Origin of the sequence: Gilliamella sp. Gris3-2 (assembly GCF_001690345.1) — a bacterium.
GTDB classification, from domain to species: Bacteria; Pseudomonadota; Gammaproteobacteria; order Enterobacterales; family Orbaceae; genus Gilliamella; species Gilliamella bombi.
In genome coordinates this window covers 1-55451 of record NZ_LZHB01000066.1, presented here as the reverse complement: position 1 = coordinate 55451, position 55451 = coordinate 1, and the positions used below count along the sequence as shown (strand labels likewise).

Here is a 55451-nt window from a genome sequence, read left to right as displayed (position 1 = left end):
GGATAATTTACATTTAAATGCCAATTCTATCTTAGCCAGCATTTCTTCAAATGAATTATTGCTATCAGTTAATACAAAAGTTAACCATCTTTCATTTATTTTCATAACTCTATTATCCTAGAAAAATTTAATCCTGAAATATTAAAAAACAAATATTATTTACATAAAATGTAGAAATTGTTTACGTGTTATCCGCAGTAATTTGTAATGAATATGCATAAAAAAACAAAATTAGCGTCTTATTATAAACAATAGATATGATGTTTATATCATAAAGAAGAAATAACTGCCACTGATTTGATTAAACGCTTATCGCTTGCTGAGTGGAGTAACGTCAAAAGGAGACCAAACTGACTGTTCCCATTGTATGAAGTTATTAGTTAGAATTTCTTTTATGTAATTTTCAAATTTAGAATTAAAGTATTTATCAGATATTATTGTTATTTTAAGAGTATAATGTTCATCACATAATAATTGACTAAGCCTATCAATTTTGTCGATAACAGCAATACTAAAATTATCCAATTCCGCTCTGGCAATATAACGACCTTTTTCATCTTTACAGGATAATTTACATTTAAATGCCAATTCTATCTTAGCCAGCATTTCTTCAAATGAATTATTGCTATCAGTTAATACAAAAGTTAACCATCTTTCATTTATTTTCATAACTCTATTATCCTAGAAAAATTTAATCCTGAAATATTAAAAAACAAATATTATTTACATAAAATGTAGAAATTGTTTACGTGTTATCCGCAGTAATTTGTAATGAATATGCATAAAAAAACAAAATTAGCGTCTTATTATAAACAATAGATATGATGTTTATATCATAAAGAAGAAATAACTGCCACTGATTTGATTAAACGCTTATCGCTTGCTGAGTGGAGTAACGTCAAAAGGAGACCAAACTGACTGTTCCCATTGTATGAAGTTATTAGTTAGAATTTCTTTTATGTAATTTTCAAATTTAGAATTAAAGTATTTATCAGATATTATTGTTATTTTAAGAGTATAATGTTCATCACATAATAATTGACTAAGCCTATCAATTTTGTCGATAACAGCAATACTAAAATTATCCAATTCCGCTCTGGCAATATAACGACCTTTTTCATCTTTACAGGATAATTTACATTTAAATGCCAATTCTATCTTAGCCAGCATTTCTTCAAATGAATTATTATTATCAATTAATACAAAAGTTAACCATCTTTCATTTATTTTCATAACTCTATTATCCTAGAAAAATTTAATCCTGAAATATTAAAAAACAAATATTATTTACATAAAATGTAGAAATTGTTTACGTGTTATCCGAAGTAATTTGCAATGAATATGCATAAAAAAACAAAATTAGCGTCTTATTATAAACAATAGATATGACGTTTATATCATAAAGAAAAAATAACTGCCACTGATTTGATTAAACGCTTTATGGTCAGTTATCCGACTATTTATAACTAGCCTAAGAAAGCCTGATTGAAGCTTTTTATTTCTTTAATCTGTAAGAATGAATGTTCTTAAACCATTATTTATAGCTAGTCAAAGTTGAAAAATCCATCAAAACTAAATTAAGTCAGCAAGCTAAATGCTATAACAAAACCTATTAGGGGATAAACTTATAGGTTATTCTTTACAAGAATAAAACCGATTTGTGTTCCTTTTCCTTGTTCGGTAACAAATGCGCCAACTGCGCAAATCAGTTGTTCGTTGTAGTAAATTAGAGGGATTCGAGTTCGCATCCATGGTGGAATATTATGCTCTTGCCATAGTTTTTTTATTGATCGTGAACCATGGCGATTAACAATTTGAAATTTTCCTTGAGCATGGAATCTAACGGTGATTTTTTCATCTGCTTGTGGTAAGCGGCAACATAAATCAGTTTGATAATTAATTTGTAATTCACCAACATTATCTGGAAGTGTTAATGGCAACGTTAAATCCCAGTTTAGGATTTGCCGTTCAATATCTTGATGTAATGCTAACAAATAAAGATGATTTTGATAACGGCGAACTTGTTGGTTATTAAAGATAAATTTCGGATTGGCATCTTCTTTTGCTAATGCAACGGTTTGCCAAATTAATGTTATTTGTTGGCGTGTTGGCATATTAATATGATTGTGTTTAAACCACATGCGTAAAATTGCATTTCGTTTATACTCGGAATAGTCCATTAATGGTGCAATAGCCAGTTGATTTTGTTCGGTGATAACTTGCTTAAACTCTACCAATAATAACTCATTAATTAACGTTTCTTGTTGTTGACATAATTCCGCACTGCGTGCAACCATTTGCGAAAAATGTGGCCAGCGTTGATTAAGAATTGGTAAGACTTTTAAGCGTAAAAAATTACGGTCGTAGTGATCATCTTGGTTGCTTTCATCTTCTATCCAATTGAGTTGATGTTTATTCGCATAGGTTTCAATTTGTGATCGTGATATTGTTAATAAAGGTCGAAGATGTTGTTGATTTTCCCTTGGCATTGCGGACAATCCCGCAGGTCCACTACCACGTTTCAATGCCAAGAAGAAAGTTTCACATTGATCATCAAGATGTTGAGCTGTACATAACGTTTCATCATCTTTTAGATGGTGATATATAGCTTGGTAACGTGCATTTCTAGCTTGCTCTTCAATATTACCCGCTATGGGATCAAGTCTGACTTTTTCAATAATTATTGGAACTTGCCATGTTTGGCATTGTTGCCTGCAATGCGTTGCCCAGTTGTCAGCATTGCTACTCAAACCATGATGAATATAGATCGCTCTTAGTTCTAAATTTGGTAACAATTGTTTTTTAAGCTTAACAAGCACATGCATTAATACCGTTGAGTCAACACCACCACTATATGCAACCAGTAGCGCTTTGTGGTGTTTTATATTATGAAAAACTGTTTGTTTTATTATTTCGTCACACGTGATTTGGCTATGATTATTCATCTTCTACTTAATTATGCTAAACTAAACATTCGTAATGCATTGGCTTTATATAGATTTATTTTTTATAGCTTGATTCTGTCTAAACCAGTAGCAAGATCGGCAATTAAATCATCGGGATCTTCAAGCCCTATATGAAGACGAATTAAAGTTCCTTTAAAATCAATACCAGATACAGGTCTAATTTTTGCTAGTTCTTCGGGTTGATTAGCTAAAATTAATGATTCAAAACCACCCCATGAATAAGCCATTGAGAAATAAGTTAAGTTGTCAATAAAATCAGATAATTGCTCGTCAGTTAATCGATCTTTGAGTACAAAAGAAAATAATCCACTTGCACCTGAAAAATCACGTTTAAAAAATTCATGCCCCTTACAACTTTCTAATGCTGGGTGATTGACGGTAGCAACTTTAGGATGGTGAGCTAACCATTTTGCTACTTTTATGCCATTTTCGTGGTGTTGCTTTAATCGTATTGCTAATGTTCGCAATCCTCGTGCGGCTATATAAGCGGTATCAGCATCGCACATTTGTCCCATTAAGTAAGAACGTTCGCGTAATTTTTCCCAACAACGCTGGTTAGCAACAGCGGTGCCTATCATGGCATCAGAATGACCGATTAGGTATTTAGTGCCTGCTTGTATTGAGATATCAATATCATGATCTAATGCTTTAAATAATACGCCGGCGCTCCATGTATTATCGATCATAATAATAATTTCTGGATTGACGCTGCGAATTGCTTTAACCATTGAAGGAATATCATGAATTTCCATCGTAATGGAACTTGGTGATTCTAAAAATACGACTTTGGTATTAGGTTTAATTTGATTTGTAATATTGTGACCCACTAATGGCGTAAAGTAATCTGTTTCAACACCAAAATTTTTTAAAATTTGCTGACAAAATTCTTGAGTAGGTTCGTAAGCGGCTTCAGACACTAATATATGATCGCCAGCTTGAACAAAAGCTAAAATAGCATTAGCGACGGCAGCTGCGCCACAAGGGTATAGATAGCAACCAGCTCCACCTTCGATTTCAACCATCGCATCTTGTAGCGCAAAATGAGTTAATGTACCACGGCGTCCATAAAATAATGCACCATTAGCACGGTTTTTGGTTGCTTCTTTTTTTGTTTCAATTGAATCAAAAACCAATGATGATGCACGTTGAATAACCGAATTAACAGCGCCTTGTGTATAACGCTTTTTACGTCCTGCATGAACTAATTTTGTTGGTAATGACATAATGATACACCCTTGCTACTATTTATTAAGGTTGATATTTTTATTAATTTTGATAACAGTTAGCATAGCATGCTGTTAGAATAGTAAAAAATAAATTTTATTAATATTTTCTTGCCAATTATGCTAATTGTTCAACTTGCTTGTCTTAAGGATGCTGAAATTGATTTTTCACTGTTGCCTCAAACGCTTCTTTATGAAGCGAATAATTTAAGTGGCCAACGTAAAAAACAGTTTTTAGTTTGCCGATCAATTTTGGCTCATTTGCTTAAACAATACTGTGATATTTCGATGTTACCTGTTATTAAGGTTGGAGATAATGGTCGTCCCTCTTTTTTAGAGCCACACTTACCAGATTTTAATATTAGTCATAGCCAAGATTGGGTAGCAGTTGCGATTTCGTTAGTAGGTAAGGTTGGTTTAGATATCGAAGTAGTACGTCCACGAAAAAATTATTTGAAAGTAGCTAAAAATTTTTTTGCTGATGACGAATATCAATGGATGACTAAACAAGATGATACATTAAGAGCCTTTTGGCAACTATGGACATTAAAAGAGTCTGCATTAAAGCTTTATGCTAAAGGTGTTTGGCAAATAAAATCGGTTAACGTCGATTTAAAACAGCAGATGATTATGGCACCTTTTGCACAAGAATTTTATTATCAATATCGTCAAGTGGATAATGTTCATCTGTCGGTGAACAGCAATCAACCGATCTCTAAATTAATTTTGTTGTCTTAATACAATGTTTTTCCATTATTTATTATGGTGCGATAATGGCTTGTTATTTATTAAACCAGATAGATATCTTGAATTCTTTTTCTATTAGTTTCGTTTAATTGATATTCCTGTGATAACCAATTGTCAATTGTACCGTGACGCGTTTTAATTGCATTCAGTGCCGCAGTTAGATACTCTTTTTTGGCGGCAAAAATTAATTTGCGTTTTTCAAACTCATCAGGCGTCATTTTATGTTGATATTGGCTTAATAGATTTTCACGATAATCTGACAATAGCTGTTCTGTTAGTAAATAATCTTGCATGACAGTTTCTTCACTAACACCCAAAGCAAACAATGTTAATGCAACGCCAACACCTGTACGATCTTTACCAACAGCACAATGTTGTACCAATGGTCTACCTTGTGAGTTTAGTAGGATTGAGGAAAGTTTTTGATATGCTGCGTTATTAAATGGTAGTAGCTGGTAAAGCTTAATCATAAAATCAAATGGAGCATTTTTTTTAAGTGTTTGGTGAGCATTACCTAAATCACTTGTTAAACTTGCGGTGATCGTATTGCTCAACGGATTAGCTGGTACATTAATATAATGAGTATTTTGCCATAATTTATCTGGATTTCGCTCAATTTCATCAGGATCGCGATAGTCTAAAACGTAGTGCAGATTTAGCTGATTAGCTAAAAAAGATTGCTCTTGTTGTGTAATAAGCGAGAATGCGCCTGAGCGGTATAGTAGGCCCGATCGAATTTGACGTCCATCAATTGTTTTGATTCCACCTAAATCACGAAAATTAATCCCATTTTTTATTGGTACAACTGATGCCATAACCCGTCCCTATTTATTTTTAACTTTACTTGCTATATTAACATGTTTCTGATTAGAATTAACTCATTGTTATGTTGTTTATCAATTTTTTGAGGTTTTTACTATGTCGATGTTATCTGTTTTACTAACTGATAAACCTGCACCAAAACAGTGGGGAAAAGATGCATTACTGAGTTTTTCTAACGAGGCGATTACTATTCACTATAAACCAGAACATCGCTTAGAGGCGATTCAACGTGCAGGTCGCAAGTTAGATAACCAAGGAATAAATTCGGTTAAACTAAGTGGTGAAAATTGGGATCTCGAAGCTTGTTGGCATTTTTGGTTAGGCTATCGTAATGCCAAAAAAAGTACAAAAGTAACTTGGTCAGAACTCAACACCAAAGACAAACAAGAATTGAAACATCGTATAGAAATTATTGATTGGTGTCGGGATATTATTAATGAACAAGCCGAAACATTAAGTCCTGTTGAGTTAGCCACACGAGCAGCTAAGTTAATTAGCACTTACTCATCTGCTGTGACTTACAACATCATTTCAGATGAAGCTTTAAGAGAGCAAGGTTATATGGGCATTTATACGGTTGGAAAAGGTTCGGATCGGCCAGCGGCTTTGCTTGAACTAGATTATAACCCAACCCAAAACCCTAATTCACCGATAACAGCCTGTTTAGTTGGTAAAGGTATTACCTTTGATTCAGGAGGATATAGTTTAAAACCAAGTAATTTTATGGAGTCAATGCGCTCAGATATGGGGGGGGCTGCGTTAGTAACAAGTGCATTAGCATTAGCCATTGCGCGAGGTTTAAATCAACGTATTAAACTTTATCTATGTTGCGCGGATAATTTAGTCAGTGGCAATGCGTTTAAATTAGGCGATATTATTCGTTACCGTAACGGTAAAACGGTTGAAGTTGATAACACTGATGCAGAAGGGCGACTAGTTTTGGCTGATGGTTTAATTTGTGCTGATAATGACCAGCCTCATTATATTATTGATTGTGCAACACTGACTGGAGCGGCTAAGATTGCGGTGGGGAATGATTATCAGTCATTACTTTCGTTTGATGATAAATTTGCTAGCCAATTGTTAGCTAGTAGCGATATTGAGCATGAAGCTTTTTGGCGATTACCATTAGCCGACTTTCATCGTTCGCAATTCCCATCATCATTTGCTGATATAGCAAATTCAGGTATACCTAATACTGCTGGGGCAAGTACTGCTGCGGCTTTCTTATCGCATTTTATTAAAAATTATCAAAAAAATTGGCTACATATTGATTGTTCTGCAACATTCCGTAAAAGCGCCACAGCTCTATGGGCAACAGGGGCAACAGGTATTGGTGTGAGGACAATTGCTAATTTACTTAGTCAGCTTAAATAAACAAAAAACCACTTTTAAAAAGTGGTTTTAAAGTGGTTTTTGTTAACAAAGTGCAATTTTAATCATTTTTAATAACAATTGCTTTTTTGATATAAATAGGCTCAACTGGCACATTTTGATGTGGTCCCACGCGTTTAGTTGGGACACTAACAATTTTATCAACTATATCCATCCCTTTAGTTACTTTACCAAATACAGCATAACCATATTGTTCTGGTGATTTGTAATTAAGGAAATCATTGTTTACTACGTTGATAAAAAATTGACTGGTTGCGCTGTTTATTTCACTCGTTCTTGCCATTGCAATGGTGCCACGATCATTTTTTAAACCATTGTCTGCTTCATTTTTAATTGGTGGATTATTCTCTTTAAATTTTAGTTGATCATCAGCGCCACCACCTTGAATCATAAATCCAGGAATTACACGGTGGAAAGTTAAATTTTCATAAAAACCACTATTAACATAATCAAGAAAGTTTTTAGTGGTAATTGGCGCATGTTCGCTGTCTAGTTCAATCTCAATATCGCCCATACTGGTTTGTAATAAGACTTGAGGAGTAGCTAAGGCGACAGTTGAAAAAATTGTTAGCAGTAATGTTAAAATTAATAGTTTGATTTTTCTCATATAATAAAACCTCTTTCCATTTGAATTGGCTGATTATACCGAATATTAAGCTAATTTAAATAACAATTATGCAAAATCGGATAATTTTTTGTGCTGTATATCGTATAACGATTTAATTATATTTAATTAAAAAATTGATTGGTCTATTTTATTGATGTTAACCTGATTTTAAACATTAATAAGATAAGGAGTTATAAAAAATGTTTTTTATAACTCCCTTTTTTATACTAACCGTTTTTATACTGAAACATAGTGTAACCTGAAACTTTTTTACAAAAAAACTGTTAAATTTTATGCGATGTATTTTGTGTGATATGCCTTTATTTCTATCTCATCATGGCATTTGTAGCCAATGTGTTCAAAATATACCTAAATTTAATAAAGTCTGCCATCAATGCTGTTTACCACATTCTTTATCGACTGATATATGTTATCGGTGTCGTGCAAAGAAACCTTATTGGGATGAACTTATTGCTGTTTCTGAGTATGTTAATCCTTTAAAAAAATTGATTCATCATCTAAAGTTCTACAACAAAATTGAATTGAGTACTGCATTGGCAAGATTGATGTTTTTGGCTTGGTATCAACGGCGAGAAATCGATGCGTTAATTAAGCCCGATTTGGTCACTTGTGTGCCATTGCATCATTTTCGTTATTGGTCTCGTGGTTTTAATCAAGCTGAGTTATTGGCAAAACCGATTGCAAGATGGTTAGATTGTGAATTTTATCCTTATTTACTATCTCGAACGTCAAATGTACAAGATCAAAAAAAACTATCTCTTACAGAGCGAATCACTAATGTTGAAAAGCTTTTTACATGCCATCAAAATCTTTCACATAAATCAGTAATGCTTATTGATGATATCGTTACAACAGGTAATACGATTAATGCAATTAGTCAGCAACTAAAAAATTGTGGAGCAACGAGTGTTTATGTTGTTTGTTTATGCCGTACAGTATTGTAAAATCCTAAACAACCCCTATAATAACCAAGAGAGTTAGTCAACTATTATTATTAATATATTATAAATGATGTTAGGTTTGTTTATTACCTAACTACATTAAAGTGAGGGATTATGTCTATTATCACTATTTCTGAATCAGCTCAACAGCACTTTAAAAAATTGCTTGCTAATCAACCTGATGGAACACAAATTCGAGTATTTGTTATTAACCCTGGTACTCCAAGTGCTGAATGCGGTGTTTCGTATTGCCCTGCTGATACTATAGAAGATAGCGATATAGAAGAACGGTATGCTGATTTTTCAGTTTATATTGATGAAATTAGTGCGCCATTTTTAGAAGAAGCTGTCATTGATTATGTGACTGATGAATTAGGTTCGCAGTTAACATTAAAAGCACCAAATTCAAAAATGAAAAAAGTAGCTGATGATGCACCTCTTATTGAGCGTGTTAATTACGCAATTCAAGCACAGGTCAATCCGCAATTAGCTAGCCATGGTGGCCATGTTAGTTTAGTGGAGTTGACCGAAGATAATTATGTTGTTTTACAATTTGGTGGGGGGTGTAATGGTTGCTCAATGGTTGATTATACTTTGAAAGAAGGTATTGAGAAACAATTAATGGCAGAGTTTCCTGAACTCGCTGGTGTAAAAGATATTACTGAACACCAAGCTGGAGCTCATTCTTTTTGCTAATAATGGCAGAAAATAATTTTTATTTAAATCTTGCTTATTGCTGGGATTGAGTCATAATCGGATAACGTTTGCCATTTGACATTCTGATGGGGTTTTATGAATCAAGTTAGTATTATTTCAGATCTTATCGTTTGGATTGAAAAAAATTTGGAACAACCATTATCTATTGATCATGTTGCACAAAAATCAGGTTATTCAAAGTGGCATTTACAACGTATGTTTAAAGAGGTAACTGGTCAAGTTCTTGGTACTTATATTCGACATCGTCGTTTAACTTATGCTGCGCTTGCTTTACGCATGACAAGTAAGCCTATTTTAGATATTGCGATGCAATATCGTTTTGATTCTCAACAAACATTTACTCGTTCTTTTAAAAAACAATTCAATGAAACTCCAGCAAGTTACCGACGAGGAGATATTTGGGATCCTACAGGATTAACTCCTGCTATTGAGCTTAATAAAAACCGGTTTTCATTGCCTGAGCCAAAATTTGTTAATATGCCTCAAAAAACGTTTTGGGGTATCACCTTTAAAAATAATTGCAATTTGAGTCAATTATTAGATGAAGAAAATAAACTAAGATCACAATTTTTTCATAATTATATATCTCGCTGTGGCAATACATGTGAAAACTTGCCAGATAAAATTTATGCTTTTAGCCGTATATTGAAAAGCAAAGATAATGCTAATGAACAAGAGCTTTTTTATACAATTGCTTTAGATCAGAATAATAATTTAGAGCATATTGAGCAGATAGTTAATGAAGGAGGATTGTATCTTTGCTTTAGATATATTGGTTCTCCTGATGAGTTTGGCGATTTTATTTCACAAGTGCATTTAGCTGCTATGCCAGCATTAAAGGTACGCTTACGTTGCTCTAGTTGTGTAATTGAGATTCATCATAATCTTTGCGATGACTCTGTTGAATCGTTTAAGGATATTAAGCATATGGAGTGTGATTATTGTGTGCCGGTTGTTGCTGATAGTGAAGTCAATATCCAATCAAGTTTATAGTTATAATATGATATAAAAATCTGCTATTAGATATTGACTGAATTATTTAGTTATCTGAGTTTAATAAAATCTTTTCTAACCACTTTTTAAATTCTGGAGTTGTTTCTTTTAGGCTATTAGAGCCTCTTGTTACAGTTGCAATACCAATTTTTAGTTGCTCTTTAAGTTGGCGTTGATTGATTGAACCATCAAGTAATGAATGTACGATTTTAACTCGAGTAATTAAAGCATCTCGCTCATCGGCTGTCATTAGTAATTTTAATATATCCAGTGAATAACCATCGTTAAATGCTTGGTGTAATAATTCAACTGTTTGTTTCCATTCGTTAGTTTTCATTATAATCACCATTAATATTGTTTATTAAATTCATTTGAGCTAAGAAAATTGACATTTTTTTGCCCTAAGATTACTTGATAAATATAATCATATACCAATACGTTTTTGACGTAATTACGTGTTTCAGTAAACGGTATACTATCGATAAATGCTACTGCATCAAGTTTTCCGTTACTCTTTTTTAGCCAGCGCTTAACATTATTTGGACCAGCATTATAAGCGGCTGAAGATAATATACGATTTTTATCATTTTGTAGATAAGCAGTGTTTAAATAGGTAGTGCCTAACTGTATATTTGTTTGAGGATCAAACAATTGTGCTGATGAAATATAAGTTAATGAATTAACTTTTTTAGCTGTCTCTTTTGCTGTAGCTGGCATTAGTTGCATTAATCCACTGGCGCCGACAGGTGATTTGACAGTAGTATCAAGTGCACTTTCTTGGCGAGAAATAGCTAAAGCATAAGATAAACCAATAGCTTTATCTTTTAATGCATTGTTATATAAATCTTTGTACATAATAGGCAAACGCTCTGTCCAGTTATTCCAGAGTTTGCCTGCAATGGTTGCTTGAATACTAAGATCCCCCCACCCTTTTTGTAAGGCATATTGAGATAATGCTAAATATTCATTCTTATTTTTTTGATTATTTAACATATATCGCCATTCGTAGCTTGATTCTGAAAGCATTCCTAAATAACGTAATTCGTTAATTCTTTTTACATAGGGTTGATTGTCGTATTTGCTTTTTAAGGTTGATATTTCTGATGGTGTAATCTTTGGTGATTGGTTATTGATCGAATAAGGTTGATTAAGAGTTTGTGCACTTATCATGCCATAAAACCCACGTTTGGTTGTGAGTGTTTGTAAAATTTTGTTAGCTTCACTTTTTTTATTATTATTTAATAAAACTCTAGCTTGCCAATATTGCCAGTCTTCTTTTAATTGATCTTCTGGTGATAGTTGTGCTATCCAATAAGCGATGTCTGTGAAGTTATAGTTATCGATAGCAAGGCGGATACGTTTTTCAACTAATGTTGTATCGTGGTATTTTTCAATATAGCTATCACGCCATTTAATTTGTTCATCTGTTGCAGAATTTTTAAAGTAGCTGTTAGCTAAACTCTTTTGTAATGCTACCTGCTCTGCTTTACTTAAAGTTTGCTGTTTAACTAATTTTGGTAATAATGCTGCAGCTAAATTCATATCAGCTTTTACTAAGCGAGGGAATGATGATAAGACAACTTTTTTAGTGAAAGAGCTAGCTTTAATATTTTTTGAAAAATCTTCTAATTTTTTAGGATTATTAAGAACAGCTAGTAAATTGATTTTTGTTGTTTTGTAGTTGTCATCAAGTAAATTAGCTAGGTGTTTGGCTAATTTTAAATTATTTGCATCAATAGCAAGTTCGATACGTAATAGTATTAAATTAGCTGTCCGTTTACCTGCTTGAGCCCAAGCGTCAAGTAATGGCTCGCATGCAGAAGGAAGTTCTTTGCCTGTCATCCAAAGAGATTCAACAGAGCTAAAAGCAACCTCGTTATTTCCTTGTTGTAGTAATGCATATTGATAACGACAGTTAGAGAGTATGGAGTTATCTTTTGGGAACGAAACGATTGAATTCCAATCTTGACGATTGCTTAATTCGCTTAAATAAGATTGTGTTAATGAAGCTGTTAGCGGAAAATTATTATATTGATTAATAAAATCGCTTACCATTTGTGGTGAAACGATTTTAATATTACTCTGAAAAAACTGTACAGCAGCATAAGGATACAATGGATAATCTTTTATGGTAGAGAGTAATGTTTGCTGTTCTTCAAAGTTAAGTGATTGATAGGAGTTAAGCCATTTTTGATAATTTTCTCGACCTTTTTGATAACTATCTGCATAAATGTTACCTGTGAACAGTAGGTTAATTATCAAAAAATAACGTAATACTAATTTCATCCTTTAACTCCTATGTTAATTTAGTTTATTAGATTAGCATATTAAGCTATGATTCGTCGATAATGAACTGCGGTTTAATTCCTACTAAAACACTCAACTAAATACTTGACTAAATCGAAAGGATATATACAATATGCATACACACATATAAAGGAATGCTCAATGAAACTGACATCAAAAGGGCGATACGCGGTGACAGCAATGCTTGATGTTGCTTTACATGCAGATTCAGGACCGGTATCACTAGCTGATATTTCAGAACGTCAAGAAATTTCACTTTCTTATCTTGAACAATTGTTTGCTCGATTACGAAAAAATGGTTTGGTGCGCAGTGTTAGAGGCCCTGGTGGCGGTTATATACTGAGTCGTTCTATGGATCAAATTGCTATTAGTTCAATTGTTAAAGCTGTCGATGAAACAGTGCATGCGACAAAATGTCACGGGCAAGATGGATGTCAAGGCGGTGTTAGATGTTTAACCCATACACTGTGGAATGATTTAAGTGAACGAATTGAGGACTTTTTAACTAGCATTACATTGAGTGAATTGGTCAATAATAAAGAAGTTAAAGCTGTTGCTAGCCGACAAAGTAATATACAACACGTTCAAATTAATTAATAAAAATAGAATACAGAATTTTTCATTGGGAGTAATTAATGAAACTACCTATTTATATGGATTATGCAGCGACAACGCCTGTAGATCCTAGAGTTGCTGAAAAAATGATGCAGTATTTAACGCCAGACGGTATATTCGGTAACCCAGCATCTCGTTCCCACAAATTTGGCTGGCAAGCTGAAGAAGCCGTTGATATTGCCCGTAATCAAATTGCCGATCTTATTGGTGCTGATTCACGCGAAATTGTCTTTACGTCAGGGGCAACTGAAGCTGATAATTTAGCAATTAAAGGTGCCGCTCATTTTAATCAAGCCAAAGGTAAGCACATTATTACTTGTAAAACTGAGCACAAGGCTGTGCTTGATACTTGTCGCCAACTTGAGCGAGAAGGTTATGAAGTAACTTATTTAACGCCAGAATCCGATGGGCTCCTTGATCTTGATAAACTTGCAACGGCTATGCGTAGTGATACAACCGTTGTATCAATTATGCATGTCAACAATGAAACGGGTGTAATACAAGACATCGAAAAAATTGGTGAGATGTGCCGTGAAAGAGGCATTGTTTTTCATGTTGATGCAACCCAGTCTGTTGGTAAATTACCAATTGATGTAGCTAACTTAAAAGTTGATTTAATGTCATTTTCTGGTCATAAAATTTATGGGCCAAAAGGTATTGGTGGGCTTTATGTAAGGCGTAAACCGCGTGTTCGTATTGAAGCTCAAATGCATGGCGGTGGTCATGAACGAGGTATGCGCTCTGGTACTTTACCTGTGCATCAAATTGTGGGCATGGGTGAAGCGTATCATATAGCTAAACAAGAGATGGTTACTGAAATGCCTCGTTTATTGGCTTTAAAAAATCGTTTATGGGATGGTTTAAAAGACATTGAAGAGGTTTATTTAAATGGTTCTTTGGAGCACAGTGTGCCAAATATCTTAAATGTGAGTTTTGCTTACATTGAAGGTGAATCGTTGATGATGGCTTTAAAAGATTTAGCTGTTTCATCTGGTTCTGCATGCACATCTGCGAGTTTAGAGCCGTCTTATGTATTACGAGCATTAGGGCTTAATGATGAGCTGGCTCATAGTTCAATTCGATTTTCTATTGGTCGTTTTACCACAGAAGAAGAAATTGATTATGTCATTAAATTAATCAGAGAATCTATTGGGAAATTAAGGGATTTATCGCCTCTTTGGGAAATGTTTAAAGATGGCGTTGATTTAACAAAGATTAAATGGTCAGCACATTAAAATTGGGAGTAAATTATGGCATATAGTGAAAAAGTTGTTGATCATTACGAAAACCCACGTAATGTTGGTTCGTTTGATCAAAATGATCCTAATGTTGGTAGTGGTATGGTTGGCGCACCAGCGTGTGGTGATGTGATGCGTCTACAAATCAAAGTGAATGACAACGGTATTATTGAAGATGCTAAGTTTAAAACTTATGGTTGTGGTAGTGCAATTGCATCAAGTTCTTTGGTTACAGAATGGATAAAAGGTAAATCATTAGACGAAGCAGAAGCTATCAAAAATACGGATATTGCTAAAGAACTTGCTTTACCACCGGTTAAAATTCACTGTTCAATTCTAGCGGAAGATGCAATTAAAGCTGCTATTGATGACTACAAAACCAAAAAAGGACAACGTTAATGGCAATCACATTGACTAATAGCGCAGCTGATCGTGTTCAAGCCTTTTTGGCTAATCGCGGAAAGGGTGTTGGGTTACGATTAGGTGTTAAAACATCTGGTTGCTCTGGTATGGCTTATGTTTTAGAGTTTGCCGATGTGATTAATGATGATGATAGTGTCTTTGAAGATAAACATGTCAAAGTTATCGTGGATAAAAAAAGCTTAGTTTATATTGATGGTACTGAACTTGATTTTGTTAAAGAAGGATTAAATGAAGGTTTCAAGTTTAATAATCCTAATACGAAGCACGAATGTGGCTGTGGCGAAAGCTTTAATGTGTAATCGGACACAATAATTATGGTTAATTACTTCGAGCTATTTAGTTTGCCAGCTCAATTGCCGGTGGATGTCGCTCAACTAACAACTCATTATCAGCAATTACAAAAGCAATATCATCCAGATAATTTTGCTGTTGGAAACGATATTGATAAAGTGGCAATTGTTCAAAAGTCAGCAAACATTAATGATGGTTATCATACGTTAAAAAATCCAATTAAAGCCGCTGAGTATTTTTTATCTCTACAAGGTTTTGACGTAGCAACTGAACAAAGTATTATTCATGATACTGATTTTTTAATGGAGCAATTTGTTTTACGTGAAAGACTTGATGATATCGAACGTAAAGATAATTTTGAATTATTAGATGATTTTTATGCTGAGATTGTTGCTCGTCAAAAGATAGTCTATAACGAATTATTACAATTTATTACTAATCAAGATTGGTCAAAAGCACTTAATCAGATCTATAAAATTCGCTATCTTGCCAGATTGATTGAACAAATCGAAAAGTTACAAGAAAAGCAATTTGATTTATAATTTAAGATAAGTAACATATCGATAGAGATAGATTAAATGGTATTATTACAGATCAGCGAACCAGGACAAACTCCACTACCACATCATCGCCGCCTTGCTGTAGGAATTGATCTTGGTACAACTAATTCATTAGTAGCAACGGTACGAAGTGGACAAGCAGAGGTATTGCCTGATTTAGAAGGTAATCCGCTATTGCCATCCGTTGTGCATTATGGCATCGATCATGATGATAACTTTGTTATCACGATTGGAAAAAATGCCAAAGATAATGCTGTGAATGATCCGCAAAATACAGTTAGCTCTATTAAGAGATTAATGGGGCGAAGTTTATCTGATATAGATTTATCACAATTTCCTTATACTTTTTCACAAACTGAAAATGGTGTTCCTTTATTAAATTTGCCTAATGAGCAAGTAAATCCAATACAAGTTTCATCAGAAATTTTGACAGCGTTAGCTGAGCGAGCAAAAGAGAGCTTACAAGGTGAAATTGATGGTGTGGTTATTACTGTGCCAGCTTATTTTGATGATGCACAACGGCAAGCAACAAAAGATGCTGCCAAATTAGCTGGCTTGCATGTATTGCGCCTACTTAATGAACCTACAGCCGCTGCGATTGCGTACGGTTTAGATTCAGGGAAGGAAGGTATAATCGCTGTTTATGATTTAGGTGGCGGTACTTTTGATATTTCTATTTTACGCTTAAATAAAGGTGTTTTTGAGGTTCTAGCAACTAGTGGTGACTCAGCTCTTGGTGGTGATGATTTTGATCGGCTACTTGCTGACTATATAAAAGAGAAATTAGGATTAACTAATAATATAGATCCTTATATTAATCAAAAAATCAGTAGCCAAGCTACCGAAATAAAGATTTTATTAAGTGAGCAAGATTTAGCTGTATTTTCTCTGGATAATCAATCTTTGACTATTACTCGCCAGCAATTTCAACAATTAATTGAGCCATTGGTTAAACGCACTTTAGCTGTTTGTCGCCGTGCATTGAAAGATGCCGAGATTAATGTGGATGAAGTAGTTGAAGTTGTTATGGTTGGCGGCTCTACTCGTGTGCCATTAGTGCGAGAATTAGTAGGGAATTATTTTAAAACTAATCCCTTGATATCTATCGATCCTGATAAAGTAGTTGCTATTGGTGCAGCTATTCAGGCCGATATTTTGGTTGGCAATAAACCCGATTCAGATATGTTATTGCTTGATGTGATCCCATTGTCGTTAGGCATTGAGATCATGGGTGAATTGGTCGAAAAAATTATTCCACGTAATAGTACAATTCCGTGTGCAAGAGCTCAAGAGTTTACAACTTTTAAAGATGGTCAAACTGCGATGATGGTTCATGTTTTACAAGGAGAACGTGAAAGTGTTGCTGATTGTCGATCTTTGGCTCGTTTTACTCTGCAAGGTATTCCAGCAATGCCTGCTGGTGGTGCGCACATTAGGGTGACTTTCCAAGTTGATGCTGATGGTTTATTAAGTGTAACAGCAATGGAAAAATCAACGGGTATTGAAGCTGCTATCCAAGTAAAACCTTCATATGGACTGACTGATAATGAAATTGCCGATATGATTCAAGATTCAATCAGTTACGCACAGCAAGATAAACAGATTCGAATACTTGCTGAACAAAAAGTTGAGGCAGCTAGAGTGCTTGAAAGCTTGCAAAGTGCTTTAGATAAAGATGCTGACTTATTAGATGAAAGTGAACTAAACCATATTTTAATTGCTAAGCATCAATTACAAGCTGTAAGTGAGTCAAATGACAGTTATGCAATTGAAAAACAAATTAAAATTGTTGATAAAGTAACACAAAATTTTGCAGCTAAGCGAATGGATAGGTCAATTCGACATGCGTTAACTGGCCATAACGTTGATGATATTTAACTAACGAGATTATTATGCCAAAAATTACTTTTTTACCGAATACGGAGCTTTGTCCAGATGGAAAAACTGTTGATGCCCAAGAAGGCGAATCCATTTTAGAAGTGGCATTGCGCAATGATATTGAAATCGAGCATGCTTGTGAAATGTCATGTGCTTGTTCAACATGCCACTGTATTGTGCGTAAGGGATTTGATTCGCTTGAAGTAAGCGATGAGCAAGAAGATGATATGTTAGATAAAGCTTGGGGAGTTGAACCGCATAGTCGTTTAAGCTGTCAAGCTCGTGTCACGAATGAAGATTTAGAGGTCGAAATCCCAAGATATAGCCTTAATCATGCCAAAGAAGATCATTAGTAAATTATCATAATGATTATCCATTATGGGTTAATATAAAAATAACATTAAATCTGGTTATTTGATTGAAATTTGGTAATTGTAAATTAATAACCAGAAAAAGCTTCCCATCTTTAAACCCAAATATCTGTATTTATTTCTTGCCGTTAGTTAACTAACAGAGTATAATTGCCCCACTTTGTTTATTGCCTTTATGTAAGCAAATGAGAAAAAGATATAATTGTTATATAAGAAATAGCTAATTATATCAACAATACTCCCGATTTGGGGGTTACGAAAAAGAACGGATTACACTCTCCTGTCAATCGAAACAGGGAAAGAGGAGTAGTCTTTTGTTATAACTTTTAAATAATGGAGCTCTGGTCTCATGTCGAACCAAAGAATCCGTATCCGGTTAAAAGCGTTTGATCATCGTTTGATTGATCAATCAACTGCTGAAATTGTAGAAACTGCGAAGCGCACAGGTGCGCAAGTTCGTGGTCCTATTCCATTACCGACACGCAAAGAGCGTTTCACTGTATTGATTTCTCCACACGTAAATAAAGATGCGCGTGATCAGTACGAGATTCGCACTCATAAGCGTCTAGTTGATATTGTTGAGCCAACTGAAAAAACAGTTGATGCTTTAATGCGTCTAGACCTTGCTGCCGGTGTTGATGTGCAGATCAGTTTAGGTTAATCCTAAGCTGAATGATTGAGAGGTCGAAACAATGATTGGTTTAATCGGTCGTAAAGTAGGAATGACGCGTATCTTCACTGAAGATGGTGTTTCTATTCCTGTCACCGTAGTTGAAGTTCAAAGCAACCGCATTACTCAAGTTAAAACACTTGAGAATGATGGTTATCAAGCTATTCAGGTTACTACTGGCAGTAAAAAAGCAAGCAGCGTAAACAAACCTGAAGCAGGTCATTTCGCTAAGGCTGGCGTTGAAGCTGGTCGTGGTCTATGGGAATTCCGTTTTGAAGAAGGCGAATTTTCTGTAGGTCAAAGTATTAACGTTGATATCTTCGCTGACGTTAAGAAAGTTGATGTTACTGGAACATCTAAAGGTAAAGGTTTTGCTGGCGTTACTAAACGTTGGAATTTCCGTACTCAAGATGCTACTCATGGTAACTCTTTGGCACACCGTGGTCATGGTTCTATTGGTCAAAACCAAACTCCGGGTAAAGTGTTTAAAGGTCGTAAAATGGCAGGTCACCTAGGTAATGAACGTGTAACTGTTCAAAACTTAGATATTGTACGTGTTGATGCTGAACGTAATCTTTTATTAATTAAAGGTGCAGTTCCTGGCGCAATCAATAGTGACGTAATTGTTAAACCGGCAATCAAGGCTTAACGTCGAGGAGATAGAGATGGAATTAGTAGTAAAAGACGCGAAAGCGCTTTCTGTTTCCGAAACTACCTTCGGACGTGAGTTTAATGAAGCGTTAGTTCATCAAGTAGTTGTTGCTTATGCATCTGCTGCTCGTCAAGGTTCTCGCGCACAAAAAACTCGTGCAGAAATCGCTGGTTCAGGTAAAAAACCATGGCGTCAAAAAGGTACCGGTCGTGCTCGTTCAGGTTCAATTAAGAGCCCAATCTGGCGCAGTGGTGGTGTAACATTTGCAGCAAAACCACAAGATCATAGCCAAAAAGTTAACCGTAAAATGTATCGTGGTGCATTAAAGAGTATTTTCTCTGAATTAGTGCGTCAAGAACGTTTAGTTGTGGTTGAAACATTTACTGTTGAAGCACCTAAGACTAAATTATTAACTCAGAAATTAAACGATATGAATCTTAATGATGTTCTTATTATCGCTTCTGAAGTTGATGAAAATCTTTTCTTAGCAGCACGTAACTTACATAAAGTTGATGTGCGTGATGTGGCAGGTATTGATCCAGTTAGTTTGATTGCATTTGACAAAGTGGTTATCACAGTTGATGCCGTTAAACAAGTAGAGGAGATGTTAGCATGATTCGTGAAGAGCGTCTGCTTAAAGTCCTGCGAGCACCACATGTTTCTGAAAAAGCATCTATTTCAATGGAAAAAACAAATACATTAGTATTGAAAGTTGCTAAAGATGCTACTAAGAGAGAGATTAAAGCCGCAGTTGAACAACTATTTGAAGTTAAAGTAGATGACGTTAATACACTTGTTGTTAAAGGTAAAGTTAAACGTCGTGGTCAACAAATCGGTCGCCGTAGCGACTGGAAAAAAGCTTACGTTACTTTAGCAGAAGGTCAAAATTTAGACCTTGCTGGCGTCGCTGAGTAATTCGGAGGAGTAAGAACAATGGCAGTTGTTAAGTGTAAACCTACATCTCCGGGTCGTCGCCACGTTGTTAAAGTGGTTAACCCAGAGTTGCATAAAGGTAAACCTTATGCACCGTTGCTTGATTCAAAAAGCAAAACTGGTGGTCGCAATAATAATGGTCGTATCACTACCCGTCACATTGGTGGTGGTCATAAACAACATTATCGTATTGTTGACTTTAAGCGTAATAAAGATGGTATTCCAGCAGTTGTTGAACGTTTGGAATATGATCCAAACCGTAGTGCAAATATTGCATTGGTTTTATATAAAGACGGTGAACGCCGTTATATTTTAGCGCCTAAAGGCTTAAAAGCAGGTGATCAGATCCAATCTGGTGTTGATGCAGCAATTAAAACAGGTAACTGTTTACCAATGCGCAATATCCCAGTCGGTTCTACTGTGCATAATATTGAAATGAAACCAGGTAAAGGCGGACAAATTGCTCGCTCTGCTGGTAGTTATGTTCAAATCGTTGCGCGTGATGGTGCTTATGTAACATTACGTCTACGTTCAGGTGAAATGCGTAAAGTATTATCTGATTGTCGTGCCACTATTGGTGAAGTTGGTAATTCAGAGCATATGCTTCGTGTATTAGGTAAAGCGGGTGCAACGCGTTGGCGTGGTGTTCGTCCTACTGTTCGTGGTACAGCAATGAACCCGGTAGACCATCCACATGGTGGTGGTGAAGGTCGTAACTTTGGTAAACATCCTGTGTCTCCATGGGGTCAAAAAGCCAAAGGATTGAAAACGCGTAGCAACAAACGTACTGATAAGTATATTGTTCGCCGTCGCAATAAGAAATAATTAATATAGAGGATTAGCTATGCCACGTTCTCTCAAGAAGGGTCCTTTTATTGACCTACACTTGCTGAAGAAGGTAGAGAAAGCGGTGGAAAGCGGGGACAAGAAACCAATTCGTACTTGGTCCCGTCGTTCAACGATCTTTCCTAACATGATCGGTTTGACCATCGCTGTCCATAATGGTCGTCAGCACGTTCCAGTTTATGTTTCCGACGAAATGGTTGGTCATAAATTGGGTGAATTCGCGCCGACTCGTACTTATCGCGGCCATGCGGCTGATAAGAAAGCTAAGAAGAAATAAGTAGGAGAAAGAGATGGAAACAATTGCAAAGTACCGCCACGCTCGTTCTTCTGCACAAAAGGTTCGCTTAGTTGCAGATCTTGTTCGCGGTAAGAATGTGTCTCAGGCACTAGATATTTTAACGTACACCAATAAAAAAGCGGCTGTACTTGTTAAAAAAGTATTAGAGTCTGCTATTGCTAACGCAGAGCATAACGATGGTGCTGATATTGATGATCTAAAAGTTGCGAAGATTTTCGTAGATGAAGGCCCAACCATGAAGCGTATTATGCCTCGTGCGAAAGGTCGTGCAGATCGAATTTTGAAGCGTACGAGTCACATCACCGTGATCGTTTCAGATCGCTAGGCTGGAGAATAGCAATGGGTCAAAAAGTAAATCCAAATGGTATCCGATTAGGCATTGTCAAGCCTTGGACATCTACATGGTATTCGGGTACAAAGACATTCGCTGATAATTTAGAAAGTGATTTTAGAGTGCGTGAATTCTTAAATAAAGAATTATCTCAAGCGTCAATCTCTAAGATTGTGATCGACCGTTCAGCAGAAACTAACGTTCGTATTACTATTCACACTGCTCGTCCGGGTATCGTGATTGGTAAAAAAGGCGAGGACGTTGAAAAATTACGTAATGCCGTAGCTTCTATTGTCAATAAATATAAAGACAAAAGAGAAAAACGTGATGTTGCAGTACAAATTAATATTGCTGAAGTTCGTAAACCAGAACTTGATGCTAAATTAGTTGCTGATAGCATTACTTCTCAGTTAGAACGCCGTGTTATGTTCCGTCGTGCTATGAAACGTGCGGTTCAAAATGCAATGAAGGCGGGTGCTAAAGGTATCAAAGTCGAAGTAAGTGGTCGTTTAGGCGGTGCTGAAATTGCTCGTAGCGAATGGTATCGTGAAGGTCGTGTACCTTTACATACATTACGAGCTGATATTGACTATGGTTTATCTGAAGCATTAACTACCTATGGTATTATTGGTGTTAAAGTGTGGATCTTCAAAGGTGAGATCCTTGGTGGTATGGCTGCCGTTGAACAAGCAGAAAAACAACCTGCTGCTCAACCGAAAAAGCAGCGAAAAGGCCGAAAACAATAAGGAGCGTCGCTGATGTTACAACCAAAGCGTACAAAATTCCGTAAAGTGCACAAGGGCCGCAATCGTGGTCTTGCTGTGAGTACTGACGTTAGTTTCGGTACATTCGGTCTTAAGGCTGTAGGTCGTGGTCGTTTGACTGCGCGCCAGATCGAAGCAGCACGTCGTGCAATGACTCGTGCAGTTAAGCGTCAAGGTAAAATCTGGATTCGAGTTTTCCCTGATAAACCAATTACCGAAAAACCACTTGCAGTGCGTATGGGTAAAGGTAAGGGTAACGTTGAATACTGGGTTGCTCAGATTCAACCAGGTAAAGTCCTTTATGAAATGGACGGTGTACCGGAAGAAGTTGCTCGTGAAGCATTTGCGTTGGCAGCTGCAAAACTGCCAATTAAAACCACCTTTGTGATTAAGACGGTGATGTAAATGAAAGCAAAAGAGCTACGCGAAAAAAGCGTTGAAGAGTTAAATACTGAACTTCTTAATTTATTACGTGAGCAATTTAACTTACGTATGCAATTAGCTGGAGGTCAGTTAACACAGACTCATATGTTAAAACAAGTGCGTCGTAATATTGCACGAGTTAAAACATTATTAACTGAAAAGGCGGGTGCGTAATATGACTACTGAAGTAAAAATTCGTACTCAGCAAGGTCGTGTTATTAGCGACAAAATGGATAAATCTATTACTGTAGCTATTGAACGTAAAGTGAAGCATCCGTTATATGGTAAGTTCATTAAACGTACGACTAAATTGCATGTACATGATGAAAACAACGAGTGTGGTATTGGTGATACTGTAGAGATTAAAGAGTGTCGTCCATTATCAAAAACCAAATCTTGGACTCTTGTTCGAATCGTTGAAAAAGCAGTTATTTAATCTTTTTTTGATTGAAAACTGTACATAATATAATAAACGGCTGAACGGCCGTTTATTTTATGCTATCCATTTTATTTGAGTGGTGTTATACTATGCATCCTCACGTAAGTGGGTTTTTGGTTGTCTATTCTTATCCATGGTAGTTGAGGTGGATGAAGGTAGATTAGACAATAATTAATTTATACGGAGCATTAAAATGATCCAAGAACAGACTAGGCTAGATGTTGCTGATAACTCTGGCGCACGTAGCGTAATGTGTATCAAGGTTCTCGGTGGATCGCACCGTCGTTATGCAGCAGTAGGCGATATCATCAAAGTTACCATTAAAGAAGCAATTCCGCGTGGTAAAGTTAAAAAAGGTGATGTACTTAAAGCTGTTGTTGTGCGTACTAGAAAAGGTGTTCGTCGCCCTGATGGATCTGTCATTCGTTTCGATCGCAATGCTTGTGTTATTTTAAATAATAACAGTGAGCAACCGATTGGTACGCGTATTTTTGGACCGGTCACTCGTGAACTTCGCTCTGAGAAGTTTATGAAGATCATTTCATTAGCACCAGAAGTACTGTAAGGAGCGGGTAATGGCAGCGAAAATTCGTCGAGAAGATGAAGTTATCGTGTTAACTGGCAAAGATAAAGGTAAACGCGGTAAAGTTAAGAGTGTTTTGTCTACAGGCAAAGTGATTGTTGAAGGTATCAATTTGGTGAAAAAACATCAAAAACCAGTACCTGCATTAAATCAAGAAGGTGGAATTGTTGAAAAAGAAGCAGCTATTAATGTTTCTAATGTGGCAATTTTTAATCCAGCTACAGGCAAAGCAGATCGCGTAGGCTTTCGTATTGAAGACGGTAAAAAAGTCCGTTTTTATAAGTCTACTAATGAATTAATCAATTAAGTAATTTGGAGTGTACGATGGCGAAACTGCATGATTACTACAAAGCACAGGTAGTAAATAAACTGCAAGAACAGTTTGGCTACAAATCTGTCATGCAAGTCCCTCGGATCGAAAAGATCACCTTGAATATGGGTGTGGGTGAAGCAATTACTGATAAGAAATTATTAGATAATGCTGTTGCAGATTTAGCTGCAATCAGTGGTCAAAAACCACTAGTCACTAAAGCACGCAAATCAGTTGCTGGTTTTAAAATCCGTCAAGGGTATCCTATTGGTTGTAAAGTCACTTTACGTGGCGAACGTATGTGGGAATTTTTTGAGCGCCTAGTTTATATTGCCCTTCCTCGTACTCGAGATTTTCGTGGTTTAAGCGCAAAATCTTTTGATGGTCGTGGCAACTATAGCATGGGTGTTCGTGAGCAAATCGTTTTCCCTGAAATCGATTATGACAAAGTTGATCGTGTTCGTGGTTTAGATATTACTATCACCACTACTGCACAATCAGATGAAGAAGGCCGAGCTTTATTATCTGCCTTTAACTTCCCATTTCGTAAGTAAGGTAGGGCATAATGGCTAAACAATCAATGATTGAACGCGATAAGAAACGCGTAAAGCTAGCAGAAAAATATTTTGCAAAGCGTCAAGAATTAAAAGCGATTATCTCTGATCTTAATGCATCAGATGAAGATCGTTGGAATGCAGTGCTTAAATTGCAAACGCTTCCTCGTGATTCTAGTCCATCACGTCAACGTCGTCGTTGTCGTCAAACTGGTCGTCCTCATGGCGTCCTTCGTAAGTTTGGTTTAAGCCGTATTAAGGTTCGTGAGTCAGCCATGCGTGGTGAGATTCCTGGTCTTAAAAAGGCAAGTTGGTAATCAGGGGAGTGTTATAGATGAGCATGCAAGATCCTATAGCAGATATGTTGACCCGTATTCGTAATGGTCAATCTGCGAATAAAGTTGCAGTCACCATGCCTTCCTCTAAGCTAAAAGTGGCAATTGCCAATGTGCTAAAAGAAGAAGGTTATATTGGGGACTTTAAAGTTGTTGGTAACACTAAGCCGGAGCTGGAAATTACTTTAAAATATTTCCAAGGTAAAGCTGTTGTAGAAAGTATCAAACGTGTTAGCCGTCCAGGTTTACGTATTTATAAACGTAAAGATGAATTGCCGAAAGTTATGGCAGGATTAGGTATCGCAGTCGTTTCTACTTCTAAAGGTGTTATGACTGATCGTGCAGCACGCCAAGCAGGTCTTGGTGGTGAAATTATCTGCTACGTAGCGTAAGGGAGAAAAGAATGTCTCGTGTTGCAAAAGCACCTGTCGTTGTTCCTGCTGGCGTAGAGGTAAAACTCAATGGTCAGGTAATTACGATTAAAGGTAAAAATGGCGAATTATCTCGCACAATAAATAATGCTGTTGTGATTAATCAAGAAGAAGGACAAATTAAATTTGCTCCTCGTGATGGTTTTGCAGATGCTTGGGCTCAAGCTGGGACTGCACGTGCTTTGATTAATTCAATGGTTATTGGTGTTACTGAAGGTTTTACTAAAAAACTTCAGTTAGTTGGTGTCGGTTATCGTGCACAAGTAAAAGGTAATACAATTAGTTTATCTCTTGGATATTCACATCCAATTGAACATCAATTACCTGCAGGTGTAACAGCTGAATGTCCTTCTCAAACTGAAATCGTACTAAAAAGTACTGATAAGCAATTAATTGGACAAGTAGCTGCTGATATCCGTGCTTATCGTCGTCCTGAGCCTTATAAAGGTAAAGGTGTTCGTTACGCAGATGAAGTTGTGCGTACTAAAGAAGCTAAGAAAAAGTAAGGTAACACTATGGATAAGAAATCAGCTCGTATCCGTCGTGCAACTAAAGCGCGTCGCAAGATGCATGAACTACTTGCGACTCGCTTAGTGGTTCACCGCACTCCGCGTCATATTTATGCGCAGATTATCGCACCAAACGGATCAGAAGTACTGGCAGCCGCTTCTACATTAGAAAAAGCTATCAGTGAAAGTTTAAAATACACTGGAAACAAAGACGCAGCCGCAGCGGTTGGTAAAGCAATTGCTGAACGTGCGTTAGCGAAAGATATCAAAGAAGTTTCTTTTGATCGTTCAGGTTTCCAATATCATGGTCGAGTTCAGGCGCTAGCAGATGCTGCTCGCGAAGCTGGCCTACAGTTCTAAGGTAGGAGTTAAAGATGTCAAACATCGAAAAACAAGCTGGTGAACTGCAGGAAAAACTAATCGCAGTTAACCGAGTTTCTAAAACCGTAAAAGGTGGTCGTATTTTTAGTTTTTCTGCACTAACAGTTGTTGGTGACGGTAATGGCCGCGTAGGTTTTGGATATGGTAAAGCACGTGAAGTGCCAGCAGCAATCCAAAAAGCAATGGAAAAAGCACGTCGCAATATGATTAATGTTGCTTTAAATAACGATACTTTACAGCATCCTGTTAAAGGTGCTCACACAGGCTCTCGTGTTTATATGCAACCAGCATCAGAAGGTACTGGTATTATCGCCGGTGGTGCGATGCGTGCAGTTTTAGAAGTTGCTGGAGTTCGTAACGTTCTAGCTAAAGCATATGGTTCTACTAACCCAATTAATGTGGTTCGTGCAACTATTGATGGCTTAGAAAGTATGAAATCACCAGAAATGGTTGCTGCTAAACGTGGTAAAACCGTCGAAGAAATTTTGGGGTAATTAACCATGGCAAAAACAATTAAAATTACACAAACTCGTAGTTCTATAGGTCGTCTGCCTAAGCATAAAGCGACATTAGTAGGTCTAGGATTACGTCGTATTGGTCATACTGTTGAGCGTGAGGATACTCCTGCAATTCGTGGTATGGTAAACCAAGTTTATTACATGGTTAAAGTGGAGGAGTAATAGTAATGCGTTTAAATACTTTATCTCCTGCTGAAGGTTCAAAGCATGCACCAAAACGTCTTGGTCGAGGAATCGGTTCAGGATTAGGTAAAACTGGTACTCGTGGTATTAAAGGTCAAAAATCTCGTTCAGGTGGTGGCGTTCGTCGCGGCTTTGAAGGTGGTCAAATGCCTTTATATCGTCGTTTACCAAAATTTGGTTTTACCTCACGTAAAGCTCAAGTTACAGCTCAAGTTCGTCTTTCAGATTTGATGAAAGTCGAAGGCGATATTGTTGACCTAAATAGCTTAAAAGTTGCAAATGTGATTAATTCACATATCGAATATGCAAAAATCATGTTATCTGGTGAAGTAACTAAACCAGTAACTGTTCGCGGTATTCGAGTAACTAAAGGTGCTAAAGCTGCAATTGAAGCTGTTGGCGGAAAAATTGAGGAATAATTAGAAAGATGGCAAAGCAACCAGGATTAGATTTTCAAAGTACACGGGGCGGTAGTGGTGAGCTTAAAAGACGCTTGATGTTTGTGCTTTTAGCGCTTATTGTTTTTCGTCTTGGTTCTTATATTCCGGTTCCTGGTATTGATACTAAAGCGTTATCGGACTTACTAACAAGAGCATCGTCAGACGGTATTGTTGGTATGTTCAATATGTTCTCTGGTGGTGCTTTAAGCCGTGCTTCAATTTTTGCATTAGGGATAATGCCTTATATTTCCGCATCAATTATCGTGCAGTTATTAACGGCAATTAGCCCTAAGTTAGCAGAATTGAAGAAAGAAGGTGAATCAGGTCGTAAAAAAATTAGTCAGTACACTCGTTATGGCACACTTGCTTTAGCAATAGTACAGGCTATTGGTATTTCAACTGGTTTACCAAATATTCCTGGTTATGAACATGTTGTAATTAATCCAGGATTTTCTTTCTATTTTATCGCATCGGTTAGCTTAGTTACTGGCACTATGTTTCTTATGTGGTTGGGCGAACAAATCACCGAACGAGGTGTAGGTAATGGTATTTCTATCATTATCTTTGCTGGTATTGTGGCAAGTCTTCCTCATGCTATTTATGAAACACTTGAACAAGCTCGCTCTGGTTCATTGCATCCGATTTTATTATTGGTTGTTGCTGCATTAGTGGTTGGTGTAACTTATTTTGTTGTATTTGTTGAACGTGGTCAGCGACGAATTGTTGTTAACTATGCGCAACGACAACAAGGTCGTCGTGTTTATGCTGCACAAAGTACACACTTACCATTAAAGATTAATATGGCAGGAGTTATTCCAGCGATATTTGCCTCGACAATTGCTATGTTACCATCAATGATGGCTTCTTGGTTCCAAGGAGATGGTGAAGGATGGAGATATTTTATTGTACTTATCGGTCAATACTTCAATCATGATCAACCGTTATACATAATCTTTTTTGCTGCGGCGATTATCTTCTTTTGTTTCTTCTATACAGCATTGGTTTTTAACCCAAGAGAAACAGCAGATCAGCTAAAAAAATCTGGTGCATTTATTCCAGGTATCCGTCCAGGTGAACAAACATCTAAGTATATTGACAAGGTAATGACTCGTTTAACGCTAATTGGCGCAATCTACATTACTTTTGTATGTTTGGTTCCAATGTTTATGACAAGCGCAATGAAGGTTCCAGTTCAATTTGGTGGGACATCGTTATTAATTGTTGTTGTTGTAATCATGGATTTTATGGCACAAGTACAGACTTTAATGATGCCAAATCGTTATGAGTCAGTGTTAAAGAAAGCGAATCTTAAAGGCTATGGCCGATAAGTTAGCCAGAAGTTACGGAGAAAAAAATGAAAGTTCGTGCTTCAGTCAAGAAATTATGCAGAAATTGTAAAATCATTAAACGTAATGGCATCGTTCGTGTTATTTGCGTTGAAGGTAAACACAAACAACGTCAAGGTTAATTTATTTAACTGGAAAGTTGAGCTTTTGCATATTTTTCTTGCCAAAGTATAGTAAAGCTGGCTAGAATAGCCAGCCTAGATTTATTTGTAAATTCACTGTTTGAGTATCCTGAAAACGGGCTTTTCAGTATGGTGAATTTGCTAAACATTAACAATAAAGGAGTGCATAGTGGCCCGTATAGCAGGCATTAACATTCCTGATCAACAACATGCTGTAATTGCTTTACAAGCAATTTATGGTATTGGAAATACTCGAGCTAAGACAATTTGTGCTGAAGCTGGTATTCCTGAACATGTTAAGATCAGAGAACTATCTGAAGATCAGATTGAAAAGTTACGTGAACAAGTCGCTAAATTCACTGTTGAAGGTGATTTACGCCGAGAAGTAACTATGAGTATCAAGCGTTTATTAGACCTTGGTTGTTATCGTGGCATGCGTCACCGTCGTGGACTTCCTGTTCGCGGTCAACGCACAAAGACTAACGCTCGTACCCGTAAGGGACCGCGTAAGCCAATCAAGAAATAATTGAGGTATAATTAAATGGCAAAGACACCTGTTCGTACACGTAAACGTGTAAAAAAGCAAGTTTCTGATGGTATAGCTCATATTCATGCATCATTCAACAATACAATCGTAACTATTACCGATCGTCAAGGTAATGCGTTAGGTTGGGCAACCGCTGGTGGTTCTGGTTTCCGTGGCTCTCGTAAATCAACTCCTTTTGCAGCTCAAGTGGCCGCAGAACGTTGTGCTGAAGCTGTCAAAGATTACGGAATTAAGAATCTGGAAGTTATGGTAAAAGGACCTGGTCCTGGTCGTGAGTCAACAATTCGTGCATTAAATGCAGCGGGTTATCGCATCACTAACATTACTGATGTTACTCCGATTCCTCATAACGGTTGTCGTCCACCAAAGAAACGTCGTGTTTAATTTTTTAAACATTGAATGTTTAGGATTATTGGAGAAATAAAATGGCAAGATATTTGGGACCAAAACTCAAATTAAGTCGTCGTGAAGGTACAGATTTATTCCTTAAATCTGGTGTCCGAGCGATTGATAGTAAATGTAAATTAGAACAAGCTCCTGGACAACATGGTGCGCGTAAACCGCGTTTATCAGATTATGGTGTTCAGTTACGTGAAAAGCAAAAAGTTAGACGTATTTATGGAATTTTAGAACGTCAATTCCGTAATTACTACAAAAGCGCAGCTCGAATTAAAGGCAATACCGGTGAAAACCTACTTGGTCTTTTAGAACGTCGCTTAGATAACGTTGTTTATCGCATGGGATTTGGTGCAACTCGTGCTGAAGCTCGTCAATTAGTTAGTCATAAAGCTGTTCTTGTTAATGGTCGTGTTGTGAATATTGCATCTTATCAAGTTTCACCTGAAGATGTGATTAGTGTTCGCGAAAAATCAAAAAAACAAGCACGTATTAAAGCCGCTTTAGAGCTAGCTGAACAACGTGAAAAACCAACATGGTTAGAAGTTGATGCTAGCAAAATGGAAGGTGTATTTAAACGCTTACCAGAACGTTCAGATTTATCTGCTGATATCAACGAACATTTGATCGTCGAACTTTACTCTAAGTAAAGTTTAGCACTTAAGAGAGGACATAATGCAGGGTTCTGTAACAGAGTTTTTAAAACCTCACCTAGTTGATGTTGTTCAATACAGCCAAACACATGCTAAAGTGACTTTAGAGCCACTAGAACGTGGTTTTGGCCATACTTTAGGTAATGCACTACGCCGCATTTTATTATCATCTATGCCGGGATATGCAGTAACCGAAGTTGAAATTGACGGTGTTCTGCATGAGTACAGTACTAAAGAAGGCGTTCAAGAAGATGTACTTGATATTCTGCTTAATTTAAAAAAATTAGCAGTACGTGTACATACGAAAGATGATGTTATGCTGACTTTAAACAAATCGGGCATAGGTGCAGTAACAGCATCTGATATCACTCATGATGGTGATGTTGAAATTGTTAATCCTGATTTAGTGATTTGTCATCTTACTGATGCCAATGCTTCAATTAGTATGCGTATTCGTGTACAACGAGGACGTGGTTATGTCCCTGCTTCTGCTCGCGTTAAGTCAGAAGATGAAGAACGACCAATCGGTCGTCTGTTAGTTGACGCATGTTATAGCCCTGTAGAGCGCATTGCATATTCTGTTGATGCTGCTCGTGTGGAACAACGTACGGATTTAGATAAACTTGTTATCGATATGGAAACTAATGGTACTATCGATCCAGAAGAATCTATTCGTCGTGCATCAACTATTTTGGCTGAACAACTTGAAGCTTTCGTTGATTTACGAGATGTACGTCAACCAGAAGTTAAAGAAGATAAACCGGAATTTGATCCAATCCTTTTACGTCCAGTAGATGATTTGGAATTAACTGTTCGGTCTGCTAATTGCTTAAAGGCAGAAGCAGTTCATTATATTGGTGATTTAGTACAACGTACCGAAGTTGAGTTACTTAAAACCCCTAATCTTGGTAAGAAATCACTTACTGAAATTAAGGACGTGCTCGCATCTCGTGGTTTATCTTTAGGCATGCGTCTTGAGAATTGGCCACCAGCAAGTATTGTTGAAGACTAAGATAAAATTTATATAAGAAGGATAAAGTTATGCGCCATCGTAAAAGTGGTCGTCAACTGAACCGAAATAGCAGCCATCGTCAAGCAATGTTTCGTAACATGACAAGTTCACTTGTTGAACATGAAATCATCAAAACTACATTGCCTAAAGCAAAAGAGTTGCGTCGTGTTGTTGAACCGTTAATTACGCTAGCCAAAAGCGATAGCGTAGCTAATCGCCGTCTGGCTTTTGCTCGTATCCGTGATAAAGATACAGTTAAAAAATTATTTTCAGATTTAGGTCCACGTTTTGCTACCCGTCCTGGCGGTTATGTACGTATTTTAAAATGTGGTTTCCGTGATGGAGATAATGCTCCAATGGCTTATATTGAATTAGTTGATCGTCCTGCAGTAGAAGAAGCAGCATCAGCTGAATAATAATAAATCATTGTGTATTAAAACCGGCTATATGCCGGTTTTTTTATTTATGTTTACTATATTTGAAAACTCAAATTACTAACTTTAGTTAAAATTAGTTAAAAACTAAAAGAGATCAAGACAAAATTATTAAATAAATAATTGTTAACAACAGTTATTTACCTCATAAATACAATTAATAGTGAGGTGGTGGTGTTTCTTCAGATAAATTAGCAATGTTTGAAGGTTGTGTTGCCTGTAGTTTTTGAGACAATAACGTCAATTGTTCTTTTAATTTGCTAACATCAGCTTGAAGGTTAGTTACCATTTGATTAAGTTCTTCGATGGTGATTTCTTGAAAAGCTACTTTGGTTTCAAGTAATTCTAATTGCTGGTTCATAAAATAAATTCATATATAGATTAGTTGATTAAATTACATTGTAAGTAAAAATAGCTACGAAATCCATCCATGCTCTGCAAAAGAGAAATATTCACCTTTACCTATAACAATATGATCTATGACTCGAATATCAACCAATTCACAAACTTCTTCTATTTTTTGTGTAAGATGGCGATCTGCCTGACTAGGTTTTGCCACACCTGAAGGATGATTATGAGCTAGAATCAATGCGGCTGCGTTATGTTGTAATGCTCGTCTAACAACTTCTCTTGGGTGGACTTCAACACAATTATAGGTACCGACAAACATATCTTCTGATGCTATGACGCGATTTTGATTATCTAAAAAAATAACCATAAAAACTTCACGATCTTTATTAGCCAATCGACTAGCTAAATAGTGATGTGTCAAAGATGATGATGTCAAAAAATTATCGGTAGTCATTTTAACTTTTAAATATCTATAAGAAAGTTCAACAACTGCTTTCAATTGTGTATATTTAGCCGTTCCCAATCCTTTCTTCTTGCAAAAATCACTATGGCTTGCATTAATTAAATTATAAAAAGAACCAAACTCATTTAATAGCTTTTGTGACAGTTCCAAAACGGGCAAATCTCGAGTGCCAGTGCGTAAAAAAAGAGCAAGTAATTCAGTATCACTGAGTGCTTCAACGCCAAATTTTAAAAGCTTTTCACGTGGCATTAATGCTATTGGTTGTGAAGGCATAGTTGCAGATCCCAATAATCGTAAAATAGAGATTATTAAAGGAAAAATTAGCAAAGCAAAATGATAATTTAAAATATTGGGAGTTGTTTCACAACTTATTAAGCAAAAACACAAAACAGAAGTAAATAAAAAGCGCTATATAGCGCTTTTAAAATTTAATTTGAATTAATTAAGAATTAGTGACAACCGCAGCCACCATGGCCACCGCCACAGCAGCCTGTGTTTTCATCATCTTCGTCTTCATGAGAATGGCCACCACAGCCACAACCGCCATCTCCGTGATCATGACCATGCTCACCATGAATATGCCCGTGAGCAATTTCATCTTCAGTAGCTTCACGAATAGCCAATACTTCAACGTTAAATTGTAAATCTTGTCCAGCTAACATATGGTTTCCATCAATAGTGATGGTATCGCCATCGATAGCGGTGATTTCAACGGGTAAAGAACCATGCTCGGTATCAGCAAAAAATCGCATACCAACTTCAAGTTCATCTACACCAACAAAAACGTCACGAGGAACATTTTGTACAAGAGCATCATTAAAATCCCCGTAAGCATTAATTAGCTCAACGTCAAATTTGTCGCCAACTTGGTGACCATCTAATGCGTTCTCAAGATCTTGTAGCAAGTTACCTGAACCATGTAAATATTCTAATGGCGCTGTCGTAGTTGCTTCATCAACTAAAACACCGTCTTTAGTGCGAACTTGGTATGCTAAACTAACCACTGTATTTTTTGCTATTTTCATTTTTTCTCCAACAAACTTTTATTGAGCAAATTACATTAGATTTTAACGGAAAAAAGAGTATAAGTATTCTAAATTTTATATTTTTGTTCAAAACTTACCAAAAAATAAAATAAAAAAGGCGCAAACATTTATGGTTTAGCGCCTTTTTCACACACACTGAGAGCAGCTTATTTAAGTTCTAATTCATTCATCGCAGCGATGCTAAATCCACCGTCAACGTGAATGACTTCACCTGTAATACCTGATGCTAAATCTGAACATAAAAATGCTGCTGAATTACCCACATCTTCGGTTGTCACAGTGCGACGGATTGGTGTTACTGATTCACAGTGAGATAACATTTTTTTGAAATCTTTAATACCCGATGCCGCCAGTGTACGAATAGGGCCTGCTGAAATTGCATTAACACGGACACCTTCAGGACCCATAGCATTTGCCATATAACGCACATTTGCTTCTAGTGAGGCTTTAGCAAGTCCCATTACATTATAGTTAGGGATTGCACGCTCAGCACCAAGATAAGAAAGTGTCACTAATGCTGAATTTGGATTTAGCATTGAACGACATGCCTTAGCCATAGCAACGAAGCTATAAGAGCTAATATCGTGAGCAATAGCAAAACCTTCGCGGGTAACGGCATTAACATAATCGCCATCTAATTGATCACCTGGTGCGAAAGCAATAGCATGAACAAAACCATCAAATTTATCCCAAGTTTTTGCAAGTTCAGAAAATAGTTCAGAGATGCTTTCATCATGAGCAACATCGCAAGGTAAAACGATTTTAGAACCAAAATCAGCGGCAAACTCTTCAACGCGTGTTTTTAATTTATCATTTTGGTAAGTAAAAGCGAGTTCAGCGCCTTCACGATGCATTGCTTGTGCAATACCGTAAGCAATTGAACGATTACTTGCAACACCCGTAACGAGTATACGTTTACCTGTTAAAAATCCCATAAATTATTCCTCTAATTTTCACTATATAGTCTAGGATGGTGACGATTATATGTTGATCAAGCCAACTTCGCCACTATAAATTTATTTTCGTTGATAGGTTTTTATTTTATTGTCTAAAATAAATGATTGTTTACCATATTAATATCCTACTATAATAGTCAACTATTGTTTTTTTATAGGAGGTACCAATTTGAATAATTTAGTTTGTTACAAAACATTGCCTATTTGGAATGCTGATACATTACCTGCGTTGTTGCGTAAAAAGCATAATACCCAAATTGGTACATGGGCGAAGTTAGAAATTTTAAAAGGAAGTATTGGTTTTGAAATGTTAACCGAACAAGACGAAGTGATTACTAAGCATTGTTTTGATACTCAGCAGCAACCGCCATTTATATTGCCACAGCAATGGCACCGTATAGCCGAAATATCAGATGACTTACAGTGCCAGTTAGCATTTTACTGTTTGCCTGAGGATTATACTCAAAAAAAATACCAAATGACCAAAACCCACTCCGAGGTAATTAACGCAACAAAGATTATCCAAACAGGAAAGGCATTGGATTTAGGTTGTGGTTCAGGTCGTAATTCACTTTACTTGCAGTTACAAGGCTTTGATGTTACCGCGATTGATAAATCAGAGCTCAGTATTGGAAACTTACAAAAAATCATTAATGATGATAACCTTAAGCACATTAATGCAATGGTTTACGATATCAATCAAGCAAATTTACCGGGCGAATATGATTTTATTTTTTCGACCGTTGTCATGATGTTTTTACAACCCGAAAGAATTCCAGCTATTATTAATAACATGCAAAAAATGACCAAATCAGGGGGATATAATTTAATTGTCAGCGCCATGTCTACGTCTGATTATCCTTGCTCTGTTGGGTTTTCATTTACTTTTAAAGAAAACGAGTTGCACCAATATTACCAAGATTGGGAAATACTAAAATATAACGAAGATATTGGACAATTGCATAAAACAGATATACATGGAAACCGAATTAAATTAAGGTTTGCAACCTTATTGGCTAAAAAGAGATAACAATTACAGGATATATCATCCTGTAATTTAATATATTTGATTAAAGTGTATTTAGTTTTTCGCCAACTGTAAACCAAGCCTTGCGTGAGTTTAACAAATCTTGGGCAGACATCGGTTTTTTCCCAGCAGGTTGCAAAAGTATCATATTCAATGCGCCGTTGCTGGTTGCAATACAAATGCCATTTTTATTGGCTTGCAAAATTGTGCCAGCCGTCTGTTTTGAATCCATTTTTACCACATGGGCTTGCCATACTTTTACAGGCTCACCATTAACCTCAAAATAACTCACTGGCCATGGGTTAAAAGCCCGAACGCAACGTTCAAGTTGCACGGCAGGCAAATTCCAATCAAGTTTAGCTTCCTGTTTTGACAACTTTTCGGCATAGGTTGCTTGCGCCTCATCTTGTTTTTCAGGTTGGATTTTTCCTTCAGTGATTAACTCTAATGTATCAAGCAAGCCTTGGGGACCGAGTTTTGCGAGTTTCTCATACAGTGATGCGCTAGTATCGGATTGCTCAATAGGACAGGTAAGCTTATAAAGCATATCACCCGTATCAAGCCCTGCATCCATCTGCATAATGGTAATGCCTGTTTCTTCATCGCCTGCCCAACATGCACGTTGAATTGGCGCAGCACCTCGCCAACGGGGTAATAACGAACCATGCACATTTAAGCAACCTAATCTAGGTATACCAAGTACAGCTTGTGGCAAAATAAGTCCATAAGCAACAACAACCATAATGTCAGCATTTAATTCAGCAATGATTTTTTGATTTTCTTCGGATTTAAGCGTTGCTGGTTGATAAACAGGAATATTATGCTCAACAGCTAATTGTTTAACAGGGCTTGCTGTTAATTTATTACCACGACCTGCAGGGCGATCTGGTTGCGTAAAAACAGCAATTACATTATGGCGTGAGTTAATCAGAGCTTTTAAATGAGTTGCAGCAAAATCGGGTGTACCAGCAAAAATAATATTTAAAGGTTTAGTTGCATGTGGCATAAGTGTTATGTCCATAATCAAAAATTTATCTGAATTATACCCGAAATTTTAGTGAGAATCTTTAATCAAAAAAACTCATAGATATGATAAACATCTTTAGTTGGTATTAAATTTGATAATATTTATATACATTAGGTTATGTTGTGTAATTATCCCTCTAATTTAATACGATTAAACGGTATAAATGATTTCAGAAAAAACGCTTTATGGGTTTCTAGCGAATTATTTTAATCGATGAGATCCTTATCTTGCATCATGTTAGGCATAGTTATATTATGACTATAATGCAATATTATTTAAGGAATAAATTATGTTAAAATCAATTGATCCAACAACAACCCAATCTTGGAAATCCCTTCAAGCTAGTTACAAAAAACACCACAATAAAACCATTGCACAAATTCTGGAAGAAGAACCAAAACGTGTTGAAAAGCTTACTATTCCTTTTGAAGAAGAGTTTTTGGTTGATTTATCTAAAAATAGAGTGACACAAGAGACGCTAGAGTTGCTTTATAAGCTAGCTGATGAATGCGATCTAATTGGTGCTACTAAAGCCATGTATAGTGGTGAAAAGATTAATCTTACAGAAAATCGAGCTGTATTACATGTTGCATTACGTAATGTATCAAATACACCAATTTATGTTGATGGTAAGAATGTGATGGATGATGTTAATGCTGTCTTAGCTAAGATGGAGTCATTCAGTAAAAAAATCATTAATGGTGAATGGAAAGGATACACAGGTAAAGCCATTACTGATGTGGTCAATATTGGTATTGGTGGTTCGGATCTAGGGCCAGTAATGATTACCGAAGCACTACGACCTTACAAAAACCACTTGAACATGCATTTCGTATCAAATGTAGATGGCACACATATCGTTGAAGCGTTAAAAGGCTTAAATCCTGAAACCACTTTATTTTTGGTTGCATCCAAAACCTTTACCACTCAAGAAACTATGACAAATGCACAAACAGCACGAGCATGGTTACTTGATGCTGCTAAAGATGATAAAGCAGTTGCTTTGCACTTTGTTGCTCTTTCAACTAATGCTAAAGAAGTTGAAAAATTTGGTATTGATACAGCTAATATGTTTGAATTTTGGGATTGGGTTGGTGGACGTTATTCATCTTGGTCGGCAATTGGCTTATCGATTGTTTTATCAATTGGTTTTGATAACTTCAAACAATTTTTAGCTGGTGGCCATGCGATGGATAAGCACTTCCAGAGCGCACCAATTGATAAAAATATCCCAACGTTACTGGCATTAATTGGTATTTGGTACAACAATTTTTGTGGTGCTGAAACTGAAGCTATTTTACCATATGATCAGTACATGCACCGTTTTGCGGCTTATTTCCAACAAGGAAATATGGAGTCAAATGGTAAAAGTGTCGATCGCAACGGTAATAAAACACCTTACACAACAGGTCCAATTATTTGGGGCGAACCAGGAACCAATGGTCAACATGCATTTTATCAATTAATTCACCAGGGTACTAAACTCATCCCTTGTGATTTTATTGCGCCAGCAATAAGCCATAATCCAGTTGGAGATCATCACCCAAAATTATTATCTAACTTTTTTGCTCAAACTGAAGCTTTAGCTTTTGGTAAAACAAAAGAACAGGTCGAGCAAGAGTTCATAGCTGCAGGAAAAAATCTTGATGAAGTGAAATCTGTTGTACCATTTAAAGTATTTGAAGGTAATAAACCAACTAATTCAATATTAGTGAAAAAAATTACACCTTATGCTCTTGGTGCCTTAGTTGCGATGTATGAGCATAAAATCTTTACTCAAGGAGTTATTCTTAATATATTTAGTTTTGATCAATGGGGTGTTGAACTTGGTAAACAACTTGCTGGACGTATTTTACCTGAATTAGCAGATGATAAACCAGTTAGCTCTCACGATGATTCAACAAATAGCTTAATCAACCAATACAAAAAATGGCGTTAAGTATTATTAAAAAAGATAAGTTATAATATAAAAAAACCTTCAGCTAAAACTGAAGGTTTTTTATAATAGTGAAAAAATTATTTTTTCACACGCATTATTGGAGTTTTACCTGCTTCGACAGAGCCAGATAATTTATTTAATTCTATTATGCTTTCCATATTAGAAATAACCACTGGAGTTAATACGGATTTGGCTTTGCTTTCAAGTAAAGGTAAATCAATTTCAATAATAGTATCTCCTACTTTTACCTGCTGACCTTCTTCAGCAACTCGTTTGAAGCCTTCACCTTTTAGTTCTACTGTATCAATACCAAAGTGAACAAAAAGCTCAATGCCCTCATCCGATTCTATAGCAAAAGCGTGGTTGGTTTCGAAAATTTTGCCTATTTTTCCACTTAATGGAGCGACAATTTTATTACCAGAAGGTTTAATTGCTACCCCATCACCAACGATTTTTTCAGCAAAAACCACATCTGGTACATCTTCGATTTTGACAATTTCGCCACTTAAGGGAGCAATAATCTCGATGCTGTTTTTATTATCATCGGATACGAATTGCTTAATTTTATCGAATAGACCCATTATTGCCTCCTAACAAATTTGCTTTTCAGTAGTGTAATTTTCAATTAAATCAATAATTTCTTTAGAAGTTGCTTTTTCTAATACAGTATCAGCAAATTTTTTCGCTTCTTCATAGTTAGTATTGCGAATTAATTTTTTGATTTTAGGAATTGATACTGCACTCATACTAAATTCATCAAGTCCCATACCAAGCAATAAGATTGTGGCTCTCTCATCACCAGCAAGCTCTCCACACATACCCGTCCATTTACCTTCTTTATGAGAAGCATCGATAACATTTTTAATCAGAGTTAACACTGAAGGCGAAAACGGATTATAAAGGTGAGAAATTAATTCGTTACCACGGTCAACGGCAAGTGTATATTGTGTTAAGTCATTGGTACCGATACTAAAAAAGTCTACTTCCTTGGCTAAGTGATGTGCAATCACAGCGGCTGCAGGAGTTTCAATCATTACACCGATTTCAATATTTTTATCAAATGATTTGCCTTCAGCAGTCAATTGTTCTTTAAGAGCATTGATTTCGGATTTTAATGTTCGGATTTCTTCAACAGAAATAATCATTGGGAACATAATGCGTAATTTACCAAATGCTGATGCACGCAAAATTGCGCGTAGTTGTGCATGAAGTACTTCTTTACGATCTAAACAGATTCGAATTGCTCGCCAACCTAAGAATGGATTCTCTTCTTTTGGTAAATGCATATAAGGTATATCCTTATCGCCACCAATATCCATGGTACGGACAATTACCGATAAACCATTGGTTGATTCAGCTACTTCTTTATATGCTTTAAACTGTTCTTCTTCATCAGGATAAGCTTCGCGATCCATAAATAAGAATTCAGTACGGTATAGACCAACACCTTCATAACCGTTACGTTCAGCACCAGCAATATCACGCACTGTACCAATGTTACCGCAAATTTCTACTTGATGGCCATCAAGGGTTACAGCAGGTAGATCTTTCAATTTAGCTAGTTCTTCTTTATCACTAATATATTTAGCTTGAACTTGTTTTAATTTTTCTTGAGTTGTGTGATCTGGATTGATATAAATAGCATTATTTATAGCATCTAAAATAACAAAATCGCCATGTTTGATTGCTTGAGTTGCATTAGATGTTCCGACGATAGCTGGTATCTCTAAAGAGCGAGCCATAATTGAAGTATGCGAGGTGCGTCCACCAGCGTCAGTAATAAAACCTAGCACCATATCCAAGTTTAGCTGAGCTGTTTCAGAAGGTGTTAAATCGGTTGCAACTAAAATACATGGTTGGCTAATAGCACTCAAGTCAACAATTTCAATACCTAAAATATTTTTGAGTAAACGTTTACCAATATCACGAATATCTGCGGCACGTTCTTTTAGATATTCATCATCTAGATTTTCTAATTCTTTAGCTTGAGTTTCAAATACAGATTGAACAGCGGCATCAGCGGTTGAATGTTTACTTTGAATACGAGAAATAACTTCTTGTTCAAGATCCTCATCTTCAAGAAGCATAATATGCCCTTCAAAAATGGCCGCTTTATCTTCGCCTAATGTGGATTTTGCTCGTTCCATAATCGTATGTAGCTGTTTACTTGATTTTTGGCGAGCTTCCTTGAAGCGCTCAATTTCAGCCTCAATCTTGTTATCAAGAATTTGCCTATTACTAATAACAATAGGCTCTTCTTTTAATAATAGCGCTTTAGCAAAAGCGATACCGGGGGAAACAAGTGTACCTGATACCATAACATTTAATCCTTATTCTATTTTAAAACCGTTCATAGCTAATCGGGAGTTATTATTCCAACTCAGGAATTAATTTTACTAAATGAGCAACTGCTTCTTTTTCGTCTTCACCTTCGGCAGAAATGGTAATAGTTGTGCCTTGTGATAAGCCTAATGTTTGTAACTTAAACAGACTTTTAGCACTCGCACTTTTACCATTAGATGTGACAGTAATTTCTGCATTAAAGTTCTTTGCTTCTTTAACAAATTGTGCAGCAGGGCGGGTATGAAGACCGTTAGATGCAGTAATAGTTACATCTTGTTTATACATATTATTTTACTCCCAAAATATTTTGTTTCACCGACCAATATAAATAAAAACTGCCTGAAAGGCTAGTAAGATTTCATCGATCTTTTATATTAAGTCGTCGTATTAGCTATCATATTAAGATAGCCATACTTTATCAGTATCGGTAGATACGAGTGACTTTATCACTACATTTTTTAAATTCTACCTGTCCATGGATTCCATGTTTAATATTCTCAAAAACGATTTCTTCACTACCATCAAGTTGTGATATGCGGATCTCCTCTCTACAGAAAGCCTCGAATCGCTGTAATTCCTGCTCACTATTACCCAATTTATAAGATTTAGGTAAGTCTTGACTGGTTACATAGGTATGTATTTTATCTTGCACATCAAGGACAATTACGCCTTTATTCGATAAAAACGAACTACAGGAGGTTAATGATAATGTTAATCCTGCAAAAAATAATAATTGCAGTGAAAATTTCATGATAAATCCTATAATGTTCAAAATAATTCCTTTATAAAGCAAAGCAATCTGTTTATGATTTATAATTAGATGCAAATTATATACTAATAATTGAAGAAAGTGCAGAGTGCATTTTTCTTGATGTAATAATATTAGGGGAAGTTTATGTCAGATACTATTAATTACGACGAATTTAATCGCCAATTAATCCAAAATAAAATAGGCATTACCGCTGCTGAGTTACATGGTTTTCTTTCAGGCATATTAGCTGGAGGTAACAATGACGAGAGCTGGCGTCCATTAGTTGAGGATATGTTAAACAATGGTCAAAAAATGCCAACATCATTAGATGAAAAAATTAGCCAACTTTATGCGCTTATCAAACAGCAATTTTTTGAAGAAGATTTCAGCTTTCAGTTATTACTTAGCGACAAAGATTTATATACACAACTGGATGATTTAGTTGGTTGGGTAAATCATTTTTTACTTGGTATTGGACTTGTGCAACCTAAAATTAACCACATCAAAGGTGATGTTGGTGAAGCTATTTATGATCTACGTCAAATTATTAAACTAGGCTATGATGAAAATGAAGATCAACAAGAGCTTGGTTTTGCTTTTGAAGAGATAAAAGAGTATGTTCGCATAACTTCTATGCTATGTTTTGATGAATTTAACGAATTTAATGAGGCTGACACACCTCCAACAATCCATTGATATTAATAACATTACATCTTCAGGGGCATCACAATGATAAATACTGATATCGAAACAGAACTTTTTGCACGTCGAGAAAAATTACTAGCTCAAATGATACCAAATAGTGTTGCACTTTTTTTTGCTGCTCCAGAAATGACGAGGAGTAATGACACCCACTACCCATATCGACAAAATAGCGACTTTTGGTATTTTACACTTTTTTCTGAACCAGAAGCGGTATTTGCAGTAGTTAAACAAAAAGATAATACAACTAAATACATATTATTTAATCGCCCAAAAGATACGCTAGCAGAGACTTGGACTGGTTACCGTTTAGGTCAAGATGCCGCATTAAAGACGGTTTTTGTTGATGAAGCTTATACATTTGATGAGATTGAAAAAGTATTACCTGATTTATTAAATGGCAAAACGGCGGTTTACCATGCTGACCAACAGTATCAATATGCCGATAGAATCGTAGATCGCACAATGAATACTCTGCGACAAGGGAGTAGATTAAATCTTTATGCACCAAACAGCACGATCGATTGGCGACCGATAGTTCATCAAATGCGCATGTTTAAATCAGATTTTGAAATCAAAATATTGCGCAAGGCTTGCAAAATCAGCGCTCAATCTCACGTTCGAGCAATGCAAAAATGTAAACCGAATATGTATGAATATCAACTAGAAGCTGAAATCTTGCATGAATTTGCGTGGCATGGTGCACGGGCACCATCTTATAACACCATTGTTGGTAGTGGTAATAATGGATGTATACTGCATTATGAAAATAATAGTCAGCAGTTAAAAGATGGCGATTTAGTTTTAATTGATGCGGGTTGTGAATATCAGTACTATGCAGGCGATATAACTCGCACTTTTCCTATCAATGGCAAATTTAGCCAAGCTCAACTTGAAATTTATAACATCGTTTTAGCATCACAATATCAAGCCATTAAATTGTTTAAACCGGGTACTTCAATTATGGAAGTCAATAATCAAGTTGTAAGAACGATGGTAGAAGGTTTAGTAAAACTCGGGATTATGCAAGGTGATGTTGATAGCTTAATTGCTAATAAAGCTTATACACAATATTACATGCACGGTTTAGGCCATTGGTTAGGTATTGATGTGCATGATGTTGGTAGTGGACGAGATCGAATTCTAGAGTCAGGAATAGTATTGACTGTTGAACCAGGGCTTTATATTAATCAAGAATCAGATGTGCCTGCACAATATAAAGGTATCGGTATTCGGATCGAAGATAACATTTTAATTACTGACACAGGAAATGAAGTTCTGACAGGTGATGTTCCAAAAGATCCAGCTAAAATTGAAAAATTAATGGAAAATAAATTTACTCATTAATTGTGTCGTTACCGTAATTTTTAAAATAAAAATTACGGTTTTTTGTTTTCATCTACCTAATTATTAATCCAACTTAATTGATTTATCACGGTTAAAAATAATTCTAATTTTTAGGTCTTTTGCTGGAATTGGTTTGTACTTCCAAGTTTTCATGGCATTTATTACCGAACGATTAAATATATTATTAGGATTTGCTTCAACAATGCGAATATTTTCAACTCGCCCATCGCTGTTAATATCAAACATTGCTACCACATAGCCTTCTAAGCGCATATCAAGCGCTCGGCGTGGATACTCAGGTTGATTCCGTCTAATTGGAGAAGGATTACCTGAATATTGGCGATTATCTGAAAGTTTGGGCGCAACAGAGGTATTTGCCAAATTATCACTAACCACTTCTTGCCTAACTTGTTTATGAGAAGCTTTTTGGACTGGCCTGCGCTTTTTTTTCGGCTTTTTCTCTTTTTTTACTACAACTTCCTTTTGGGGTTCAACTGTTGATTTATCGGGTATTTTTTTGAGAATAGATTCAGGAATTTCTTCCTTAACTACTTCAGGTTCAACAACAGGATCAACTGGTTTTTCTTCAATTTGTTTGTTATCGATCAGTTCACTATTTTCCGCACCTTGAATTTCTGGAGTATTTTCAACTAATGATTGTTCAGGGGCGGCAAATTGGGATAGATCGACCATAATAGCTTTAATCGCATTATCGCCTTCATCAACAGCAACATTTTTAGCAAACAAGGCAGAACTAAAGAGCAGAGCAAATAAGATAAGATGCGACAATACAGAAACTGATGTACATACATAGTTGTTTTTAGGCTTTTTTTTAATTGGACTCAAAGGGGCCTTAGTATTATCGAGATCTATATCAAAGTTAATCTTCATAATAATAATCATATTTAACTTAATGACAGTTATTCTAAATGAAAATGCTTATCATTTGTAGTGTTATTTTAAAATAAGATAGATGAAACCTTGTTGCATAAAGATATTTATCAGATAATAGAAAATAAATATCTATTATTTGTAGTGGTTAGGCTGATGAATACTCCATCAATGAATCAAATACTCGATCTTGTTAAAAATGATTTAGTCAAAGTAAATGAGGCAATACAGGCAGAACTAACTTCTGATGTGGCTTTAATTAATCAATTAGGCAATTACATCATTAGTAGTGGTGGCAAACGTATACGCCCTGTTATCGCATTATTAATAGCCAAAGCACTCAACTACCAAGGCGATAAACATATTATCACTGCTGCTTTTATTGAATTTATTCATACCGCCACCTTATTGCATGATGATGTTGTTGACGAATCCGATTTACGCCGAGGCAAATCAACCGCTAATGCACTTTTTGGCAATGCCGCGAGCGTATTAGTTGGCGATTATATTTACACACGCTCTTTTCAAATGATGGTACGTACAGAATCGTTTAAAGTATTGACGATCATGTCGGCTGCAACCAATGTAATAGCTGAAGGTGAAGTACAACAGTTGATTAATTGTAACGATCCAGATATCACAAAAGAACAATATTTAGATGTAATTTATCGAAAAACGGCACGTCTATTTGAAGCAACAGCGCATTCTGCTGCTGTCCTAGCTGGAGCTAATGAGGAGCAAGAACTCGCCTTACAAGAATATGGAAAATATTTAGGCACAGCCTTTCAAATCATTGATGATCTACTCGATTATAGCGCTGATAGCAATCAAAAATTAGGTAAAAATTTAGGGGACGATCTTAACGAAGGCAAGCCCACTCTACCGCTTTTACATGCTATGCACCACACAAAAAATGCTCAAGATGCGGCATTAATACGCCAAGCAATAGAGCAAGGTAATGGTCGACAATTATTAGATCGTATTTTAAACATCATGGACGAATGTGGTTCGCTAGATTTTACGTTACAAACTGCTCAAAAAGAAGCGCAAAAAGCGTTTGACGTTATCGCAATTTTACCTGATTCGCCTTATAAACAAGCGTTACAAGATCTTGCCTTATTGTCAGTAAAAAGAGAAAACTAACTAGCCAATAAATCAATTAAATATATGCTTTTTATACTCAAACACATAGTTTCCTGAAACTTTTTGTCATTAGTTTCATATACAATAACTTTAATTTAAGGTAATTATTTATGCTTAAAAGGTTTTGGCCTGTTTTGTTAATTTTTATCTCGATGATTTCAGTCCAAGGTAGTGCCTCAATAGCCAAATATCTGTTTCCTGTATTAGGGCCTGAAGGGATGACAGCTTGGCGACTATTTTTTTCAGCAATTATGCTAATTTTAATATTCAAGCCGTGGCGTAAAACACTGACAAAACAAGCATTAAAATACATTTTTTTATACGGTATTTCAATTGGTTGTATGAATTTAGCGTTTTACAACGCAATCGCAAGAATTCCGCTAGGTATTGCAGTTGCCATTGAACTCACAGGGCCAATTATGGTGGCGATGTGCTCCTCGCGTAAAGTACTTGATTTTATTTGGTTAGGTGTTGCTATTATTGGCTTGGCTATGCTTTTACCCATTGAACAAGCCTCAAGCAATTTAGATCCCAAGGGTATTTTATTTGCGCTATTAGCTGGAAGTGGTTGGGCGTGTTACATCTTATTCGGACGCAAAGCCAGCACTATTTATGGCTCAGCCAGCGTAGCGATTGGATCAGTCATTGCTTCGTGCTTTTTATTTCCTATTGGAATTTGGCAAAGTGGCAGTACCATGTTTTCGTTGGAATTGCTCCCAATGGTTTTTCTGGTCTCATTATTAGCATCAGCAATCCCTTATGGATTAGACATGATTGCACTACCAAAATTACCGGCACAAACATTTAGTACATTAATGAGCTTATCGCCTGTTTTTGCCGCGCTTTCTGGGCTCATTGTTTTGCATGAACAACTAACCCACTACCAGTGCTTAGCCATTATTTTTATTATTACCTCATCAATAGGTACAGTGCTAACTATGAGTCGCCCAGTAAAAATAAAATCGAGTAAACCAAACAATTAAACAATTAAAACCACTATCGCACTATTTATAAGTGGATAGTGGTTTATAAGTGCGATAGTGGTTGTACGGCAAGCTATAGTTAACAGTTACTAAATACTCAGATATAACTCATTTAATTGAAAATTTAGTATTAATGACTTAACGAGGAGGTAATCCCATACCACCGCCCATTAATCCTTTCATTTGGCGCATCATCTTCATCATGCCGCCACCTTTCATCTTTTTCATCATCTTTTGCATATCTTCGAACTGTTTTAACAGCTTGTTGACATCTTGAACCTGAGTTCCCGAACCGTTGGCAATACGGCGTTTACGAGAACCTTTAATGATTTCAGGATTAGCACGCTCTTTTAATGTCATTGAACCAATGATTGCCTCCATTTTGATGGTAATTTTATCATCCATCTGTGCTTTAATATGATCAGGAAGTTGACCAACACTGGGTAATTTAGCTAACAAAGCCCCCATTCCGCCCATATTACGCATCTGTTTTAACTGATCTTGGAAATCGTTAAAATCAAATTTATCACCTTTTTTTAGCTTCTTGGCAATTTTCTCGGCTTTTTCGCGATCGACGTTACTTTGTAATTCTTCAATTAAAGATAGCACATCGCCCATACCTAAAATACGTGAAGCAATGCGATCAGGATAAAATGGCTCTAAAGCGTCTGTCTTTTCACCCATCCCTAAGAATTTAATCGGTTTACCAGTAATGTGGCGAATTGATAACGCTGCACCGCCGCGAGCATCCCCGTCAACTTTTGTTAAAATTACACCAGTAAGCGGTAATGCATCATTAAACGCTTTAGCGGTATTAGCGGCATCTTGCCCTGTCATAGCATCGACCACAAATAGCGTTTCAATTGGATTGACAGCATGATGGAGTGCTTTGATTTCATCCATCATATCGCTATCAACATGCAAACGTCCTGCAGTATCAACAATTAACACATCAAAAAATTGCAATTTAGCATGAGAAATTGCTTTATTAACGATATTGACTGGCTTTTCAGCAATATCAGATGGAAAAACTTCAACATCAATAGCCTTAGCTAACGTTTCGAGCTGTTTAATCGCAGCAGGGCGATAAATATCGGCAGAAACAACCAACACTTTCTTTTTATGTTTTTCTTTTAAAAATTTAGCTAGCTTAGCAACGCTCGTTGTTTTACCTGCCCCTTGCAAACCTGCCATTAAAATCACTGCGGGTGGTTGAGTTGCCAAATTGAGCGAACTATTAACCTCACCCATAGCAGTTGTTAATTCTGCCTGAACTATTTTGATAAATTCTTGACCTGGGGTTAAGCTCTTATTGACATCTAATCCAACAGCCTTTTCTTTAACTTGATTAATAAATTCACGAACTACGGGTAGTGCAACATCGGCCTCAAGTAGTGCCATACGAACATCGCGCAATGCATCTTTGATATTATCTTCAGATAATCTTCCTCGACCACTAATATTGCGGAATGTCTGTGATAAACGGTCGGTTAAATTCTCGAACATATTAACTCTCGTAATAAATGAAAAATTGCCATTATCATATCAGAAAATTTCAATAAGTCCCACGATCATAATTTTGCACTGACTTGACACAAAATTGTGTTCCTGTTGAAATGAGGAAAGAGAAAAAGACGATTATTAATAATTACAAAACAGAATAGTTTAGACTAAAAAGGAGAAAATCGGACATGGCAAAAGTAATTAGTACTGATAAAGCGCCAGCAGCTATTGGGCCTTATGTTCAAGCAGTAGATTTAGGTAATATGTTATTTGCCTCAGGACAAATTCCATTAGATCCAACAACTGGTGAAATGCCAACTTGTGTTAAAGAGCAAGCCAAACAAAGTTTAGCGAATGTTAAAGCGATCATCACTGCGGCAGGCTATCAAGTAAATAATATCGTTAAAACGACTATTTTCTTATCTGATATCAATGACTTTGCTACGGTAAATGCAGTATACGAAGCCTTTTTTATTGAAAATAATGCATCTTTCCCTGCACGTTCTTGCGTACAAGTAGCTCGAATTCCCAAAGATGCCAAAGTCGAAATCGAAGTTATTGCCGCTAAATAAATTTGCTTATCAGATTAGCACCAATGGGTGCTAATTTTTGTCAAAAAGTTTCAGGTAACTATGTGTTTCAGTATAAAATTAATATAAAAACATGACTTTTTGGGTTATTTTGTTCTTTATTCCTCTTATTAAAAAACGGCAATTTTCCAACCAAAAATCAACTTAATTATTTGCTATTAAACTATTATTTAATGATTGATCGCCAATAGAGTTGGTGCAATAATCTACAATTATTTATTATTATTATTTGTACCAATTGGATTGTAAAAATGTTTGAAAAAGTAGAGCCGTACGCAGGGGACCCCATCTTATCACTAGTAACTGAATTTATTAATGATAGTCGAGACAACAAAATAAATTTAAGTATTGGTTATTATTATGATGAAAATAGCATAGTGCCTCAATTACAATGTATTAAAACGGCGCGTGATTATATCTATCATCACAACCAAGATGCTCAATTGTATTTACCCATGAGTGGCCTACCAGCTTATTGCCAAGCGATCCAATCTTTATTATTTGGTGAAGATCATTCGGCCTCTAAAGATAAACGTATCGCAACGATACAAACCTTAGGCGGATCGGGTGCTCTTAAAATAGGTGCTGATTTTTTATTTCGCTATTTCCCAAATTCACAAGTATGGGTCAGCGATCCAACTTGGGAAAATCACATCGCCATTTTTAATGGTGCAGGTTTTAAAGTAAACCAATATCCTTACTTTGATGAACAAACATGTGGCGTAAAATTTGAAGCAATGCTTGAAACATTAAATCAATTACCAGCTAAAAGCATAGTCTTACTACACCCTTGTTGCCATAACCCAACTGGCGCTGATCTAACGCAAGCACAGTGGGATAAAGTAATAGCAGTTTTACAAGAACGAGATCTCATTCCATTTATGGATATTGCTTATCAAGGCTTTGGCAAAGGTATTGAACAAGACGTTTATGCGATTCGAAAAATGGCAGATGCAGGATTGTGTGGATTTGTTAGTAACTCATTTTCGAAAACATTTTCACTTTATGGTGAACGAGTGGGAGGATTATCTGTTTTATGTGATAACAGCCAGATCGCTAACCGTGTGTTAGGACAGTTACAAGCAACGGTTCGCCAAAATTATTCAACCCCAGCGGCATATGGCGTGCAGTTAGTAAGTTATGTTTTAAATAATCCAGAACTTAAAGCACAATGGTTAAAAGAAGTCGAATCCATGAGAACTCGCATCGTAACCATGCGATCAACTCTGGTTGAATTATTAAAAAAAGCGGCACCTGATTGTCATTTTGATTATTTAGTAAAACAGCAGGGCATGTTTAGTTATACCGGTTTTAGTAAAGAGCAAGTTACACAATTAAAAGATACTTTTGCTATTTATTTGGTGGGTAGCGGAAGAATGTGTGTAGCGGGTTTAAATCACCATAATATCGAACGTGTGGCAGAAGCATTTGCTGCACTAAAACAATCATGTTAATAAAGGAGTGTATTTTTATGTTCCATAAAATGTTAATGTTAATATTAGGTATAGCAATGACGACTTTAGTTGTTGGATGTAACACCGTAAAAGGTGTTGGTCAAGATGTCGAATCGGGTGGAAAAGCCATTTCACATACAGCCGAAAAAGTGAGTGATAAAATGTAACTAAGGTTATAGACTATCTACAAATATTTTAATGTCTTAAATATATTTGGTTAAATGTCACGTATTTTATTTACAGTTACATTATTTTTACTTGTTGGGTGCAGCTCGTTAAACTTTCGAGCTGCACCTTTAACTATGGAAAATTGTCAATATTCAAACCTATCAGGTATTGAATTTTTATTAAACCCACTCCCTTCAAATAAACTAAGCTATCAGCATGTTTATATTAGCCAGAGTCGAGAAGGCAAACATTTGCCCAGTAGTTATGCAGGAATAAAAGGCAAATTAACCGATCAAATTCTTATTCGCAATTATCCCAAACAGACATTTTGGCGAACGCCAAATTTATTTGAAAGGGCCTCTTTATATGAGGATGGATATGATGACCTTTACATCAGCAAAGCACAAAAAGAGGCACGTGATCGAAAAGCAAAATTTGTAGTAAGACAAGCCGTGTTACAAAATTGCCAAATCGTTTATATCGCTATTGATTCTTTAGCTAAAGACAGAGATAATCCTTTGCTAATTGAATCTAACGATTTATCGATTATTAAACAGGTACAAAAATGATCAAGGAAAAAGAACTTAAAGGATTAGGCGGTTGGCTAATTTTAGTTGGTATTGAATTAATTTTTTGTTTTATTTTTATTGGATATGTTACTTTTTCTAGACTAAATGCGATTAATTTTATCGGCGTGTGGACACAATTATTGGATCCCTACTCGGAAATGCACACAATTCATTTGGGTCTGTTTATTTTAGGTGACATGGGGCTAAATTGTTTATTTTTGCTTTTAAACGCTTATATTATATTTTTATATTTTACTAAAAGTTATAAATTTCCTAACTTTTTTATTATATTTAGTAGCAGTTTTATTGTTTTTAAGCTAATTCAAAGATGTTGGTATCTTTTTATCGTGTTACCATTTGAAGTTAAATTTGAGTTTTCTTTTATAAAAGATATTGTTATAGCAATCATTTATACCTGTATTTGGATTGCTTATGTGTTGAAGTCAGTTCGAGTTAAAAATACATTTGTTAATGGTCGCCATAGTGAAGTTACTCATAGCGACATAATTAGTTAATTTGTTTTAAGGAAATAAAATGACATCAAATTTAGAAAATTTAGTAAATGGAAAAGTAACAAAAGCGGTTATCCCTGTTGCAGGTTTGGGTACTCGTATGTTACCAGCAACTAAAGCTATTCCAAAAGAGATGCTCCCCGTTGTTGACAAGCCACTTATTCAATATGTAGTTAAAGAGTGTATTGCCGCAGGCATAACTGAAATTATATTTGTTACGCACTCATCAAAAAACTCAATTGAAAACCATTTCGATACTAGTTTTGAATTAGAAGCCATGTTAGAGGCGCGTGTTAAACGCCAATTATTACAAGAAGTACAAGGCATTTTACCTAAAAATGTCACCATAACTAGCGTCCGCCAAGGTTTGGCAAAAGGGCTTGGTCATGCGGTATTATGTGCTTATCCTTTAGTTGGTGATGAACCATTTGCTGTTGTTTTACCTGATGTGATTATTGATGAATACGAAAGTGACCTTGCCAGCGATAATTTAGCCGCAATGATCAAAAATTATCATGAAACTAAACATAGTCAAATCATGGTAGAGCCCGTGCCAAAAGAATTAGTTTCTTCTTACGGTATTGTTGATTGTCGTGGTCAAGAGCTATCTGCGGGTAATGTTGCACAAATGTACAGCGTAGTTGAAAAACCATCAGTTGAAGAAGCCCCATCAAACCAATCCGTTGTTGGACGTTATGTTCTATCTGAAAAAATCTGGCCTCTACTTGCCAAAACGCCATTAGGTGCAGGTGGTGAAATTCAATTGACCGACGCAATTGCTATGTTACTTGAAGAAGATTGTGTTGATGCCTATTGCATAAAAGGTCGTAGTCATGACTGCGGTAATAAACTTGGCTATGTACAAACATTTGTACAATACGCAATGCGACATAAAAGCTTAGGTAGCGATGTTAAAGCTTGGTTAAAAACGCTTTAATTTTTGATTTAGGTTAGCTAGGTTTCGAATGTTTTGACCTTTTGTGGAAATAATTAACATCAGTGACAACATCCGAAACCATTACACTGCCCCCTCTAAGCCTGCAATAACCGCTAGGTTTATTTAAAAATAAAAACTTCAATAAAATCAATGGCCCATCTGAGCGATTTTAAAGCAAAAAACACATCTATAGCTCCACAATGTTAATAAGTTTGCTTTATCACAGCATCAAAATATACCGATAACCAAGTAAAGCTAGTACGTCAAACTGGGCTGTTGGGTGTGTTTGTGTTTTAGATGTTATCAGCAATATTAATCATTCCGCAAAAATCAAAAAGTCCTAAAGCTAACACCACATTTTAATTATAAAATTCACTGGATCGGCTACACTAATTAGTACCAGTTTTATAAGGTCATTGTTATGATAAACTAAAAATAAGAGAAGGTAACAACAATGGCAATCGATTCATCACGAAGAGCAAAACGTAGCTTTACTAACGAGTTCAAAAAACAAATGGTCATGCTATATCAAAATGGTAAAAAACGTGCGGATATCGTCGCAGAGTATGACCTCACCAAATCAGCATTAGATAATTGGATAATGCAGTACCAAACTACCGGCTCATTCATCGCAAAAGATAATCGTCGAACTGAAGAGAACGAACTTATCGCGCTACGCAAAGAGAATAAACGCTTGTTAATGGAGAATGATATCCTAAAGCAAGCGGCGTTGGTAATGGGAAGAAAATCGAGTTAATTTTACATAATAAGCATCGATACAGCTTACGTGCATTATGTCGATGTTTAAATGTAACCCGAAATCGTTTCTATTATCAACGGCAATTAACGCAGCAATCACAAGATATATCGCTGAGTGAAATAGTGGGTAAAATTTTTAATACTAATTATCGTGCTTATGGCACAAGGCGTCTACAAGCAGAGCTGAGAAAGCAAGGCATAACCGTATCTCGACGCCGAATAGGTCGAATCATGGCGAAAAATGGCTGGGTTTCGAAATACACCTGTAAAAAATATTGTATTCATACAGAAAAAAGCAATGAATCACCAGTGGGGAATGAACTGAATCGAGAATTTGATATAGGTCAACCACGAAAGATATTGGTGACCGATTTAACCTATGTAAGAGTTAAACAACGTTGGCACTACCTTTGTGTAATTGTTGATATCAGTAATCGAGAAATAGTGGGGCGAAGTGCTGGCAGGCATAAAACAGCGGCACTGGTCATGCAAGCTATGAGTCAAATTCCAATGAACTTACAGACGATTGAGTTGTTTCATTCTGATAGAGGAAAAGAGTTTGATAATTATTTGATTGATGAATGTTTAACAGCATTTGGAATTAAACGGTCGTTAAGTCGCAAAGGCTGCCCCTATGATAACGCAATTGCAGAAAGCACATTCAAAGCAGTGAAAACAGAATTTGTGTCAAATACTATTTTTGATTCACTGGCGCAACTTAAATTGGAATTTAATCACTATGTGGATTGGTTTAATTATAATCGACTTCATTCAACATTAAATTACCAGTCGCCGATTGAATACAAAAGAAATCGATGACCTTATCTTTTTGGTACTAAAAAGTGTGGACATACCACACCTATCTATAAAACCGAATCGTTTTCATCTTTACATTTCTTTACAAAAAAGTCCGCAAAAAAACTAGTCAATCATCCCTTAAACGGCTATACTTTCATCGCTTTAGAAAGGTGAGCTTATTAAATAAGCGAATAAACATAAAAATTCAAATAAAACAAAATATTACTTGACAGGTGAAACGAAATGCAGTACCATTTTAGGCACAAGGCACAAGGCACAAGCACTGGCAAACCTATGTCTTAAATTTATCAAATAATCCTATTCGACAAGTTTTTACTCGAAACTTATTTATACCTTCCAAATTATTTTTCGAATTATTTTCGAAATTATCCACAAAACTATCTTTAAAAATCCCATTGGCATTAGCGCTATTGTTGTTATTGCCGTACTCTTTAGAATCGCAGGCATTATCGGCTACGACTTCTGAGCGCATTCACGGTACTGCGCCTTATTTAACTTTTGATGGCGGTGTTACTAAAGTGACTAAAATAGAAGACTTATTAGGTATTAAGTTATCAGATGGTCGAATATTCACACCGCAAAATAATCCTTCATCACCAACAGCGCCAATCGAGTTGGCTAATGTAGGGGATACCTTGGCTGATATTGAAATGATAGTCCCGCCATTAAGCGACTCAATAAATATAAATGACTTAGTGGCACAAGGTAAATGGGGAGATGATGATGGAGATGGACAGGGAGTAAATGGTATTTCCGCATTAGGAAGTATATCGTTAGCAATAACGGATAAATATGGTAATACCGTTAGTCGTGGTGATGCATTAAGTCTATGTCATGCCCCTTATAAGGTAACCTTAAGTAGTACTGGAGGAAATTTAGCTACGCAGTACGGTGTACCCAATAGTAGTACTTTTAGTGGAGGCACTGCGGAGTATTATATCACTTT

At 36.1% G+C, this 55451-nt stretch carries 74 protein-coding genes (1 of these 74 running past the window's edge); 54 read left to right on the top strand and 20 right to left on the bottom strand.

The window, feature by feature from the left end; all coding sequences use genetic code 11:
- From A9G32_RS09045 to metC, 5 genes are all read right to left on the bottom strand, one after another.
- Window positions 1–105, bottom strand: partial view of a hypothetical protein gene (locus A9G32_RS09045; protein WP_065589132.1) — the start only. 255 nt of this gene lie to the left of the window's left edge; the window shows 105 of its 360 coding nt (coding positions 1–105); it begins with the start codon at window positions 103–105; the stop codon falls past the left edge of the window.
- A 204-nt stretch (window positions 106–309) separates the two neighbouring features.
- Window positions 310–669 (bottom strand): hypothetical protein, encoded by a 360-nt coding sequence (locus tag A9G32_RS09040; RefSeq protein ID WP_065639519.1) that lies wholly within the window; start codon window positions 667–669, stop codon window positions 310–312.
- Between the two features lie 204 nt (window positions 670–873).
- Window positions 874–1233, bottom strand: coding sequence for a hypothetical protein (locus A9G32_RS09035; protein WP_065640670.1), 360 nt, complete (start codon window positions 1231–1233; stop codon window positions 874–876).
- A 392-nt stretch (window positions 1234–1625) separates the two neighbouring features.
- A complete protein-coding gene (gene tilS, locus A9G32_RS09030; RefSeq protein WP_065589739.1) occupies window positions 1626–2945 on the bottom strand; it encodes a tRNA lysidine(34) synthetase TilS in 1320 nt (439 codons plus the stop codon).
- 62 nt (window positions 2946–3007) lie between these two features.
- Window positions 3008–4189 carry a cystathionine beta-lyase gene (gene metC, locus A9G32_RS09025; RefSeq protein WP_065589738.1) on the bottom strand — a complete coding sequence of 394 codons (1182 nt, stop codon included), beginning with the start codon at window positions 4187–4189 and terminating at the stop codon, window positions 3008–3010.
- A gap of 120 nt (window positions 4190–4309) precedes the next feature.
- On the opposite strand from metC, the gene A9G32_RS09020 reads away from it, so the two are divergent.
- Window positions 4310–4927 carry a 4'-phosphopantetheinyl transferase family protein gene (locus A9G32_RS09020; protein WP_065589737.1) on the top strand — a complete coding sequence of 206 codons (618 nt, stop codon included), beginning with the start codon at window positions 4310–4312 and terminating at the stop codon, window positions 4925–4927.
- Window positions 4928–4977: 50 nt separating this feature from the next.
- Here A9G32_RS09020 and A9G32_RS09015 read toward each other — a convergent pair whose 3' ends face one another.
- On the bottom strand, window positions 4978–5751 hold the full coding sequence (locus A9G32_RS09015; protein WP_065589736.1) for a tyrosine-protein phosphatase: 774 nt from the start codon (window positions 5749–5751) through the stop codon (window positions 4978–4980).
- Between the two features lie 103 nt (window positions 5752–5854).
- On the opposite strand from A9G32_RS09015, the gene pepB reads away from it, so the two are divergent.
- Window positions 5855–7135, top strand: coding sequence for an aminopeptidase PepB (pepB, locus tag A9G32_RS09010; protein WP_065589735.1), 1281 nt, complete (start codon window positions 5855–5857; stop codon window positions 7133–7135).
- Window positions 7136–7193: 58 nt separating this feature from the next.
- Here pepB and A9G32_RS09005 read toward each other — a convergent pair whose 3' ends face one another.
- Window positions 7194–7760, bottom strand: coding sequence for a peptidylprolyl isomerase (locus A9G32_RS09005; protein WP_065589734.1), 567 nt, complete (start codon window positions 7758–7760; stop codon window positions 7194–7196).
- Window positions 7761–8074: 314 nt separating this feature from the next.
- Between A9G32_RS09005 and A9G32_RS09000 the strand changes: the two genes are divergently transcribed.
- The 3 genes from A9G32_RS09000 to robA all read left to right on the top strand — a co-directional run bounded on the left by A9G32_RS09000 (window position 8075) and on the right by robA (window position 10432).
- The gene (locus A9G32_RS09000) at window positions 8075–8725 is read left to right on the top strand and encodes a phosphoribosyltransferase family protein (RefSeq protein ID WP_176701341.1); all 651 of its coding nucleotides are present in this window, start codon (window positions 8075–8077) and stop codon (window positions 8723–8725) included.
- Window positions 8726–8842: 117 nt separating this feature from the next.
- Complete coding sequence (gene nfuA / locus A9G32_RS08995; protein ID WP_065561041.1) at window positions 8843–9418, top strand: Fe-S biogenesis protein NfuA; 576 nt, start codon at window positions 8843–8845, stop codon at window positions 9416–9418.
- A 96-nt stretch (window positions 9419–9514) separates the two neighbouring features.
- A complete protein-coding gene (robA, locus tag A9G32_RS08990) occupies window positions 9515–10432 on the top strand; it encodes an MDR efflux pump AcrAB transcriptional activator RobA (RefSeq protein WP_065589732.1) in 918 nt (305 codons plus the stop codon).
- A 46-nt stretch (window positions 10433–10478) separates the two neighbouring features.
- Here the strand turns inward: robA and trpR are convergent, their stop codons facing one another.
- Entirely contained in the window at window positions 10479–10769 is a 291-nt protein-coding gene (gene trpR, locus A9G32_RS08985) for a trp operon repressor (RefSeq protein ID WP_218055877.1), read from the bottom strand.
- A gap of 11 nt (window positions 10770–10780) precedes the next feature.
- The gene (sltY, locus tag A9G32_RS08980; RefSeq protein WP_065589730.1) at window positions 10781–12718 is read right to left on the bottom strand and encodes a murein transglycosylase; all 1938 of its coding nucleotides are present in this window, start codon (window positions 12716–12718) and stop codon (window positions 10781–10783) included.
- Between the two features lie 162 nt (window positions 12719–12880).
- Here sltY and iscR point away from each other — a divergent pair, with 162 nt between their 5' ends.
- The 35 genes from iscR (at window position 12881) to rplQ (ending at window position 32207) form a co-directional block, all read left to right on the top strand.
- Complete coding sequence (gene iscR / locus A9G32_RS08975) at window positions 12881–13336, top strand: Fe-S cluster assembly transcriptional regulator IscR (RefSeq protein ID WP_065589729.1); 456 nt, start codon at window positions 12881–12883, stop codon at window positions 13334–13336.
- Between the two features lie 38 nt (window positions 13337–13374).
- Window positions 13375–14589: an IscS subfamily cysteine desulfurase gene (locus A9G32_RS08970; protein ID WP_065589728.1), complete on the top strand. Its 1215-nt coding sequence runs from the start codon at window positions 13375–13377 to the stop codon at window positions 14587–14589.
- Between the two features lie 15 nt (window positions 14590–14604).
- Window positions 14605–14991: a Fe-S cluster assembly scaffold IscU gene (iscU, locus tag A9G32_RS08965; protein ID WP_034911174.1), complete on the top strand. Its 387-nt coding sequence runs from the start codon at window positions 14605–14607 to the stop codon at window positions 14989–14991.
- Window positions 14991–15314, top strand: a complete 324-nt coding sequence (gene iscA / locus A9G32_RS08960) for an iron-sulfur cluster assembly protein IscA (protein WP_065561024.1) — start codon at window positions 14991–14993, stop codon at window positions 15312–15314. The genes iscU and iscA overlap by 1 nt, the downstream gene beginning before the upstream one ends.
- Window positions 15315–15329: 15 nt before the next feature.
- Window positions 15330–15848, top strand: a complete 519-nt coding sequence (hscB, locus tag A9G32_RS08955; protein ID WP_065589727.1) for a Fe-S protein assembly co-chaperone HscB — start codon at window positions 15330–15332, stop codon at window positions 15846–15848.
- A gap of 36 nt (window positions 15849–15884) precedes the next feature.
- Window positions 15885–17744, top strand: coding sequence for a Fe-S protein assembly chaperone HscA (gene hscA, locus A9G32_RS08950; protein ID WP_065589726.1), 1860 nt, complete (start codon window positions 15885–15887; stop codon window positions 17742–17744).
- Window positions 17745–17758: 14 nt separating this feature from the next.
- Entirely contained in the window at window positions 17759–18097 is a 339-nt protein-coding gene (gene fdx / locus A9G32_RS08945; protein WP_065589725.1) for an ISC system 2Fe-2S type ferredoxin, read from the top strand.
- A gap of 367 nt (window positions 18098–18464) precedes the next feature.
- On the top strand, window positions 18465–18776 hold the full coding sequence (gene rpsJ, locus A9G32_RS08940; protein WP_006120582.1) for a 30S ribosomal protein S10: 312 nt from the start codon (window positions 18465–18467) through the stop codon (window positions 18774–18776).
- Between the two features lie 31 nt (window positions 18777–18807).
- A complete protein-coding gene (gene rplC / locus A9G32_RS08935; RefSeq protein ID WP_065589724.1) occupies window positions 18808–19434 on the top strand; it encodes a 50S ribosomal protein L3 in 627 nt (208 codons plus the stop codon).
- A 16-nt stretch (window positions 19435–19450) separates the two neighbouring features.
- Window positions 19451–20053 (top strand): 50S ribosomal protein L4, encoded by a 603-nt coding sequence (rplD, locus tag A9G32_RS08930; protein ID WP_034911160.1) that lies wholly within the window; start codon window positions 19451–19453, stop codon window positions 20051–20053.
- Complete coding sequence (rplW, locus tag A9G32_RS08925; RefSeq protein ID WP_034885052.1) at window positions 20050–20352, top strand: 50S ribosomal protein L23; 303 nt, start codon at window positions 20050–20052, stop codon at window positions 20350–20352. Before rplD ends, rplW begins: the two co-directional genes overlap by 4 nt.
- 18 nt (window positions 20353–20370) lie before the next feature.
- Window positions 20371–21195, top strand: a complete 825-nt coding sequence (gene rplB, locus A9G32_RS08920; RefSeq protein WP_034911158.1) for a 50S ribosomal protein L2 — start codon at window positions 20371–20373, stop codon at window positions 21193–21195.
- Between the two features lie 19 nt (window positions 21196–21214).
- On the top strand, window positions 21215–21493 hold the full coding sequence (rpsS, locus tag A9G32_RS08915; protein ID WP_024496505.1) for a 30S ribosomal protein S19: 279 nt from the start codon (window positions 21215–21217) through the stop codon (window positions 21491–21493).
- 13 nt (window positions 21494–21506) lie between these two features.
- Entirely contained in the window at window positions 21507–21839 is a 333-nt protein-coding gene (gene rplV, locus A9G32_RS08910; RefSeq protein WP_034947997.1) for a 50S ribosomal protein L22, read from the top strand.
- Between the two features lie 14 nt (window positions 21840–21853).
- Entirely contained in the window at window positions 21854–22591 is a 738-nt protein-coding gene (gene rpsC / locus A9G32_RS08905; RefSeq protein WP_065561018.1) for a 30S ribosomal protein S3, read from the top strand.
- 12 nt (window positions 22592–22603) lie between these two features.
- The gene (gene rplP, locus A9G32_RS08900; protein WP_034911153.1) at window positions 22604–23014 is read left to right on the top strand and encodes a 50S ribosomal protein L16; all 411 of its coding nucleotides are present in this window, start codon (window positions 22604–22606) and stop codon (window positions 23012–23014) included.
- Window positions 23015–23206, top strand: a complete 192-nt coding sequence (gene rpmC, locus A9G32_RS08895) for a 50S ribosomal protein L29 (RefSeq protein ID WP_034902373.1) — start codon at window positions 23015–23017, stop codon at window positions 23204–23206.
- 1 nt (window position 23207) lies between these two features.
- Entirely contained in the window at window positions 23208–23468 is a 261-nt protein-coding gene (gene rpsQ / locus A9G32_RS08890) for a 30S ribosomal protein S17 (protein ID WP_034911151.1), read from the top strand.
- Between the two features lie 196 nt (window positions 23469–23664).
- A complete protein-coding gene (gene rplN, locus A9G32_RS08885; protein ID WP_025314392.1) occupies window positions 23665–24036 on the top strand; it encodes a 50S ribosomal protein L14 in 372 nt (123 codons plus the stop codon).
- Between the two features lie 10 nt (window positions 24037–24046).
- Window positions 24047–24361, top strand: a complete 315-nt coding sequence (gene rplX, locus A9G32_RS08880) for a 50S ribosomal protein L24 (RefSeq protein WP_065561017.1) — start codon at window positions 24047–24049, stop codon at window positions 24359–24361.
- Between the two features lie 17 nt (window positions 24362–24378).
- Window positions 24379–24918 (top strand): 50S ribosomal protein L5, encoded by a 540-nt coding sequence (gene rplE / locus A9G32_RS08875; RefSeq protein WP_025314394.1) that lies wholly within the window; start codon window positions 24379–24381, stop codon window positions 24916–24918.
- Between the two features lie 11 nt (window positions 24919–24929).
- Window positions 24930–25235, top strand: coding sequence for a 30S ribosomal protein S14 (rpsN, locus tag A9G32_RS08870; RefSeq protein WP_025314395.1), 306 nt, complete (start codon window positions 24930–24932; stop codon window positions 25233–25235).
- 17 nt (window positions 25236–25252) lie between these two features.
- Window positions 25253–25645: a 30S ribosomal protein S8 gene (gene rpsH, locus A9G32_RS08865; protein WP_065589723.1), complete on the top strand. Its 393-nt coding sequence runs from the start codon at window positions 25253–25255 to the stop codon at window positions 25643–25645.
- Between the two features lie 11 nt (window positions 25646–25656).
- Window positions 25657–26190 carry a 50S ribosomal protein L6 gene (gene rplF, locus A9G32_RS08860; protein ID WP_034911144.1) on the top strand — a complete coding sequence of 178 codons (534 nt, stop codon included), beginning with the start codon at window positions 25657–25659 and terminating at the stop codon, window positions 26188–26190.
- Between the two features lie 9 nt (window positions 26191–26199).
- Complete coding sequence (rplR, locus tag A9G32_RS08855) at window positions 26200–26553, top strand: 50S ribosomal protein L18 (RefSeq protein WP_025314398.1); 354 nt, start codon at window positions 26200–26202, stop codon at window positions 26551–26553.
- 14 nt (window positions 26554–26567) lie between these two features.
- A complete protein-coding gene (gene rpsE, locus A9G32_RS08850; protein ID WP_034911141.1) occupies window positions 26568–27068 on the top strand; it encodes a 30S ribosomal protein S5 in 501 nt (166 codons plus the stop codon).
- Between the two features lie 6 nt (window positions 27069–27074).
- Window positions 27075–27254, top strand: coding sequence for a 50S ribosomal protein L30 (gene rpmD / locus A9G32_RS08845; protein ID WP_025314400.1), 180 nt, complete (start codon window positions 27075–27077; stop codon window positions 27252–27254).
- A gap of 5 nt (window positions 27255–27259) precedes the next feature.
- Window positions 27260–27694 carry a 50S ribosomal protein L15 gene (gene rplO, locus A9G32_RS08840; RefSeq protein ID WP_065589722.1) on the top strand — a complete coding sequence of 145 codons (435 nt, stop codon included), beginning with the start codon at window positions 27260–27262 and terminating at the stop codon, window positions 27692–27694.
- An 8-nt stretch (window positions 27695–27702) separates the two neighbouring features.
- A complete protein-coding gene (gene secY / locus A9G32_RS08835; RefSeq protein WP_065589721.1) occupies window positions 27703–29043 on the top strand; it encodes a preprotein translocase subunit SecY in 1341 nt (446 codons plus the stop codon).
- A gap of 26 nt (window positions 29044–29069) precedes the next feature.
- Complete coding sequence (gene rpmJ, locus A9G32_RS08830; protein WP_025314403.1) at window positions 29070–29183, top strand: 50S ribosomal protein L36; 114 nt, start codon at window positions 29070–29072, stop codon at window positions 29181–29183.
- 169 nt (window positions 29184–29352) lie between these two features.
- The gene (rpsM, locus tag A9G32_RS08825) at window positions 29353–29709 is read left to right on the top strand and encodes a 30S ribosomal protein S13 (protein WP_025314404.1); all 357 of its coding nucleotides are present in this window, start codon (window positions 29353–29355) and stop codon (window positions 29707–29709) included.
- 15 nt (window positions 29710–29724) lie between these two features.
- On the top strand, window positions 29725–30114 hold the full coding sequence (gene rpsK, locus A9G32_RS08820) for a 30S ribosomal protein S11 (protein ID WP_025314405.1): 390 nt from the start codon (window positions 29725–29727) through the stop codon (window positions 30112–30114).
- Between the two features lie 41 nt (window positions 30115–30155).
- Window positions 30156–30776, top strand: a complete 621-nt coding sequence (gene rpsD, locus A9G32_RS08815; protein WP_034911134.1) for a 30S ribosomal protein S4 — start codon at window positions 30156–30158, stop codon at window positions 30774–30776.
- A 25-nt stretch (window positions 30777–30801) separates the two neighbouring features.
- A complete protein-coding gene (locus A9G32_RS08810) occupies window positions 30802–31791 on the top strand; it encodes a DNA-directed RNA polymerase subunit alpha (RefSeq protein ID WP_034911133.1) in 990 nt (329 codons plus the stop codon).
- A gap of 29 nt (window positions 31792–31820) precedes the next feature.
- On the top strand, window positions 31821–32207 hold the full coding sequence (rplQ, locus tag A9G32_RS08805; protein WP_065589720.1) for a 50S ribosomal protein L17: 387 nt from the start codon (window positions 31821–31823) through the stop codon (window positions 32205–32207).
- A gap of 175 nt (window positions 32208–32382) precedes the next feature.
- Here the strand turns inward: rplQ and A9G32_RS08800 are convergent, their stop codons facing one another.
- From A9G32_RS08800 to fabI, 4 genes are all read right to left on the bottom strand, one after another.
- The gene (locus tag A9G32_RS08800; protein ID WP_034911129.1) at window positions 32383–32586 is read right to left on the bottom strand and encodes a SlyX family protein; all 204 of its coding nucleotides are present in this window, start codon (window positions 32584–32586) and stop codon (window positions 32383–32385) included.
- Window positions 32587–32640: 54 nt separating this feature from the next.
- Window positions 32641–33312: a RadC family protein gene (gene radC / locus A9G32_RS08795; RefSeq protein ID WP_065589719.1), complete on the bottom strand. Its 672-nt coding sequence runs from the start codon at window positions 33310–33312 to the stop codon at window positions 32641–32643.
- Window positions 33313–33488: 176 nt separating this feature from the next.
- Entirely contained in the window at window positions 33489–34064 is a 576-nt protein-coding gene (gene slyD, locus A9G32_RS08790; protein ID WP_065589718.1) for a peptidylprolyl isomerase, read from the bottom strand.
- Between the two features lie 167 nt (window positions 34065–34231).
- Complete coding sequence (gene fabI, locus A9G32_RS08785) at window positions 34232–35020, bottom strand: enoyl-ACP reductase FabI (protein WP_034911124.1); 789 nt, start codon at window positions 35018–35020, stop codon at window positions 34232–34234.
- A gap of 190 nt (window positions 35021–35210) precedes the next feature.
- Here fabI and tehB point away from each other — a divergent pair, with 190 nt between their 5' ends.
- Window positions 35211–36071, top strand: coding sequence for an SAM-dependent methyltransferase TehB (gene tehB, locus A9G32_RS08780; protein WP_065589717.1), 861 nt, complete (start codon window positions 35211–35213; stop codon window positions 36069–36071).
- Between the two features lie 40 nt (window positions 36072–36111).
- On the opposite strand, the gene fmt is transcribed toward tehB, so the two are convergent.
- Entirely contained in the window at window positions 36112–37074 is a 963-nt protein-coding gene (gene fmt / locus A9G32_RS08775) for a methionyl-tRNA formyltransferase (RefSeq protein ID WP_065589716.1), read from the bottom strand.
- A 310-nt stretch (window positions 37075–37384) separates the two neighbouring features.
- Between fmt and pgi the strand changes: the two genes are divergently transcribed.
- Window positions 37385–39034, top strand: a complete 1650-nt coding sequence (gene pgi / locus A9G32_RS08770; protein ID WP_065589715.1) for a glucose-6-phosphate isomerase — start codon at window positions 37385–37387, stop codon at window positions 39032–39034.
- 77 nt (window positions 39035–39111) lie between these two features.
- Here pgi and crr read toward each other — a convergent pair whose 3' ends face one another.
- The 4 genes from crr to A9G32_RS08750 all read right to left on the bottom strand — a co-directional run bounded on the left by crr (window position 39112) and on the right by A9G32_RS08750 (window position 42128).
- Entirely contained in the window at window positions 39112–39615 is a 504-nt protein-coding gene (gene crr / locus A9G32_RS08765) for a PTS glucose transporter subunit IIA (RefSeq protein ID WP_065589714.1), read from the bottom strand.
- A 9-nt stretch (window positions 39616–39624) separates the two neighbouring features.
- Window positions 39625–41352: a phosphoenolpyruvate-protein phosphotransferase PtsI gene (ptsI, locus tag A9G32_RS08760; RefSeq protein ID WP_065589713.1), complete on the bottom strand. Its 1728-nt coding sequence runs from the start codon at window positions 41350–41352 to the stop codon at window positions 39625–39627.
- Window positions 41353–41404: 52 nt separating this feature from the next.
- The gene (ptsH, locus tag A9G32_RS08755) at window positions 41405–41662 is read right to left on the bottom strand and encodes a phosphocarrier protein Hpr (RefSeq protein ID WP_034911114.1); all 258 of its coding nucleotides are present in this window, start codon (window positions 41660–41662) and stop codon (window positions 41405–41407) included.
- Window positions 41663–41795: 133 nt separating this feature from the next.
- Complete coding sequence (locus A9G32_RS08750; RefSeq protein ID WP_065589712.1) at window positions 41796–42128, bottom strand: hypothetical protein; 333 nt, start codon at window positions 42126–42128, stop codon at window positions 41796–41798.
- 144 nt (window positions 42129–42272) lie between these two features.
- On the opposite strand from A9G32_RS08750, the gene A9G32_RS08745 reads away from it, so the two are divergent.
- Together A9G32_RS08745 and pepP are read left to right on the top strand one after the other, a co-directional pair.
- A complete protein-coding gene (locus A9G32_RS08745) occupies window positions 42273–42824 on the top strand; it encodes a UPF0149 family protein (RefSeq protein ID WP_065589711.1) in 552 nt (183 codons plus the stop codon).
- A gap of 33 nt (window positions 42825–42857) precedes the next feature.
- Complete coding sequence (gene pepP / locus A9G32_RS08740) at window positions 42858–44177, top strand: Xaa-Pro aminopeptidase (RefSeq protein WP_065589710.1); 1320 nt, start codon at window positions 42858–42860, stop codon at window positions 44175–44177.
- Between the two features lie 63 nt (window positions 44178–44240).
- Here the strand turns inward: pepP and A9G32_RS08735 are convergent, their stop codons facing one another.
- Window positions 44241–45068: a TonB family protein gene (locus A9G32_RS08735; RefSeq protein WP_176701340.1), complete on the bottom strand. Its 828-nt coding sequence runs from the start codon at window positions 45066–45068 to the stop codon at window positions 44241–44243.
- Window positions 45069–45224: 156 nt separating this feature from the next.
- Between A9G32_RS08735 and ispB the strand changes: the two genes are divergently transcribed.
- Window positions 45225–46211, top strand: coding sequence for an octaprenyl diphosphate synthase (gene ispB, locus A9G32_RS08730; protein WP_034911106.1), 987 nt, complete (start codon window positions 45225–45227; stop codon window positions 46209–46211).
- 110 nt (window positions 46212–46321) lie between these two features.
- A complete protein-coding gene (locus A9G32_RS08725) occupies window positions 46322–47194 on the top strand; it encodes an EamA family transporter (RefSeq protein WP_065589708.1) in 873 nt (290 codons plus the stop codon).
- Between the two features lie 138 nt (window positions 47195–47332).
- Here the strand turns inward: A9G32_RS08725 and ffh are convergent, their stop codons facing one another.
- Entirely contained in the window at window positions 47333–48700 is a 1368-nt protein-coding gene (ffh, locus tag A9G32_RS08720) for a signal recognition particle protein (RefSeq protein ID WP_065589707.1), read from the bottom strand.
- Between the two features lie 185 nt (window positions 48701–48885).
- Here ffh and A9G32_RS08715 point away from each other — a divergent pair, with 185 nt between their 5' ends.
- From A9G32_RS08715 to A9G32_RS08675, 8 genes are all read left to right on the top strand, one after another.
- On the top strand, window positions 48886–49269 hold the full coding sequence (locus A9G32_RS08715; RefSeq protein ID WP_065589706.1) for a RidA family protein: 384 nt from the start codon (window positions 48886–48888) through the stop codon (window positions 49267–49269).
- 269 nt (window positions 49270–49538) lie between these two features.
- The gene (locus tag A9G32_RS08710) at window positions 49539–50741 is read left to right on the top strand and encodes an amino acid aminotransferase (RefSeq protein WP_065589705.1); all 1203 of its coding nucleotides are present in this window, start codon (window positions 49539–49541) and stop codon (window positions 50739–50741) included.
- A gap of 35 nt (window positions 50742–50776) precedes the next feature.
- Complete coding sequence (locus A9G32_RS08705) at window positions 50777–50908, top strand: entericidin A/B family lipoprotein (protein ID WP_202112501.1); 132 nt, start codon at window positions 50777–50779, stop codon at window positions 50906–50908.
- Window positions 50909–51043: 135 nt separating this feature from the next.
- Window positions 51044–51478: a hypothetical protein gene (locus tag A9G32_RS08700; protein ID WP_141672689.1), complete on the top strand. Its 435-nt coding sequence runs from the start codon at window positions 51044–51046 to the stop codon at window positions 51476–51478.
- Complete coding sequence (locus A9G32_RS08695; RefSeq protein WP_065589703.1) at window positions 51475–51993, top strand: DUF2569 domain-containing protein; 519 nt, start codon at window positions 51475–51477, stop codon at window positions 51991–51993. Before A9G32_RS08700 ends, A9G32_RS08695 begins: the two co-directional genes overlap by 4 nt.
- Before the next feature lie 19 nt (window positions 51994–52012).
- Window positions 52013–52927 (top strand): UTP--glucose-1-phosphate uridylyltransferase GalU, encoded by a 915-nt coding sequence (galU, locus tag A9G32_RS08690; protein WP_034915305.1) that lies wholly within the window; start codon window positions 52013–52015, stop codon window positions 52925–52927.
- A gap of 454 nt (window positions 52928–53381) precedes the next feature.
- Window positions 53382–54505, top strand: a protein-coding gene (locus A9G32_RS08680; protein WP_141672900.1) for an IS3 family transposase whose coding sequence is annotated in 2 segments (ribosomal slippage) — window positions 53382–53676 and window positions 53676–54505 — 1125 coding nt in all. Because the reading frame shifts where the segments join, the coding sequence is not laid out codon by codon here.
- Window positions 54506–54900: 395 nt separating this feature from the next.
- On the top strand, window positions 54901–55451 hold a 551-nt coding region (locus A9G32_RS08675), incomplete at its 3' end, for a hypothetical protein (protein ID WP_141672899.1).

Bases quoted from the DNA above. Each gene is read 5' to 3' on its own strand.
- A9G32_RS09040 (WP_065639519.1), bottom strand. From the start codon at position 669: ATGAAAATAAATGAAAGATGGTTAACTTTTGTATTAACTGATAGCAAT.
- A9G32_RS09035 (WP_065640670.1), bottom strand. From the start codon at position 1,233: ATGAAAATAAATGAAAGATGGTTAACTTTTGTATTAATTGATAATAAT.
- tilS (WP_065589739.1), bottom strand. From the start codon at position 2,945: ATGAATAATCATAGCCAAATCACGTGTGACGAAATAATAAAACAAACA.
- metC (WP_065589738.1), bottom strand. From the start codon at position 4,189: ATGTCATTACCAACAAAATTAGTTCATGCAGGACGTAAAAAGCGTTAT.
- A9G32_RS09020 (WP_065589737.1), top strand. From the start codon at position 4,310: ATGCTAATTGTTCAACTTGCTTGTCTTAAGGATGCTGAAATTGATTTT.
- A9G32_RS09015 (WP_065589736.1), bottom strand. From the start codon at position 5,751: ATGGCATCAGTTGTACCAATAAAAAATGGGATTAATTTTCGTGATTTA.
- pepB (WP_065589735.1), top strand. From the start codon at position 5,855: ATGTCGATGTTATCTGTTTTACTAACTGATAAACCTGCACCAAAACAG.
- A9G32_RS09005 (WP_065589734.1), bottom strand. From the start codon at position 7,760: ATGAGAAAAATCAAACTATTAATTTTAACATTACTGCTAACAATTTTT.
- A9G32_RS09000 (WP_176701341.1), top strand. From the start codon at position 8,075: ATGCCTTTATTTCTATCTCATCATGGCATTTGTAGCCAATGTGTTCAA.
- robA (WP_065589732.1), top strand. From the start codon at position 9,515: ATGAATCAAGTTAGTATTATTTCAGATCTTATCGTTTGGATTGAAAAA.
- trpR (WP_218055877.1), bottom strand. From the start codon at position 10,769: ATGAAAACTAACGAATGGAAACAAACAGTTGAATTATTACACCAAGCA.
- sltY (WP_065589730.1), bottom strand. From the start codon at position 12,718: ATGAAATTAGTATTACGTTATTTTTTGATAATTAACCTACTGTTCACA.
- iscR (WP_065589729.1), top strand. From the start codon at position 12,881: ATGAAACTGACATCAAAAGGGCGATACGCGGTGACAGCAATGCTTGAT.
- A9G32_RS08970 (WP_065589728.1), top strand. From the start codon at position 13,375: ATGAAACTACCTATTTATATGGATTATGCAGCGACAACGCCTGTAGAT.
- iscU (WP_034911174.1), top strand. From the start codon at position 14,605: ATGGCATATAGTGAAAAAGTTGTTGATCATTACGAAAACCCACGTAAT.
- iscA (WP_065561024.1), top strand. From the start codon at position 14,991: ATGGCAATCACATTGACTAATAGCGCAGCTGATCGTGTTCAAGCCTTT.
- hscB (WP_065589727.1), top strand. From the start codon at position 15,330: ATGGTTAATTACTTCGAGCTATTTAGTTTGCCAGCTCAATTGCCGGTG.
- hscA (WP_065589726.1), top strand. From the start codon at position 15,885: ATGGTATTATTACAGATCAGCGAACCAGGACAAACTCCACTACCACAT.
- fdx (WP_065589725.1), top strand. From the start codon at position 17,759: ATGCCAAAAATTACTTTTTTACCGAATACGGAGCTTTGTCCAGATGGA.
- rpsJ (WP_006120582.1), top strand. From the start codon at position 18,465: ATGTCGAACCAAAGAATCCGTATCCGGTTAAAAGCGTTTGATCATCGT.
- rplC (WP_065589724.1), top strand. From the start codon at position 18,808: ATGATTGGTTTAATCGGTCGTAAAGTAGGAATGACGCGTATCTTCACT.
- rplD (WP_034911160.1), top strand. From the start codon at position 19,451: ATGGAATTAGTAGTAAAAGACGCGAAAGCGCTTTCTGTTTCCGAAACT.
- rplW (WP_034885052.1), top strand. From the start codon at position 20,050: ATGATTCGTGAAGAGCGTCTGCTTAAAGTCCTGCGAGCACCACATGTT.
- rplB (WP_034911158.1), top strand. From the start codon at position 20,371: ATGGCAGTTGTTAAGTGTAAACCTACATCTCCGGGTCGTCGCCACGTT.
- rpsS (WP_024496505.1), top strand. From the start codon at position 21,215: ATGCCACGTTCTCTCAAGAAGGGTCCTTTTATTGACCTACACTTGCTG.
- rplV (WP_034947997.1), top strand. From the start codon at position 21,507: ATGGAAACAATTGCAAAGTACCGCCACGCTCGTTCTTCTGCACAAAAG.
- rpsC (WP_065561018.1), top strand. From the start codon at position 21,854: ATGGGTCAAAAAGTAAATCCAAATGGTATCCGATTAGGCATTGTCAAG.
- rplP (WP_034911153.1), top strand. From the start codon at position 22,604: ATGTTACAACCAAAGCGTACAAAATTCCGTAAAGTGCACAAGGGCCGC.
- rpmC (WP_034902373.1), top strand. From the start codon at position 23,015: ATGAAAGCAAAAGAGCTACGCGAAAAAAGCGTTGAAGAGTTAAATACT.
- rpsQ (WP_034911151.1), top strand. From the start codon at position 23,208: ATGACTACTGAAGTAAAAATTCGTACTCAGCAAGGTCGTGTTATTAGC.
- rplN (WP_025314392.1), top strand. From the start codon at position 23,665: ATGATCCAAGAACAGACTAGGCTAGATGTTGCTGATAACTCTGGCGCA.
- rplX (WP_065561017.1), top strand. From the start codon at position 24,047: ATGGCAGCGAAAATTCGTCGAGAAGATGAAGTTATCGTGTTAACTGGC.
- rplE (WP_025314394.1), top strand. From the start codon at position 24,379: ATGGCGAAACTGCATGATTACTACAAAGCACAGGTAGTAAATAAACTG.
- rpsN (WP_025314395.1), top strand. From the start codon at position 24,930: ATGGCTAAACAATCAATGATTGAACGCGATAAGAAACGCGTAAAGCTA.
- rpsH (WP_065589723.1), top strand. From the start codon at position 25,253: ATGAGCATGCAAGATCCTATAGCAGATATGTTGACCCGTATTCGTAAT.
- rplF (WP_034911144.1), top strand. From the start codon at position 25,657: ATGTCTCGTGTTGCAAAAGCACCTGTCGTTGTTCCTGCTGGCGTAGAG.
- rplR (WP_025314398.1), top strand. From the start codon at position 26,200: ATGGATAAGAAATCAGCTCGTATCCGTCGTGCAACTAAAGCGCGTCGC.
- rpsE (WP_034911141.1), top strand. From the start codon at position 26,568: ATGTCAAACATCGAAAAACAAGCTGGTGAACTGCAGGAAAAACTAATC.
- rpmD (WP_025314400.1), top strand. From the start codon at position 27,075: ATGGCAAAAACAATTAAAATTACACAAACTCGTAGTTCTATAGGTCGT.
- rplO (WP_065589722.1), top strand. From the start codon at position 27,260: ATGCGTTTAAATACTTTATCTCCTGCTGAAGGTTCAAAGCATGCACCA.
- secY (WP_065589721.1), top strand. From the start codon at position 27,703: ATGGCAAAGCAACCAGGATTAGATTTTCAAAGTACACGGGGCGGTAGT.
- rpmJ (WP_025314403.1), top strand. From the start codon at position 29,070: ATGAAAGTTCGTGCTTCAGTCAAGAAATTATGCAGAAATTGTAAAATC.
- rpsK (WP_025314405.1), top strand. From the start codon at position 29,725: ATGGCAAAGACACCTGTTCGTACACGTAAACGTGTAAAAAAGCAAGTT.
- rpsD (WP_034911134.1), top strand. From the start codon at position 30,156: ATGGCAAGATATTTGGGACCAAAACTCAAATTAAGTCGTCGTGAAGGT.
- A9G32_RS08810 (WP_034911133.1), top strand. From the start codon at position 30,802: ATGCAGGGTTCTGTAACAGAGTTTTTAAAACCTCACCTAGTTGATGTT.
- rplQ (WP_065589720.1), top strand. From the start codon at position 31,821: ATGCGCCATCGTAAAAGTGGTCGTCAACTGAACCGAAATAGCAGCCAT.
- A9G32_RS08800 (WP_034911129.1), bottom strand. From the start codon at position 32,586: ATGAACCAGCAATTAGAATTACTTGAAACCAAAGTAGCTTTTCAAGAA.
- radC (WP_065589719.1), bottom strand. From the start codon at position 33,312: ATGCCTTCACAACCAATAGCATTAATGCCACGTGAAAAGCTTTTAAAA.
- slyD (WP_065589718.1), bottom strand. From the start codon at position 34,064: ATGAAAATAGCAAAAAATACAGTGGTTAGTTTAGCATACCAAGTTCGC.
- fabI (WP_034911124.1), bottom strand. From the start codon at position 35,020: ATGGGATTTTTAACAGGTAAACGTATACTCGTTACGGGTGTTGCAAGT.
- fmt (WP_065589716.1), bottom strand. From the start codon at position 37,074: ATGCCACATGCAACTAAACCTTTAAATATTATTTTTGCTGGTACACCC.
- pgi (WP_065589715.1), top strand. From the start codon at position 37,385: ATGTTAAAATCAATTGATCCAACAACAACCCAATCTTGGAAATCCCTT.
- crr (WP_065589714.1), bottom strand. From the start codon at position 39,615: ATGGGTCTATTCGATAAAATTAAGCAATTCGTATCCGATGATAATAAA.
- ptsI (WP_065589713.1), bottom strand. From the start codon at position 41,352: ATGGTATCAGGTACACTTGTTTCCCCCGGTATCGCTTTTGCTAAAGCG.
- ptsH (WP_034911114.1), bottom strand. From the start codon at position 41,662: ATGTATAAACAAGATGTAACTATTACTGCATCTAACGGTCTTCATACC.
- A9G32_RS08750 (WP_065589712.1), bottom strand. From the start codon at position 42,128: ATGAAATTTTCACTGCAATTATTATTTTTTGCAGGATTAACATTATCA.
- A9G32_RS08745 (WP_065589711.1), top strand. From the start codon at position 42,273: ATGTCAGATACTATTAATTACGACGAATTTAATCGCCAATTAATCCAA.
- pepP (WP_065589710.1), top strand. From the start codon at position 42,858: ATGATAAATACTGATATCGAAACAGAACTTTTTGCACGTCGAGAAAAA.
- A9G32_RS08735 (WP_176701340.1), bottom strand. From the start codon at position 45,068: ATGAAGATTAACTTTGATATAGATCTCGATAATACTAAGGCCCCTTTG.
- ispB (WP_034911106.1), top strand. From the start codon at position 45,225: ATGAATACTCCATCAATGAATCAAATACTCGATCTTGTTAAAAATGAT.
- A9G32_RS08725 (WP_065589708.1), top strand. From the start codon at position 46,322: ATGCTTAAAAGGTTTTGGCCTGTTTTGTTAATTTTTATCTCGATGATT.
- ffh (WP_065589707.1), bottom strand. From the start codon at position 48,700: ATGTTCGAGAATTTAACCGACCGTTTATCACAGACATTCCGCAATATT.
- A9G32_RS08715 (WP_065589706.1), top strand. From the start codon at position 48,886: ATGGCAAAAGTAATTAGTACTGATAAAGCGCCAGCAGCTATTGGGCCT.
- A9G32_RS08710 (WP_065589705.1), top strand. From the start codon at position 49,539: ATGTTTGAAAAAGTAGAGCCGTACGCAGGGGACCCCATCTTATCACTA.
- A9G32_RS08705 (WP_202112501.1), top strand. From the start codon at position 50,777: ATGTTAATATTAGGTATAGCAATGACGACTTTAGTTGTTGGATGTAAC.
- A9G32_RS08700 (WP_141672689.1), top strand. From the start codon at position 51,044: ATGGAAAATTGTCAATATTCAAACCTATCAGGTATTGAATTTTTATTA.
- A9G32_RS08695 (WP_065589703.1), top strand. From the start codon at position 51,475: ATGATCAAGGAAAAAGAACTTAAAGGATTAGGCGGTTGGCTAATTTTA.
- galU (WP_034915305.1), top strand. From the start codon at position 52,013: ATGACATCAAATTTAGAAAATTTAGTAAATGGAAAAGTAACAAAAGCG.